The following is a 53593-nucleotide window of genomic DNA, read 5'->3' on the forward strand; positions in this document are numbered from 1 at the left end:
CTGTCGCGCGAGGTCTACGGCAAACCGCTGGTCTACCTCGACAATGGCGCTTCGGCGCAGAAGCCGCAGGCTGTGCTGGACGCCATCCAGCACGCCTATTCCCAGGAATATGCCAACGTCCATCGCGGCCTTCACTTCCTGTCGAACGCTGCCACCGATGCCTATGAAAAGGCACGCGAAACCGTGCGGCGCTTCCTGAATGCGCCGAGCACCGACAACATCGTCTTCACCTCCAATACCACGGCCGCGATCAACACCGTGGCATATGGCTGGGGCATGCCGAACATCGGTGACGGCGACGAAATCGTGCTCTCCATTATGGAGCACCATTCCAACATCGTGCCGTGGCACTTCATCCGCGAACGCCAGGGCGCCAAGCTGGTCTGGGTGCCGGTGGATGATTTCGGGGCCTTCCACATCGAGGAATTCGAAAAGCGGCTGACCGATCGCACCAAGCTTGTGGCCATCACCCAGATGTCGAACGCGCTGGGCACCGTGACGCCGATCAAGGAGATCTGCCGGATAGCGCATCAGCGTGGCATCCCAGTTCTGGTCGACGGCAGCCAGAGCGCCGTGCACATGCCGATCGACGTGCAAGACCTCGACTGCGACTTTTTCGTCTTCACCGGCCACAAGGTCTACGGTCCTTCCGGCATCGGTGTGCTCTACGGCAAGAAGGAGCGGCTCGAGGCGATGCGGCCCTTCATGGGGGGCGGTGAAATGATCGAAGAGGTGACGGAAGATATCGTCACCTATAACGACCCGCCGCACCGTTTCGAGGCCGGCACGCCGCCGATCGTGCAGGCGATCGGCCTCGGTGCCGCGCTCGAATATATGGAAAAGGTGGGGCGCGGGCGTATTGCCGCGCATGAGGCCGACTTGAAGACCTATGCGCATGAGCGGCTGCGTTCGATCAACTCGCTGCGCATCTTCGGCGACGCGCCGGACAAGGGCGCCATCATCTCCTTCGAACTCAAGGGCATCCATGCCCACGACGTGTCGATGGTGATTGATCGGCAGGGTGTTGCGGTCCGCGCGGGCACGCATTGTGCTCAGCCGCTGTTGAAACGCTTCGGTGTTACCTCCACATGCAGGGCATCTTTCGGCATGTACAACACGCGCGCCGAAGTTGACGCCCTCGTCGAGGCGCTGGAAAAAGCACGGAAATTCTTCGGGTAAGAACCATGGAAGACGCCGCGATCACCGAAACAGAGGCATTGCAGACCGCCACGGCGGATGCTGCTCCCGCTTCCACCATTCCAGCCGATGAGCTGGCGCGCATCACCGACGACATCGTTTCGGCGCTGAAGACGGTGTACGATCCGGAAATCCCAGCAGATATCTATGAACTCGGACTGGTCTACAAGATCGACATCGAGGACGACCGCACGGTCAAGATCGACATGACGCTGACCGCGCCAGGCTGTCCGGTGGCCGGCGAGATGCCTGGTTGGGTCGAGAACGCGGTTGGCACCGTAGAAGGTGTCTCAGGTGTCGAGGTCAAGATGGTGTTCGACCCGCCATGGACGCCCGACCGCATGTCGGAAGAGGCTCAGGTCGCGGTGGGGTGGTATTAGAGCGCCGCGCGTCTTCGGACGTGCAAAGGACACTCTACACTTTTTCTGGCCGTCTTGCATGGCTGTGAAAACTTCACCATCTTATAGCTAGACTCGTTCCGTGGGCCTTGAACCCGCGTGAAACTGGAGAATGACATGGGACGTTTCGCCGTCATCTCAATGACCGACAAGGCCGCCGAGCGTGTGCGCGAGATCATGGCCACGCGCGAAAACGCGCAGGGCATCCGTCTCGGCATCAAGAAGGGCGGCTGCGCCGGCATGGAATACACGGTCGACCTAGTGACCGAGCCCAACACCAAGGACGATCACGTCGAGCGCGACGGCGCGCACGTCTACGTTGCGCCCGAAGCGGCATTGTTCCTGTTCGGCACCGAGATGGATTTCGAGCGCACCACGCTGCGAACCGGTTTCACCTTCCGCAACCCGAACCAGTCTTCGGCCTGCGGCTGCGGCGAATCCGTGGAATTGAAACCTGCCGATCTGAAGGCATTGGCCGAAGCCCGCGCTCAAAGCGCTGCGTGAGATTTTTCGACGGAGAACGCCTGTTTCTCGCCCAAACGGCGCGTGGGTGGCGGCATGGGCAAGGCGCTTGAGGACTTTGCCGGAAAAGCCTGATCTTCACTCCACCCACATTCCCGTTCGTCGATGCCAGGCGGCGATCGATTCCTCGGGGTAGAGATCGAAGACCTTGTCGGCATCGCGAATGTTGGGCTTCACCCAGCTACTTTTGTATTTCAGCATCAGATGGGTGCGCTCCGGCGGCTCAGGCAGCTCTGTATCGATGGCCGATGCGAATGGATGCACGAGTTCCGGCCAGGTCGGATCGTAGAGCCACAGTGCCGAACCGCATTTCTTGCAGAAATTGCGTTCGCCCGTGGAGGTCTCGCACACAGGGTGTTCGTCGTCCTGGATTTCGGCGCGATAGACCCCGAGGTTCTCCTTGCCGGTTATCTTCAGCGTTGCGGAGTCGGCCCCGAGGTTGATCGCATATCCGCCTCCACCCTGCTGCTTGCGGCAGATCGAGCAATAGCAGAGCTGGTAGGGCGCGGGCGTATGGCTTTCCGCCTGGAAGTGGACGGCGCCACAACGGCAGGAGCCTTGAAGAAGCATGGGCATGGCGGTCTCCTCGGTTTCGTCCGAAATCCTACACGTTGCAGGGGCTAAACCTGTCAGCAGAGCTTTGGTTGCGTCGTGACGATCATCAAGGTTCATGACAAGATCGTGCCATGGACAATGACGCGATCAGCGACCTTTTCGCCGGCCTCGGCCCGGTCAGCATCCGTCGCTTGTTTGGCGGCAAGGGCATCTATTTCGATGGCGTCATCGTCGCCATCGAACTGCGCGGCGAATTGATGCTGAAGGCCGACGCCGAACTAGGCCGCGAATTCGCCGCGGCCGGCTGCACGCAATGGACCTATGTGGGCTCGCGTCACGGTAAACAGGTGGCGATGCCCTATTGGACCTTGCCGGACGGAGCCGCCGACGACCCGGACGACATGGCTGCCTGGGCAAGGAAATCCTACGAGGCTGGCCTGCGCTCCGGAAAATAGTTTCTACAGTGCCTTGGCGACCCTTGCCGCAACGCGGGCATTGTTTTCCACCAGCGCGATATTGGTCTTCAGGCTGCGGCCGTTGGTGATCTCCAGGATCTTGCCGAGCAGGAACGGTGTCACCGCCTTTCCGGTTACGTTCTGCGCTTCCGCAGCCTTCTGCGCGGCCTCGATATAGCCGGCCATCTCGGCGGCAGGGATTTCGTCGGCCACCGGCACCGGATTGGCCACCAGCACGCCGCCGTCGATACCAAGCGCCTGGCGCGTCTTGAACAGCTTGGCGATCTTTTCAGGAGCATCCAGCGTCAGCGGTGCCCGGAAGGGCGATTGACGCGACCAGAAGGCCGGCATCGTCTCGCAGCCGTGGCCGATCACCGGCACGCCGCGCGTTTCCAGCACCTCCAGCGTCTTCTCGATGTCGAGAATGGCCTTGGCGCCGGCCGACACCACGATGACCGGCGTGCGCGCCAATTCGTCGAGATCGGCGGAGATGTCGAAGCTCTTTTCAGCGCCCTTGTGCACACCGCCGATGCCACCGGTGGCAAATACCTTGATGCCGGCCATATGCGCCGCGATCATGGTGGCGGCCACCGTCGTGCCGCCGGTGCGCCCTTCGGCGACGGCGAAGGCGAAGTCGGCGCGCGACAGCTTCATGGCGTCACCGGTCATCGCAAGCGATTCCCGTTCGCCGTCGGACAGGCCGATCTTGATGCGGCCATTGACCACCGCGATCGTTGCCGGCACCGCGCCTTCATCTGAAATGATCTTTTCGACATTGGCCGCCATGGCGCCATTGTCGGGATAGGGCATGCCGTGGGTGATGATTGTCGATTCAAGCGCCACCACCGGGCGACCCGCCGCCAGCGCCTCGGCCACGGGCGCGTGGATGTCGACATAGGGGCGAGCGGTTTCGAGCGTCATAGGAAATCTCCGGTCGGCATCACGCGGTTTGCGGACAGCCGTTCAACAGTTGGGTTGCCGTCCTCATGCCACTTCCCGCGCTTCCGGCACAAGAGCCAGGGCTGCGGCAAAGGATGCCGGAGTGAAGCCGGGCACGGAGAGCGGGCTTTCAATGGCCAGTCCCGCAGCGGCAACACCCTCACGCAAAGCGGTGCGTAACGGCAGGCCGCGCAGCAGCGCCGCGGTGGTGGCTCCCGCCAGCGCATCGCCCGCGCCGGTCACGTCGACCACGGTCTTGGGCGGAGGCGGCGCGATCGAAAAGGCGCCGTCCTTGTCGTAACCGAGAGCAGGGCGATCTCCCGCTGTCACCACGCCGCCACGCAGGCCGATTCCACGCAACCCCGTCACCAGTTCTGTCTCAGACGCTTCGCGCGAAAGGCCAGTCAGCGCGGCTGCCTCGCGGCGGTTCATGAACACCAGCGCCGGCCGTTCGAACCGCGAGGCGAGGCGCACCACCTTGGCCGGCGAAATGGCGATGACGAAGACGGGTCTGGCGTCGGCCAGTGCCATCAGCCGCTCCAGCGCTGCGGTCGGCAGGTTCGCGTCGCACAGCACCGCGTCCGCCGCCTCTACCGCGCCACGAATGTTGGCGCGCCGCATCTGTTTCGGGAAGGCGAGGTCGTAGAGCCCCATGTCCGCGAAGCCCACCACAAGCTCTCCCTCGCTGTCGAGGATCGCCGTGTAGCTCGGCGTGGTCCGATCGAGGAAGGTGACGGAAAGGTCCTTGATGCCGGCCTGCGCGATCGTCCGCGCGACTGTTTCGCCTGCCGTGTCGCCGCCGCGCACCGATATAAGCGAAGCAGAGACACCGCGTCGCACGACTGTGCGCAGGGCGTTGAAGACGCCGCCGCCGACATCCTCGTGCATCGTGCCTGGGTTGGACGCCGCCGGCACATAGGGGCCGCTGACTTGGCCGCGTCGATCGATATGGGCACCGCCGGCCGCGAAAAGCTTTGGCGTGGGGCTCATGCCGGCACCTCGATGGAGGCGGTCCTGCTGTGCCCGGCTATGGCGATGCCGAATCGATGGCCGCCGCGTCGCGGCAATGTGATGTCCATGCGTGAGAATACTTTTTGGACACTCCTGACAAAACAAAAAAGGAACAAATATGGATTTATCATATTTTTCAAGATGTTGGATCGCCTTGTCAAAACGGAACAAAAAGGGTACATATTTACAGGGATAACCAGGCAGTCCGGCCTTCATTGACGACCAAGGGGTGATGTATCATGGCTCAGAATAGCTTGAGGCTTGTAGAGGACAATTCGGTGGACAAAACAAAAGCTCTCGACGCTGCGCTGTCGCAGATCGAACGGGCATTCGGCAAGGGCTCGATCATGCGGCTCGGCGCCAATGAGCAGGCAGTCGAGATCGAGACGGTGCCGACCGGCTCGCTGGGCCTCGACATCGCGCTCGGCGTCGGCGGTCTGCCGCGTGGCCGTATCGTTGAGATTTACGGGCCGGAAAGCTCGGGCAAGACCACGCTGGCGCTGCACACGGTGGCGGAAGCGCAGAAGAAGGGCGGCATCTGCGCCTTCGTCGATGCCGAACATGCGCTCGATCCGGTCTATGCCCGCAAGCTGGGCGTCGATCTCGAGAACCTTCTGATCTCGCAGCCGGATACCGGCGAGCAGGCGCTGGAGATCTGTGACACGCTGGTGCGTTCCGGCGCTATCGACGTTCTGGTGGTCGATTCGGTCGCAGCACTCACCCCGCGCGCGGAAATCGAAGGCGAGATGGGCGATGCACTGCCCGGCCTGCAGGCTCGTTTGATGAGCCAGGCGCTGCGCAAGCTCACCGCTTCGATCTCGCGCTCCAACACCATGGTCATCTTCATCAACCAGATCCGCATGAAGATCGGCGTCATGTTCGGTTCGCCGGAGACGACCACCGGCGGCAACGCGCTGAAGTTCTACGCCTCGGTGCGCCTCGATATCCGTCGCATCGGCTCGATCAAGGACCGGGACGAGGTTGTCGGCAACCAGACCCGCGTCAAGGTCGTCAAGAACAAGCTGGCCCCACCCTTCAAGGTCATCGAGTTCGATATCATGTATGGCGAGGGCGTGTCCAAGACCGGCGAATTGATCGACCTCGGCGTCAAGGCCGGCATCGTCGAGAAATCGGGCGCCTGGTTCTCCTATAATTCGCAGCGTCTCGGTCAGGGTCGTGAAAACGCCAAGCAGTTCCTGCGCGACAATCCGGATCTTGCCCGTGAGGTCGAGCAGGCGCTGAGGCAGAATGCCGGGCTGATCGCGGAGAAGTTCCTCGACAATGGTGGCGACAGCGACAACGATCTCGACGACGCTGCGGAAGGGTAACTGTCGGTTCATCCGTAAGGGGCAGTTCATCGCCTGACGACAATGTTTTAACCGCCGGCCTCGCGCCGGCGGTTTGCGTTTCCAGCGGCGGCTTTGGTCTCCGCGTACAGGCCTTTGCTGTTTCTGGACAGGCTGGAAGGCTGCCGCTAAAAGGCCTATTCCATTTCCACCGGCCCGGCCGGCGGCTTCACCATAAAGGCAGTTTCGATGAGTGGCGTGAACGATATCCGGTCGACCTTTCTCGACTATTTCCGCAAGGAAGGGCACGAGATCGTCGCCTCCAGCCCGCTGGTGCCGCGCAACGACCCGACGTTGATGTTCACCAACGCCGGTATGGTGCAGTTCAAGAACGTCTTCACCGGATTGGAGAAGCGGCCTTATTCGCGCGCCGCGACCGCGCAGAAGAGCGTGCGCGCCGGCGGCAAGCACAACGATCTCGACAATGTCGGCTACACGGCCCGTCATCTCACCTTCTTCGAGATGCTCGGCAACTTTTCGTTCGGCGATTATTTCAAGGAACGCGCGATCGAGCTCGCCTGGAACCTGATCACCAAGGATTTCGGTCTGAAGAAGGACAAGCTGCTCGTCACCGTCTACCACACCGACGACGAGTCGGCCGGCTACTGGAAGAAGATCGCCGGCTTTTCGGATGACCGCATCATCCGCATTGCGACCTCGGACAATTTCTGGGCGATGGGCGATACGGGTCCCTGCGGCCCGTGTTCGGAGATCTTCATCGACCGCGGCGAGCACATCTGGGGTGGCCCTCCCGGCAGCCCGGAAGAAGACGGCGACCGCTTCCTCGAATTCTGGAACCTGGTCTTCATGCAATATGAGCAGGTCACCAAGGACGAACGCATCGACCTGCCGCGTCCGTCGATCGATACCGGCATGGGCCTGGAGCGCATGGCTTCCATCCTGCAAGGTGTGGAGAGCGTTTTCGAGACCGACCTCTTCCGTCATCTGATCGACGCGGCTTCGTCCGCACTCGGACACGGTCCCAACACCGAGAATGTCGCGTCCTACCGTGTGATCGCCGATCACCTGCGGTCGTCGTCCTTCCTTGTGGCCGATGGCGTTCTGCCGTCCAACGAGGGCCGTGGTTATGTGCTGCGCCGCATCATGCGTCGCGCCATGCGCCACGCGCAGCTGCTCGGTGCCAATGAGCCGCTGATGTGGAAGCTGGTACCTGCGCTGGTACGCGAGATGGGGCAGGCCTATCCGGAACTGGTGCGCAGTGAAGCATTGCTCACCGAAACGCTGAAGCTGGAGGAAACCCGCTTCCGCAAGACGCTGGTGCGCGGCCTTGGCTTGCTCGCCGACGCGACCGACAAGCTCGGTGCCGGCGACATGCTGGACGGCGAGACCGCTTTCAAACTCTATGACACCTACGGCTTCCCGCTGGACCTGACGCAGGACGCGCTGCGCCAGCGCAGTATCTCAGTCGACCTTGCCGGTTTCACCGATGCGATGGAACGACAGAAGGCGGAAGCGCGTGCAAGCTGGGCCGGTTCCGGCGAGGCGGCAACCGAGACCGTGTGGTTCTCCGTGCGCGACAAGACGGGCGCCACCGAGTTCCTCGGGTACGAGACCGAAAAGGCCGAAGGCATCGTCACCGCTATCCTGCGCGACGGCAAGGTCGTCGACGACGCCAAGGAAGGCGACAGCGTTGCGATCATCGTCAACCAGACGCCGTTCTACGGCGAGTCCGGCGGCCAGATGGGGGACACTGGCACCATCGTCGGTGAGGGTTTCCGTGTCGATGTCACCGACACGCTGAAGAAGGCCGATGGCCTCTTCGTGCACCAGGGTAAGGTGACCAAGGGCTCCCTGAAGACGGGAGCTGCGGTCGAGCTCGAAGTCGACCATTCTCGCCGGACGCGCCTGCGCTCCAACCACTCCGCTACGCACCTCATCCACGAGGCGCTGCGCGAGGTTCTGGGCACGCATGTCGCCCAGAAAGGCTCGCTGGTGGCGCCGGAGCGGCTGCGCTTCGACATCTCGCACAACAAGCCGATCTCGCCGGAAGAGCTGGAAGAGGTCGAGCGCATGGCCAACGAGATCGTCGTCCAGAACAGCCCGGTCACGACCCGGCTCATGTCGGTGGACGACGCACGCGCGGAAGGCGCCATGGCGCTGTTCGGCGAAAAATACGGTGACGAGGTGCGCGTCGTGTCGATGGGCACGGCCTTGCATGGCGAGAAGGCCAACCGGCCGTATTCGATCGAGCTTTGCGGCGGCACGCATGTGAAGTCGACCGGCGACATCGGCCTGGTGCGCATCGTTTCCGACAGCCCGGTGGCGGCCGGCGTTCGACGTATCGAGGCGCTGACCGGTGAGGCGGCACGCCGCCATCTCGATGAGCAGGATCGGCGCCTCAAGGCGGTTGCAGCGACGCTCAAGATTTCGCCGGCCGATGTACTCGCGCGGGTGGAAACCCTGCTGGACGAACGCAAGAAGCTGGAGCGTGAACTCACTGATGCCCGTAAGAAGCTTGCCATGGGTGGTGGTTCCGCCGGTGCGGCCGAGAATGCCACCGAGACGGTGGCGGGTGTCGGTTTCCTCGGCAAGTCCGTCAGCGGCGTTTCGCCGAAGGACCTGAAGCCGCTCGCCGATGAGGGCAAGAGGGCACTAGGTTCCGGCGTTGTCGTGCTGGTCGGCGAGGCCGAAGGCAAGGCAAGTGTCGTCGTCGCGGTCACCGAGGACCTGACCGGTCGTTTCAGCGCCGTCGATCTGGTGCGTGTTGCATCCGCGGCGCTCGGCGGGCAGGGCGGCGGTGGTCGGCCGGATATGGCACAGGCTGGCGGTCCCGACGCTTCCAAGGCCGATGACGCCATCGCGGCGGTCAAAGCGGCACTGGCTGCTTAGGGCGCGCTCCTTCCTTCAATCCACAATCTGAGCCGCAATCGATGCCGGGGGAAACTCCCGGCATCGGCTATTGCGGGGCAGCTACCGCAGGCCCGATCCGGTCGACGCGGTTGGTCCAGATGGCGCCGTCGAAGCGGGCGGGCAGTTTCTTGAGCGTTGTGATGTCGTCGACGCCGGTCGAATACTTCGAGCCATCATTGTCGCCGAGGATCACCAGTGTCGAGCCGTTGGTTTCCAGCCGTTCACTGAGCCGGTTGGGGAAGCCCCAGGCGAAGGGGGCGAAGTTGGCCGGCAGCATGAACAGCGTCTTGCGGCAGTCCTCCGGCACATAACCACTCCAGCCGAGCGCGGCATAACGCATCAAACAGGGGACGACGCGATCCGTTCCCAGCACAACGGCGTCAGGCAGGGCGGCCTTGTAGGCATCGATCGCCTTGCCGCCGCCATAGACCATGATGAGTTTCTGCTGTTCCGGCGGCAGCGCCCCGATCTTCCTTGCCAGCAGACGGCCCTCGGTTATGTCATCGCTTTTGATGTTGATCAGGAAACGCTTGTTCGGAAATGCGGTGAGCACCTCGCCAAGGCTCGGCATCTGGCCGATGCCCTTGCCCCGGAACGGGAAGGTCTTGCCGCCATCGGCGGTATAGCCGTAGCCGATGTCGAGGGCCTTCAATTCCTTGAGGCTCTTTTCGCGCGTCACGCCCTTGCCATCGGTGCGGCAATCCACTGTCCAATCATGGAACACCGCGAAGTCACCATCGGTGGTCGGGTGGACGTCGAGTTCGACGATGTCGGCGCCGGCCGCAAATGCCGCCTGGAAACCCTCGATGGTGTTTTCGAGATGTGTGTGTTCCGGCGGATAGATGCGATCGGCCGTGCAGGTGTCGTTGCCGATGCCGACGGGCGAAAAGGTCTGGCCGAGCCCGCGATGCGCGATCAGCATCGGTCGCTGCTCCGGAGTGCCGGCAAGCAGACTGCTGTTGAGCGCCCATATGGTGGTGGCGGCGGCGAGTGCCCCAAGCAGGGCGACGGTTCGTTTGCGCATGATTCCCCCGAATTGGTGGGAAGACTATGCGCCGAACCGGGACAAAATCTGGACGAAGCTGCGCCGCTTTGAAGGCAGCCGCGAAAAAGGTTTGGCAGGGCCGGGCGCGTTCCAGGAGGAACGCGCCTGGAGTTCGAAACTATCCGACCGCGAAAGTGTCTGGATCCGGCCCGATCTTGCCTTTGACACTGTCGAGCTTCTCGATCTCGGTGATGTCTTCAGCTGCCAGCTTGAAATCGAAGACCCGGAAATTCTCGACGATGCGTGATGGTGTCACCGACTTCGGGATGACGACGTTGCCGATGTCGAGATGCCAGCGCAGGATCACCTGCGCGGCGGTCTTGTTGTGCTTCTTCGCCAGTGCAATGAGTGCCGGATCATGCAGGAGCGTACCTTGGCCGAGGGGGCTCCACGCCTCGGTCACGATGCCTTCCCCGGCGTGGTAGGCGCGTAGTTCCTTCTGCTGGAAGCGCGGATGCAGTTCCACCTGGTTGATCGCCGGAACCACGCCGGTCTCCGCCTTCAGCCGCTCGAGATGGGCGATCTGGAAGTTGGAAACGCCGATCGAGGCGACACGGCCTTCCTCGCGCAATTTGATCAGTGCCCTCCAGCTGTCGACATAGCGATCGCGCGACGGCACCGGCCAGTGGATGAGATAGAGGTCGATCCTGTCGCGGCGCAATTTCCTGAGGCTGGCGTCGAAGGCTTTCAACGCCGAGTCGTAACCTTGCTCCGAATTCCAGAGCTTGGTGGTGAGGAAGATATCGGGGACGTTCGAGGCAGCGAGCGCGTCGCCGACACCTTGTTCGTTGCCGTAGATGGCGGCGGTGTCGATCGAACGGTAGCCGGCTTCGAGGGCTGCGGTCACGGCGGCATTGGCGCCTTCGTTCGGCACCTGCCATACGCCGAAGCCGAGCTGCGGGATGGCCTTGCCGTCATTGAAACGGATTGTCGGGCTCATGGGTCTCTTTCCTGAAATGTTGAAAGGACGGTGATTGAAAGGCGTCCGCTCCAGGCGGTTGCTCGCAGAGGTTGAGGGAGGCTCACGGTGAGAAAGGTCGCAGTCTTATCTGGGGCGCTTGGTAGCCGAGGGCAAGAAAAGACCCTCGTCGTTTCGGTTGGGCGAAGCAAAAATATTCTGAAGATGGCTAGCTGGTTGGGCTGGTGGCAGGAAAGCTCTCGCGTGCCTGCATCGATTGCCACCAGTCGAACAAAGCAGGGTGCCTGGCCAGCATCGGCACTGACGCCTCGGCTTGCATGAAATAACCGAACATCGGCGCAGCATGCAGGTCTGCCAAAGTCAGCTGTTCACCCAGAAGCCATGGACCAGGTGCTTTCAGCGCAGCCAGGGTAGCGAGGCAGGTTTCGGCGTGCAGCAGAGCGGCAGAAACCACGGCGTCATCGGCTGTCTTGCCCTCGCGTGGTTTGGAGACGGTCTCGACATAGATGTCCCACACGAGCGTGCGGTAGGCGTAAGCGTCGAGCAAGCCGACGATCTGGTTCATCACCGCGCGCTCGCACGCCAGGGAAGGCTGCAACGCGGGACCATCGAAGGCCTCGTCGACATAGCGGGCGATCGCCGTTGTCTCGAACAGCCTCAGCCCGTCATGCTCGAACGCCGGGATCTTCGAAAAGGGATGCAGCGCGCCATACCAGTCGGGCGGACCGCCATCCGCGAAGATGTCGACTGGAACGAGATCGTAGTCGATATGTTTCTCCGCCAGCGTCAGACGAGCGATGCGGACATAGACGCTGTAGTCCGCACCATAGAGCGTCGGTTTGGACTCTCGGTTCATGGTCGGGCTCCTGTCCTGCTGGTTGCATACCACAGGAAAGCGGCTTGTTCCTCGTACGTTGCAAGTCAGCAGGATTTGTCAAAAGCGGCTATGGTTGTTTCCAGCCGATCGATTTGCATGAGGTCTGGCATGAATGGCGAAACGGCATGGGCGGTTTACGAAGCTCGTTTGAGACGGGTTTCAACCCACATCCACGACCACCTCGACGAGGATCTGGATATGGACGGCCTCGCCGAAATCGCCTGCCTGTCACCCTATCACTGGCATCGCATCTATCGCGCCATCTACGGCGAAACTGCTGCGGCAACCGTCAAGCGATTGAGGTTGCATCGGGCTGCCGGCGACATCGTGGAGACGGATCTCGGCATCAGTGAAATTGCGAAGCGGTCTGGCTATCCCAATGTCCAGTCGTTCAACCGCATCTTCAAGGCAGTCTACGGCATGCCGCCGGCGCGCTATCGGAGAGAGGGAAGCCACACGCTCTTTGAAAGCAAGCAGAGAAAGGCTTCCACCATGTTTGATATCTCCATCCGCACGCTCCAACCCACCGAACTGGTCGGTGTGCCTCATCAGGGTTCCTATATGAATATCGGCAAGGCGTTCGAACAGCTATTCGGAACGCTCTATGCCCGCGGCCAGGGGCACCCGGGCCTGCGCATGATCGGCGTCTATCTCGACGATCCTGACGTTGTCGCGGTCGACAAGCTGCGCTCCTATGCCTGCGTCGAGATGGATGCGGCTCAGCCTGCCCAGGCGCCACTGGAGCGTCGCACGCTCGAAGGCGGCGAATATGCCGTGCTGCGCCACAAGGGGCCTTATGCCGAGATGCACAAGGCCTATACATGGCTCTACGCCGAATGGCTGCCCATGTCCGGCCGCAAGCTGCGCGACACGGTGATGTTCGAGGAATACATCAACAACCCACGCGACGTTGCTCCGGCGGAGCTTTTGACCGACATACATCTGCCTCTGGTCTGAGGGCTTCGGCCTTCTCCCACAAGGGGGAGAAGGTGCCGATGGCGTAGCCAACAAAAAAGCCCCGGATCGCCCGGGGCTTTTTCTTCCTGTCCTGCCAGGATGGTCAGGCCATTGCCTTCTGCAGGTTCTCGTCGATCTTGTCGAGGAAGCCGGTGGTCGACAGCCATGGCTGATCGGGACCGATCAGCAATGACAGGTCCTTGGTCATATAGCCGCTCTCGACGGTCTGGATGCAGACCCTTTCCAGCGTCTCGGCGAACTTCTTCAGTTCGGCATTGTCGTCCAGCTTGGCGCGGTGCGCGAGGCCGCGTGTCCAGGCGAAAATCGAGGCGATCGAGTTGGTCGAGGTTTCCTCGCCCTTCTGGTGCTGGCGGTAGTGGCGGGTCACGGTGCCGTGCGCGGCTTCCGCTTCCACCGTCTTGCCGTCCGGCGTCATCAGCACCGAGGTCATCAGGCCAAGCGAGCCGAAGCCCTGCGCGACTGTGTCGGACTGCACGTCGCCATCATAGTTCTTACAGGCCCAGACGTAGCCGCCTGACCATTTCAGCGAAGAGGCGACCATGTCGTCGATCAGGCGGTGTTCGTACCAGATCTTCTTGTCCTTGAAGGCGGCTTCGAATTCCTTCTCGTAGACTTCCTGGAAGATGTCCTTGAAGCGGCCGTCATAGGCCTTGAGGATGGTGTTCTTGGTCGAGAGATAGACCGGATAGCCGCGCAGCAGGCCGTAATTCATCGAGGCGCGCGCGAATTCGCGGATCGATTCGTCGAGGTTGTACATGGCCATGGCAACGCCGGCGCCCGGGGCGTCGTACACATCGTGCTCGATCACCTGGCCGTCGTCGCCGACGAATTTGATCGAAAGCTTGCCCTTGCCCGGGAACCTGAAGTCGGTCGCCTTGTACTGGTCGCCGAAGGCATGGCGGCCGACGATGATCGGCTTGGTCCAGCCCGGCACCAGGCGCGGCACGTTCTTCATGATGATGGGTTCGCGGAAGATGACGCCGCCCAGGATGTTGCGGATCGTGCCGTTCGGGCTCTTCCACATCTTCTTGAGCTTGAATTCTTCGACGCGGGCTTCGTCAGGCGTGATGGTCGCGCATTTGACGCCGACGCCATACTTGTTGATGGCGTTGGCGGCATCGACGGTCACCTGGTCGTTGGTGGCGTCGCGGTGCTCGATGCCGAGATCGTAGTAGTCGAGGTTGACGTCGAGATAGGGGTGGATCAGCTTGTCCTTGATGAACTGCCAGATGATGCGGGTCATCTCGTCGCCGTCGAGTTCGACGACGGGGTTAGCCACCTTGATCTTCGCCATGGAAAGAAGCCTCGCTGCTGGTCGGGAAGGGCCTCGCACATGGCTCGGCCAGGAGATGCGGCCCCTATATCAAAGCGCGATTGGGGGTGCAAACGGTCAGAACGACTGATTGACCATCGGGCAACAGTCGAAAGCCTCGTCTGCCCCCATGGTGAAGACGCTTGATGGGCCGGCGTTCGTTGCTTTTCGGCCGAAACGGTGATGGTGTTGGCGGTGACCGGCAGGGAGCTGACACATGATCGATTTGGCCACATTGATTTCTTATGTCGCAATCGTGTTCGGCTTTGTCTTCATTCCGGGGCCGGCAACGCTTCTCACCGTTGCGCGCTCGACCAGTTCGGGAACCAAGGTGGGTATCGCCACCGGTGCCGGCATCGCCGCAGGCGACATGATCCACACCGTTCTGGCCATCGTCGGTATTTCGGCCATCGTCGCCGCATCGGCCGTGCTGTTCAGCGTGGTCAAATATCTTGGCGCCGGCTATCTCATTTATCTCGGCATCCGGGCAATCCTGGCAAAGGCACCGACGGAGTTCACCGTGAACACGCTTCCGATCAGCGCCGGAAAGGCTTTTCGCCAGGCGATCCTGGCTGAAGTGCTCAATCCCAAGACGGCGTTGTTCTTCCTGGCCTTCCTCCCCCAGTTCGTGCGGCCGGAGAACGGGCCGGTTCCTGTCCAGCTGCTGATCCTGGGCGCGATCTTCGTTCTATTGGGACTGGTGAGCACGCTGGTTTTCGCCTTCGGCGCAGGCGCGCTCGGCAACCTGCTGCGCCGCAATCCGACGATCCTGAAATGGCAGGGCAAGGTCGTCGGCGGCATCTATTGCGCACTGGGGCTGCGCCTGGCGTTGCAACATCGCTGAACCGCCAGCGGTCGCCGGGGACAGCCAAAGCTTCATTTTCGCGGCCGAATATGGCAGGGGTCGCGACAGTGCCGCAAATGAGCGTTTTCTGGTTGTCATGACGAATTCCCCTGAAGAGCCGACGGGCCCCGCCATCATCCTTGTCGAGCCGCAACTCGGCGAAAACATCGGCATGGTCGCGCGTGCCATGGCGAATTTCGGCTTGAGCGAATTGAGGCTGGTCAATCCGCGTGACGGATGGCCGAGCGAGAAGGCCCGGGCAGCCGCCAGCCGAGCCGACCATGTCGTCGATGCCGTCAAGCTATACGATGACCTCGCCTCGGCCATCGCCGACCTCAACTTCGTTCTTGCCACCACGGCGCGCGAACGCGACGGCTTCAAGCCGGTGCGTGGACCGGTGGAAGCGGGCAGAGCGCTGAGGGCCCGGCAACACGACGGTTTGAAGACCGGCATCCTGTTCGGGCGTGAGCGCTTCGGCCTCTACAACGATGAAGTCGGCCTTGCCGACGAGATTGTCACCTTCCCGGTCGATCCTGCCTTTTCCTCGCTCAACATCGCGCAGGCCGTGCTTCTGATGTCCTATGAATGGATGAAGTCCGGCCTCGAAAACGAGACGGATACCAACTTCTCCACTCCGGACATGCTGCCGGCGACCAAGGAACAACTGCACGGTCTGTTCGCCCATCTGGAAGCGGCACTCGAATCCCGGGGGTATTTCCGGCCCGCCGCAAAGAAGCCCAAGATGGTCGACAATCTGCGCGCCGTCTTGACCCGTGCCGGCTTTGCCGAGCCGGAGCTGAAAGTGCTGCGTGGTGTCGTTGCGTCGCTCGACTATTTCTCGCCGAAGGAACCGCGTGGCGCAGGTTATCCCGAACGCAAGGCCAGGGCCGATCGCGCCGCACATCCGGCCGAGGACAGCGACGATGCCGACACGCTGCCGCCCGTCGGCGGCAAGGGGTTGGACAACGACTGAGGGCACAAGATGACTGAGCAGCCGATCCTGATCTTCGATTCCGGTGTCGGCGGGCTCACCGTGTTGCGCGAAGCGCGCGTGCTGATGCCCGACCGTCGTTTCATCTACATCGCCGATGACGCCGCCTTTCCGTATGGCAATTGGGAAGAGCCGGCATTGAATGCACATCTTCTGGGGCTGTTCGGACAGTTGCTGGAGCGCTATCGGCCGGCGATTTCCGTCATTGCCTGCAATACGGCCTCCACGCTGGTCATCGACACGTTGCGAGAGGCCTTCCCGGGCCATCTCTTTGTCGGCACCGTGCCCGCGATCAAGCCGGCGGCCGAGCGTACGCGCTCCGGTCTCGTTTCGGTTTTGGCCACCCCTGGCACGGTCAAGCGGCAATACACACGCGACCTCATCGGCAAATGGGCGCAGAAATGCCATGTCCGGCTCGTCGGCTCGACCGCATTGGCCGGTCTTGCCGAGATCTACATGCGCGATGGTTTCGTCGACGAAGAAGCCGTGCGTAGCGAGATCGCTCCGTGTTTCATCGAACAGGACGGCCGCTTCACCGACATCGTCGTGTTGGCCTGCACCCACTATCCCTTTCTGGTCAACCGCATGCGCAAGACCGCGCCGTGGCCGGTTGACTGGATCGATCCGGCGGAAGCCATTGCGCGCCGGGCACTGTCACTGCTTGAGAATGGACGGTCGAAAGAGGCTGTCGAGCTTTCCAACAATGGCACCGATTTCGCCGTCTTCACCTCAGGCAAGGCGAATTTCGCGACACGGCGGCTGATGCAGGGATTCGGGCTGACCACATCCTGAATTTTGCTGGAACGCATAGCCTTGCGAGGAGTTTCCGATCAGACGGAAACGGGAGAAGCGATCATGCCCGCCACCTCCAAGGCTCAGCAGCGCGCCGCCGGCGCGGCACTCGCTGCAAAGCGCGGCGAAATCAAGAAGAGTGAACTGATCGGCGCATCGAAAGAAATGTACGAATCGATGAGTGAACGGCAACTTGAGGAATTCGCCGAAACCAGGCGCAAAGGTCTGCCGGACAAGAAGTCTGAAGACTGATCCTGTCCGGCAGACATGCATGGCCTTGGGCCGGTTCAGTAGCCGAGCGTGAAACGCTTGCCGGTATGCTTCGGCGTCTCAGCCTCGTCGAGGATGGCGTAGGCAAGGTCTTCCACCGAGACGTGGCTCTCGCCCTTGTCATCGAGCACCGGCTGGTCGCTGCCAAGGCGGAACTTGCCCGTTCGTTCACCCGGCGCGATGTGCGCTGCAGGCGAAATGAACGACCACTCCAGCCCGCTTTCCTTGCGCAGTTCAGCGAGCGCGTCGCGAGCGGCGCGGGCGCCGTCCTTGTATGCGGCGGGGAACTCGGGCGAATCGACGATCTGGCTGCCATCCGGCGCAAGCAGGCTGCCGGCACCCCCGACGACGATCAGGCGCACACCGGCCTGTTTGGCGGCAGCTACGATGGCACGCGAGCCGGCAAGGTGCTTGTTGTAGATGTCGGGGTCACCCCAGCCGCCATTGAAGGCGGAGATGACGACGTCATGGCCGGCGAGCTGTGCGGCAAGCTGCTTGGCATCGTTGACGTCGCCCTTGATGGCGCTGACGCCGGAAGTGGTGGCGACCTTTTCGGGGTTGCGGACAATGGCCGTGACGCTGTGGCTGCGCTGGGTGGCTTCCTTGAGCAGTGCGCCGCCGACGAAGCCGGACGCGCCGATGAGGGCGATCTTCATGGATGGATTCCTTGTCCTGTTTCTTCCCTTTGTCGGGAAAGATGGATATTTTGAGTAATCAGGTTATCACCAGTAACTACATAGCTGCGACCGGTAGGCGCGAAAAGAACGCATGATTTCGTGCCCAGGTTACGTGAAGGGAACCGCATGAACGCCAGGACGAACGAAGTGGGCGTGCCGCTGCTGCACACCACGCCGGGCTTCGCCACCGACGCGGACGGCAACTGCCCGATCCGCGAGGTGCTCGACCGTGTTGGAGACACCTGGAGCATCCTGGTCATCCTCAACCTGCAGCCGGCGTCGATGCGCTTCAATGCGCTGAAACGTTCGATCGAGGGCATTTCCCAGCGCATGCTGACCGTCACGTTGCGTTCGCTCGAGCGTGACGGTCTTGTCAGCCGCACCGTGCGCCCGACCACGCCGCCGGAGGTGGAGTATGCGCTGACCGGTCTTGGCCAGTCGCTCGCCGTGCCGATTGCGGCACTTGGCGCCTGGGCTGCCGGCAACCGTGACAATCTGCGTTCTGCTCGAGCTGCTTTCGACGCAACCGCCTGATGCAAAGGGCGGCACCCTGCGTCAACATAGCAAGGCGAGCCGCATTCGTTTGCTTGACAGAAAGATGACAGCGGTCTATCGAAGCCGCGCAACGCCGGGCCGTGAGGTCCGGTGCTTTGTTTTATGCCGCAAGATCTGAAGATGCCATCGGTTTCCAGGATTTTGCATCAATGACGTGTCCCGTGGGTTTTCTTGTCGCTTGCGCGGAAAATCCTGTCAGGTCTCGAAAAAGGGGGCCAGAGGAGGGCGCGTTTCCTTCGCCCGAACCGTGGTGGTTCGGGTCTGTTGTTTTGAAAGGGAATGCGATGAGCAAACGCGAATCCGCTAAGTACAAGATCGACCGCCGTCTTGGTGAAAACATCTGGGGTCGCCCGAAGTCCCCGGTCAACAAGCGCGAATACGGTCCCGGCCAGCACGGCCAGCGCCGCAAGGGCAAGCTTTCCGACTTCGGCCTGCAGCTGCGCGCCAAGCAGAAGCTGAAGGGTCACTATGGTGACGTTTCGGAAAAGCAGTTCCGCAAGACCTATGAAGAGGCCAACCGCCGCAAGGGCGACACCTCGGAGAACCTGATCGGCCTGCTCGAATCGCGCCTGGACGCCGTCGTCTATCGTGCCAAGTTCGTGCCGACCATCTTCGCTGCCCGCCAGTTCGTGAACCACGGCCACATCAACGTGAACGGCAAGCGCACCAATATCGGTTCGTACCGCTGCAAGCCGGGCGACGTCATCGAAGTGCGCGAGAAGTCGAAGCAGCTCGTCATCGTTCTGGAGTCCGTCGGCCTCGCCGAGCGTGACGTGCCGGACTACATCGAAGCCGACCACAACAAGATGGTTGCGACCTTCGCACGCGTTCCGGGTCTGGCGGACGTTCCGTTCGCGGTCCAGATGGAGCCGAACCTGGTCGTGGAATATTATTCGCGCTAATCAAGCCGCGAATTCGAATGCAAAAGGCCGCCTTCGGGCGGCCTTTTTTGTTGCGGGCATTTGTTTGACGAAGCGAGCCTCGGTATAAGGCGCGGCACCAACTGCGGAACGCAACGCCATGAACGCACCAGCAGACCCCATTCCCGATCTCGACGGTGGTTGCCATCCACTGTTTCGCGACGTGCCGTCATCGGTTGAATTCAACAAGCTGCGCAAACGCCTGCTCAGGCTGGCACGGCAGGCGATGGACGACTTTGCCATGGTGAAGCCTGGCGAGCGCTGGCTGGTGGCCTTGTCGGGCGGCAAGGATTCCTACGGTCTTCTGGCGCTGCTGCTCGACCTCAAATGGCGCGGTCTTCTGCCGGTCGAACTCATCGCCTGCAATCTCGACCAGGGGCAGCCCAACTTTCCCAAGCATGTCCTGCCGGATTATCTGACAGCGAACAGCATCGCGCATCGCATCGAATACCAGGACACCTATTCAATCGTCACCGACAAGCTGCCCGAGAACTCGACCTACTGTTCGCTGTGCTCGCGGCTGCGGCGCGGCCATCTCTATCGGGTGGCGCGGGAGGAGGGCTGTTCGGCGCTGGTGCTGGGCCACCATCGCGAAGATATCCTCGAAACCTTCTTCATGAACCTGTTCCATGGTGGGCGCCTGGCCGCCATGCCGCCCAAGCTCCTCAACGATGAGGGGGACATGATGGTGCTGAGGCCGCTTGCCTATTGCGCCGAGGAAGATCTGGAAAAATTCGCCAACGCCATGGCGTTTCCGATCATTCCTTGCGACCTCTGCGGCAGCCAGGAAGGGCTGCAGCGCAACGCCATGAAGGCGATGCTGGACGATATCGAAAAGCGCATGCCCGGCCGCAAGGACACGATGATCCGTGCCATGACCAATGTGCGGCCCTCACATCTGCTTGATCGCAAACTGTTCGATTTTGCCGCTTTGGCACCTGCACCCGGGAAGACAGATGCGCTTTGATGACCGCGATATCGAATGGCTGACCGGCGTTCTGGCTGATGCGGCCGAACGTGAAATCATGCCGCGCTTTCGCCGTCTCGGCGCAAATGACGTTCGGCAGAAGAAGTCCGCCGCCGACCTTGTCACCCAGGCGGATATCAATGCCGAGCGTGTGATCACGCAGGCCATCGCTGCAAGATATCCGGATGCGCTGATTGTCGGCGAAGAGGCCTGCGAAGCCGACAAGACATTGTTGGCGAAGCTCGGTGGCAGCAAGCTGGCCTTTGTCATCGATCCCGTCGACGGCACATACAACTTCGCTTCCGGCGTTCCGGTGTTCGGCGTGATCCTGGCCGTGGTCAAGGATGGCGAGACGGTGGCCGGCATCATCTACGACCCGATCGGCAAGGATGCCTTGATCGGCATCCGCGGAGCGGGAAGTCACATGGTCGGCGCTGAGGGACGGGAACGTGCTGCCGTGGCCGAACCAGTGCCTTTCTCGCAGATGACAGGCGCGCTCGGCTGGCAGGCTTTCGATGAACCGGAGCGTTCGCTGCTCGCGAAAAACCAGGCGAAATGCCTATCCTATATTGGCTACCGTTGCTCGGCGCATGAATATCGCGTGCTTGCCGGCGGTTATGCGCATTTCATCGTTCAGAACGTGATGATGCCGTGGGACCACCTTGCCGGCGTGCTGATCCATCAGGAGGCGGGTGGCTATGTCGCGCGTTTCGACGGCAGCGCCTACCTCCCATCCCATATCTCAGGCGGCCTGATCGTGGCGCCCGACAAGGCGAGCTGGGCCGAAGTGAGGCGAGAGCTCTGGGCGCATTGAAAGCCGGCGGCAGTGCCACCGGCCTTTTTTGTTTAATGGGACAGGTCTGCGCTGACCGTTTGCTGTGCATTCGGTGCGGTAAACAGCTTGCCGCGTTCTGCTATCAGCACGAATACCAGCCCCATCAGACCGACACCGCAGAAGCCGGCAGCCAGCGGTGTCACGGTTCCGTCGAAGGCTTGGCCGATGCCCGCGCCGATCAGTCCGCCGCCGAGTGTCTGGATAAAACCCTGGATCGACGCCGCCGTTCCGGCGATGTGGCCGAGCGGCTCCATGGCGATGGCGTTGAAGTTCGAGCCGATCCAACCGAACTGGAACATCGCCAAAGCGAACAGAAGCACGAACAGCGGCAGCGGCACCGGTCCGAACAGCGACAGCACGAACCAGATCGTCGAGACGATGGTGAAGCCGATCAGCGCTCCATGCGACAGGCGGCGCATGCCGAGCCGCATCACCAGGCGTGAATTGAGGAAGGACGACACTGCCATCATGCCGGCGATCGCTGCGAACAGCACGGGGAACCAGTAACCGAGCTGGTAGATGCCGATATAGACCTGCGGTGCGGAGTTGATGAAGCCGAACAGCGCGGCGAACACCGAAGTCGATGCCAGCGTATAGCCAAGCGACAGCCGGTTCGACAGCACGATCCCAAAACCCTGCGCGATGGAACCGAGATCGATCTGGCGGCGGTCTTCCGGATGTTGCGTTTCCGGCATCCGGATAAAGGTCCAGAGCGCGATCGCGGTGGCGATCACCGCCATCACCATGAAAATCATGTGCCAATTGGCGAAGATCATCACCAGTTGCCCGATCGATGGGGCCACGACCGGAATAACCATGAACACCATGAAGATCAGCGACATCACCTCCGCCATGGCGCGGCCGCCGAAACGGTCACGTACCATGGAGACCGCGATGACGCGCGTCGAGGCGGCGCCTATGCCCTGGATGAAACGCAGCAGCAGCAGCATTTCGAAGCTGGGCGCGAACACCGCGCCGGCGGCGGCGCAGATATAGATGACAAGCCCGACCAGCAGGGGCTTGCGGCGGCCGAAACGGTCCGACAGCGGTCCAAAGAAGATCAACGCGGCGGCGAGGCCGCCGAAATAGGCCGAGATTACATATTGCCGGTGGTTCTCGTTGGCGACGCCGAGGGTGGAACCGATCTCCTGGAGGCCGGGCAGCATGATGTCGATGGCAAGCGCGTTCAGCGCCATCAGCGCGGCGCAGATCGTGATGAACTCCCAGCGAGGGATCGCGAAAGCCGGTTGTCGGGCGTCTTGCTGGGTTTGCGTGTCCATGAGAATCCCCCAATGCCGAAATGCCGATGCGCTAGCCAGCGTATCGGCATGATGTCCTGGAACGGACGATTTTGCTTAGCCGGGCAGGGGCCGCCCGGCGAGGGTCAGGTCAGGCAGCGCCTTTGACCTTGATACCCTTCTCGTCGAAGAAGGCCTGCAATTCGCCGGCCTGGAACATTTCGCGCACGATATCGCAACCGCCCACGAACTCACCCTTCACATAAAGCTGCGGGATGGTTGGCCAGTTCGAATAATCCTTGATGCCCTGGCGCAGATCGTTGGAGGTCAACACGTTGACGCCCTTATAGTCCACGCCGACGTAGTCGAGGATCTGCACGACCTGACCCGAGAAGCCGCACTGCGGAAAGCCTGGCGTGCCCTTCATGAATACGACGACGTCGTTGCTCTTCACTTCGTTGTCGATGTAGTCGTTGATTCCGCTCATGGGCCAAAATCCTTCTGCGCCCGTGGGAGTCGGGCTTGTAACATCGTCATGAGATAACCCCGACAGCGGGCCGAAACAAGATGTTTGCCGATCACCATTCCGAAAAGGCGCAAGCAACAGCCAGTTGCTGGGCCAAGCAGAACGCAATCTCGGGCAGCCGATGACACGCCGAACCTGGCTTGTTTTGCTGGTTCTGTTGCTGACCGGTGCTGGGCTGGCGGCCTGGTTTGCATTGCGATTGCAGCCGACCAAGCCTGCGGGACTGCCATCGGCGCCAACGGTTCCGATATCGCCGCAACCTTTGCCGCCGGCGAGCCAGTCTGTTCCATCCCCACTGCCGACAAAGATCGAGCTGCCTGAACCTTGCCGCGAGTTTACCTTCGAAGCGGTCGCTTATGTTGTGTGCGAAATAGACCTTCGCCGTTACACGGTGACGTTGCACCGGCTGGATCCGGCGGGAAAGCCCTATGGGTCCGTCACGAAATTCACGGAAGCCATGCGTGTGGCCGGAACACCAGCACTAATCGCCATGAATGCCGGCATGTACCACAAGGACCTGTCGCCGGTGGGTCTGTTTGTCGAGGACGGCGACAAAGGGGCGCCGCTCAACCGCGATGACGCTGAGGGTAATTTCTTCCTCAAACCCAACGGTGTTTTTTATATCGGCACTGACGGCAAGGCGGGTGTTGCGGAAACCGGCGCCTTCGCCACTGCAAACCCAACGGTCACTTACGCCACCCAGTCTGGTCCGATGCTGGTGATTGACGGGGCTCTGCATCCACGCTTCGAACCGAATGGCACCTCGCGCTACATCCGCAACGGTGTCGGTGTTCGCGATCCTGATACGGTTATTCTGGTGATTTCGCGCGGCGAAGTCAGCCTCGGCAGTTTCGCTCGACTGTTCCGGGATGCGCTTGGCTGCCGCAATGCGCTGTTCTTCGACGGCGCCGTCTCGACCCTTTCCAACGGCACTGACAGGATCGTCGGGGGCTCGTTTCCGGCGGGGCCGATTTTGGCGGTGCGCATGAAGCCGTGAGACCAGCAGCAGCCTGAAAAAGCGTGCCTTATTTGCGTGCGCGTATGCAGATGAAGCCAGGCATATGCGACAGTTCGGCGAAATGCCTGGCGTCGGCCATCTTCATTTCAGGCACGGGTAGCGGCTCTACGAAGCGGTCAAGACACCAGCCGGATGCGGTGAGTGGGTTGAGGATATCCTGCAGTGGACGACGATAGGATTCCACATAGGGGTAAGGTCGGCCAAAGCCGGTCCAGTGTGTCCCCCAGCGATTGGTTTCGAAATAGGATTTCCCGCCGTGCGTGCTGGAATCCATCCAGTCGCGCATCGGATGGCTCATCGAGAAGACAAGCAAGCCACCGGCACGCGTGACGCGGGCAAACTCGCGAAATACCGTCTCCAACTGCTCGACATAATCGAGCGCAAGCGAGCAAAGAACGCGATCGACGCTCGCGTCGGGCATCCAATCGAGTGGGTGCCTGAAATCAGCTTCTCGAATCTCGACGTCAAGCCCTTCACACCGCTTACGGGCCAGCTCTACCATTTCGGGAGTGACATCGAAGGCCCGGACCCGTGCGCCTGCATCCGCCAGGATTTGGGAGACGATGCCGGAGCCGCAACCGGCATCGAGCACATCGAGGCCGGCTACATCGCCCAATAGCGCCAGCGAGGCGGGGCGTTCGTAAAGCGCATTGTGCGGTTTAGTCACGGCCGCACGGTCATAACGCTCTGCGAAGGTTGCATAAGCGCGTTTTGCGAGAGGCTGATCAGCGCCTGCGCGGGAGTTTGTCGACATAAGAGGTAATCAGAGCACCTGCGGTGCTCATTCAGGCACGCTGGTCTGCAGGGCGAGGGCATGCAGCACGCCGCCCATGTTGCCCTTCAGCGCGTCGTAGACCATCTGGTGCTGCTGCACGCGGTTCTTGCCGCGGAAGCTCTCGGCCACGACTTCGGCCGCGTAGTGGTCGCCATCGCCGGCGAGATCGCGGATCGTCACCTTGGCGTCCGGAATACCTTCCTTGATCAGCCGTTCGATGTCGCGGGAGTCCATAGCCATGGGACGTTCCTTCTTCTTCAGTTCCCCATGAAGCGAGGAAACCAGGATTCGTGCGCCGCTTTCAAGTCCTCGATTGATATGGCGCGCGCAGAACCCAGTTTCAATTCGCTGCCGCCGGTGTTGCCGATCCAAGGCGCGAAGATGCCCAGCGCCTTGGCTTCGGCCCACAGAGCCTGCAATTCTTCCGACTGGCCGGCACATTTCACCGTCACCACATAGCGGCCCTGGTCTTCGCCGAAGAAGACCGGGATCGGATTGGCATCGCTCAGACCGGGTACGGTCGCTCCGATGCCGGACGCCATCGCCATTTCGGCCAGCGCCACGGCGAGGCCGCCATCCGACAGATCGTGCACGGCGGTTGCTGTGCCGCTGAAGATCAGCTTGCGCACGAAGTCGCCGACTTTCTTCTCATGGGCCAGGTCGACCGGCGGCGGCGGACCGTCGCTGCGGTTATGGATGTCACGCATATAGATCGACTGGGCGAGGTGACTGCCCCAGCCAGCAGGGCCGCCGATGAGCAGGATGACTTCGCCTTCACCGGCAAAGCGGAGCTTGGCCATCTTCGACCAGTCGTCGATCAGGCCTACGCCGCCGATGGTCGGGGTGGGCAGGATGCCTTGTCCGTTGGTTTCGTTGTAGAGCGAAACGTTGCCCGACACGATCGGGAAGTCGAGTGCGCGGCAGGCATCACCGATGCCCGTGACGGCCTTGGCGAACTGGCCCATGATCTCGGGCCGTTCCGGATTGCCGAAATTGAGGTTGTCGGTGGCTGCGAGCGGCAGCGAGCCTGTCGCGGTCAGGTTGCGCCAGCATTCCGCCACGGCCTGCTTGCCGCCCTCGTAAGGATCGGCCTCGCAATAGCGTGGCGTGACGTCGGAGGAGAAGGCGAGCGCCTTGCTGGCGTGGCCGTCGACGCGCACAACGCCCGCGTCACCGCCTGGGATCTGTAGCGAATTGCCCTGGATCAGCGTGTCGTACTGCTCCCACACCCAGCGGCGCGACGAGAGATCCGGGCCGCCGAGCATTTTCAGCAGCGCGTCGGCCACATCCGCCTGCGGAATGTCGTTGGCCGCCAGCGGTGCGTGCTTGGCGGGCTCCACCCACGGCCGATCATATTCAGGCGCCTGGTCGCCCAGTTCCTTGATCGGCAGGTTGGCGACTTCCTCGCCCTGGTGCAGGACGCGGAAGCGCAGGTCGTCGGTGGTCTTGCCGACGATGGCGAAATCGAGCCCCCATTTGCGGAAGATCGCTTCGGCTTCCTGCTCTTTTTCGGGGCGCAGCACCATCAGCATGCGCTCCTGGCTCTCGGAGAGCATCATTTCATAGGCGCTCATGCGCTCTTCGCGCACCGGCACCCTGTCGAGGTCTAGCTCGATGCCGAGATCACCCTTGGCGCCCATCTCGACGGCCGAGCAGGTGAGGCCGGCGGCTCCCATGTCCTGGATGGCGATGACGGCGCCCGACGCCATCAATTCCAGGCATGCCTCCAGGAGGCATTTCTCGGTGAAGGGATCGCCGACCTGGACCGTCGGACGCTTCTCGTCGATCTTGTCGTCGAATTCGGCCGAGGCCATGGTGGCCCCGCCGACGCCGTCGCGGCCGGTCTTGGCGCCGAGATAGACGACCGGCAGGCCAACGCCCTTGGCCTGCGACAGGAAGATGCCATCAGCCTTGGCGAGGCCGGCTGCGAAGGCGTTGACCAGGATGTTGCCGTTGTAGCGGGCGTCGAAATTGACCTCGCCGCCGACGGTCGGCACGCCGAACGAATTCCCATAGCCGCCGACGCCGGCGACCACGCCGGCGACGAGGTGACGGGTCTTGGGGTGGTCAGGCGCGCCGAAGCGCAGCGCGTTCATCGCAGCGACAGGCCGTGCGCCCATGGTGAAGACGTCGCGCAGGATGCCGCCGACGCCGGTGGCAGCACCCTGGTAAGGTTCAATGAAAGAGGGGTGGTTGTGGCTCTCCATCTTGAAGACGACGACGTCGCCGTCACCGATATCGACCACGCCGGCGTTTTCACCTGGACCCTGAATGACGCGGGGTCCCTTGGTCGGCAGGGTGCGCAGCCATTTCTTGGAGGATTTGTACGAGCAGTGCTCGTTCCACATCGCCGAGAAGATGCCGAGTTCGGTGAAAGACGGCTCGCGTCCCACAAGGTCGAGGATGCGCTGATATTCATCGGGCTTCAGCCCATGGGCGGCGATCAGCTCTGGCGTGATTTTCACGGTGTTGGAGATGGTCATGGTGCGGCGGGCAGCTCCGAAAGCGTGTTGCGGCCCCTATAGCCGAACAGCCGGCGTTGCGACACTGCCGATTTCAGAAAAAAGGCCGCATGCCACAGCCAGTTTGCTTCTGGGCTGGGTTTGCGCGCCTGAACGAGACATTTGGCGAGCCCCACGGGGCTGGACTGGGTGGTGCCGCTGGGATCGGGAAGGGCGCGGATATCGCATGTGTTGTCGAGGTGAACGCGTCGCCGATCTCGGATTGCAAGGGGTGAGGCGACGGTTCAGCCGAAGGAATCGTAGCCCGCACGGCCTTCTTCCAGCAGCCTGCGGATGATTTCCACGCCGCGCGCGACTTCAGCACGCTGGCTCGGCGCCGAGACGCCAAAACGCACGCCATGGAAGACCTGTTCGGAACGGCCGGCTTTGAATTCGTCCTCGTCGTCGAGCAGCACGCCGTTCTCGAACGATGCTTTCTTGAAAGTGCCGGAAAGCCAGGGGTCGGGCAAAGTGAGCCAGACGAAGGGCACGTTGTCGCGTGCCTGGAAAGCGAAACCGGCGAGTTTCTCGCGCACGACGGCGATGCGGGCGTCGATCTCGCGAATGCTGTCGCGGCGGATTTCATGCGCCTTGCCGGACAGCACCAGCCGGGCGCCAACTTCGGCAAGCAGGAATGGCAGGCCTCCGGTCAGCATCTTGTGCGCCACCTGGATACGGTGGCGGTAGGCGGGTGGGCAGGACAGCCAGCCGCCGCGAACCCCTGCAGACACCGATTTCGACAGGCCGCCGGCGACAATGGTGCGCTCCGGTGCGAATTCGGCCAGCAGCGGTGTCTTGTCGTCGGTAAGACCGCCGTAAAGGTCATCCTCGACCAGCAGCACATTGTATTCGCGCGCGATCAGCGCGATGTCACGCCGGCGCCCGACGTCGATCGTGGCCAATGTCGGGTTCTGCACGGTCGGCATCAGAAACATCATCTTGGGATGTTTCTGCGCGCAGACACGCTCGAAGTCCTCCGGATCGATGCCCTCGGCGTCGGAACCAACTAGCGCGATACGTCGCCCGACCAGTCCTGCGCTGCGCGAGACCTGGGAATAGGTCAGGTGCTCAAAAGCGATATAATCACCGGGCGCAGTGAGCGCCGCAATTGCTGCCATCACAGCGGCATGCGTGCCGAGTGTCGGCACTATGCTGTCCGGGCTGGGGCGAAAACCATTGCGGGCAAGCCACAGGCTGCCTGCCTCCATCCAGTGCTGCGGGAAATCACGCGTATAGCTGGCGATTTCATAGGCGTGCTCCCGCGCGATCTGGGTCAGAAGCTCGGTGATGGCCCCACCTTGACCGGTGTCGGGCGCTGCCGTGCTGTCGAAACGCAGCTTGCCCGCCGGTACCACAGCGAGACGTGTGCCTTCCGGATGGGAGGGTAAAGCGGGCTCGCCCGCTGGCGTGTTGGCGGAATGGCGTTCCAGCACATAGGTGCCGCGACCAACCTCTCCACTGATCAGTCCCCGCTCGCGCAGCAACTGGTAGGCGCGGCCGATCGTGCCGACGGTTGCGCCGATGTCGTAAGCGAGATCGCGCTGCGGTGGCAATTTCGTGCCGGGACCAAGCACACCACGGTCGATATCCGCTTCGATGCGATCTGCCAGGCGCTGATACAGCGGGCCTGTGCCGGCGGATAGGTCGGGAAGCCAATTTGTCATGGTGACAATTTACTATATTGTATCGATTGGAGAGTCAATACATATGGATTGCACCGCGATTGTCGCGGAGATTGTGACAATGGTGCCGTTATGACGAGTGCAATAGAGACAATTTATCGGAGACAATCTTCTTCGATCATCGAGCAACCATCAGGCCATTCTGGTTTTGGTCGTCGTGTGACAATGATGGTGGCCTCGTTTTCAGTCTGGCTGTCGTTGGCGCTGGAGCGTCATCGTAGCCGAAAGATCTTGCTCGAAATGACTGACGAGCAATTGAAAGACATCGGGATTTCGCGCGCAGACGCTCATCGGGAAGGAATGCGTTCCTTCTTGGATTGAGCTGCCATGCTCGTTGAGACGAGGTGCGATATGGAACGGAAAAAGAGATACCCTGCGCCTATACGCTCCACCGGTTGGGCGCTTCCGGCTTTTATGGGGTCGTTGGACAATTTGCTGCGCTGGTGGAACGTGTTGCCGCAACATCAGCTCACGCGCCGTGGTCTGATGGAGCTCGACGACGAGCAGCTCGCCGAGCTCGGCATGCCGCCGCGCCCAAGAACGATGTGAACCGGAATCAAACGGAAATCTGCGAGAGACGGTTCACCATCAAGGCCGAAAGTTCCTAGTTCGGTTGCGCCTTGCCGGCGCGGTGCCTGCCAACGACTTTGTCCGTGGCGACCGCGCAGATGCCAAGGATCACGAATAGTGCTGCAACACCAAGCGCTGATGCTACTCCGACAAAACCGTTCTTGCCGATATCAAGAAACGGGTAGGGTACTTCGCCCGTGAAAGGTGCGCGGGCAAGCGCGTAGGTAACGTAAAGCACCGGGTAGGCTAGCCAGACAAAAATGTCGCCCCAGCGCGACCTGCCCTCGGCCCCGGCCGCCAGCCACCACAGCACAAACAGCGCCGGCGCAATGTAGTGAAGCAGTATGTCGCACAACAGGAACAATCCCTGCGGCTGCCATAGCGGTGCCAGCACGACGAGATAGACAATGGCAACGACGCTGATTGCCACCACAACGCCGGCACGCAGCCGTGGCGAGGCGAAAGCCTGCACCCAGGCATTGCCCGTGGAGGACAGCAACGCGACGTGGACCATCACCGCAGCGATGTTGGTGAGGATGGTGAAGAAGCTGAAATAGAAGACGACAGAGCCGAGAAGGCTGCGACCCGCTGCCATCGAAGCCGGAATGGTGATCGCGAATTGCAGGATCAGACCGGCCAAGCCTACCACCAGTCCGGCAATCTGCAGGATGCGCCCCATCGGGTGCTCAGTTGCCTATGCTTTTGCGCCGCAGTCGCTGCTGCCGGTCTGCCAGCGGGCGATATCGGAACCGATGCGGCCGGAGAGCGGTTCGCTCATCAGCGGGCCGAACACTTCGACCCGATTGGAGTTGCCGCGTGCCTGCACCACCAGCAGCGGCTTGCCGCCATAATGCTTGGCCGGCACCAGCAGGAAGCGCGGTGTGCCGCCGAAATTGTTCAGCTCGTTGGCCATCTGGTAGGATTTGAAAGCCGGGTCTTTCGAAGCGATCCAGCATTTGTGCGCAGCAATCGCCACTTGTTCCATGGCGCGCAGCGAAGCACTTTTGCCGCCGCCGCTGGGCGCGGAGTTATAGGACTTCGACTGGCAAGCCACCAGTGCGAGGCCTGCGAGGGCGACAATGCCGAAACGAATGGCCGTCTTTGCTGCGTTCATCGTTTCGGCTTCCCCAAGTCGAGATAAGATTTCAGTGGTGTTGAAAGAGGTCGTGTTCAGGCAGCGATGCCGAGCGCGCCTTCGAAAAGGGCACGACCATCGTTGCCGCCATGCGCCGCCTCGATCAGGTTCTCGGGATGCGGCATCAGGCCGAGCACATTGCCCTTGTCGTTGATGATGCCGGCGATGTCGTTGATCGAGCCGTTCGGGTTGGTGTCTTCGGCGTAGCGGAACACGACGCGGCCCTCGCCTTCGATGCGAGCGAGCGTGTCGGCATCGGCGAAATAGTTGCCGTCATGATGCGCCACCGGACAGCGGATGATCTGGTTCGGCTGATAGCCTCGTGTAAACGCCGTGTTGGCATTGGCGACCTGCAGCTTCACTTCGCGGCAGACGAATTTCAGCGACGCGTTGCGCATCAGTGCGCCGGGCAAAAGGCCTGCTTCGACCAGGATCTGAAACCCGTTGCAGACGCCCACCACCATCACGCCCTTGGCCGCTTTCTCAGCCACGGCCCGCATCACCGGCGAGCGCGCCGCGATCGCGCCGCAACGCAGATAGTCGCCGAACGAGAAGCCGCCGGGAATGGCGATCAGGTCGACATCGGGGATTTCCGTGTCGGTCTGCCAGACCGTGGCAGGTGCGGTGCCGGAAATCTTGGTCAGTGCCGCGATCATGTCGCGGTCGCGATTGAGGCCGGGGAGAAGGACGACGGCTGTTTTCATGGTCTATCGCACAATCTGGGGAGCAATTTTCTGGAAAGCGAGGGCACCGACACGTTTGGCCCCTGCGCGGCTGCTGGCAATGCAACGCATGAGCAGCAGCTGGTGATCCTGATAAAGCGTGTAGGTGTTGGCATAGATGTTGTCGGAGATCTTCACGTCACTGACAAAACCGACGGCATTCTTGAGGTTCGATTTTTTCAAGCTGTAGCATTCAGTGCCGCTTTTGGCGGCATTTTTCTTGCATATATCCAACATTGTCTGCGCCGTTGTCTTGCCGGCGCGGACGCGATCCTCCATGCCAAGCGGCGCTTTCGAGAGCTGGACATCGATTGCCGTGAACCCTTTGCAATCGCTGCAGGACAGGACGAGCCGCTTGCCCTGGGGTTTGGCCGACCATTTGCCAGCAAGCGCCTTGGTATCGACCTTGCTCAGGTCGGTAAGCTGCATCGCAATTGCCGGCCCTCCCAGCGACATCGAGGCGAGGAGCGTCGTTGCGATAAGCTTCTTCATACGATTGCTCATCGCCACCTTTGTCACGGCTAGACGAAGCTCACCGAATAATTCTCGATCACCGTATTCGCCAACAGCTTGTCGCACATGGCCTTGAGCTCGTTCTCTGCCTTGGCCTTGTCGGTGCCGTCGAGTTCGATGTCGAACACCTTGCCCTGGCGCACCTGGCCGACGCCATCGAAGCCGAGGCCGCCCAAGGCATGTTCGATTGCCTTGCCCTGCGGGTCGAGCACGCCATTCTTCAGGGTTACGGTGACGCGGGCTTTAATCACGCTATGCAATCCTCGTTGTAGTCGTCCGGATGGTCGTTTGGTCGGCTCCGGCGGAAGCTGCCCCAGGAACCGGATGCGCCGACTTCGGGTAGGAGGCCGGCGCGGGGGGTCGTCTCAGTGCTTGGTGTCCTTCGGGCCGCTTGAGGCGACCAGAACCGGCCCGGTCGGACGCATTGGCTCGTTCTCGTTCATGATGCCGAGGCGGCGCGCCACTTCCTGGTAGGCCTCGACCAGCCCGCCCATGTCGCGGCGGAAACGGTCCTTGTCGAGCTTGTCCTGGGTGGCGACATCCCACAGGCGGCACGAGTCGGGTGAAATCTCGTCGGCCACGACGATGCGCATCATGTCGCCTTCGAACAGGCGACCGCATTCGATCTTGAAGTCGATGAGCTGGATGCCGACGCCGAGGAACAGGCCGGAGAGGAAATCGTTGACGCGGATGGCCAGCGCCATGATGTCATCGATTTCCTGCGGGCTTGCCCAGCCGAAAGCCGTGATGTGTTCTTCCGACACCATCGGATCGTCCAATGCATCGGCCTTGTAATAGAATTCGATGATCGAGCGCGGCAGGACGGTGCCTTCCTCGATGCCAAGCCGCTTGGCCAGCGAGCCTGCGGCGACGTTGCGCACCACCACTTCCAGCGGAATGATCTCGACTTCCTTGATCAGCTGCTCGCGCATGTTGAGCCGACGGATGAAGTGGGTCGGGATACCCATGCGGTTGAGATGGTTGAAGATGTGCTCGGAGATGCGGTTGTTGAGCACGCCCTTGCCGTCGACCACTTCGTGCTTCTTCTTGTTGAACGCGGTGGCATCGTCCTTGAAGAACTGGATCAGTGTTCCGGGCTCGGGCCCTTCATAGAGGATCTTGGCCTTGCCTTCGTAGATGCGGCGGCGTGACTTCATCTGGTTTTTTCTCTGGTTGGAAGGGCAGGCGGCAATGACCGGTCCCCTTCTTTCGCGGCACGTGGCGGCGGCTATGGGTCTCAATCGCGGTCTCTACCGCAATCGCGGGCGTCGCTCAATCGGCAAATCGGTTGAATCACTGCTTTCCGGGCCGAAATGCCGCAACGCAACAAGCAAGCGATAGGTAAAGATCACATATTGACCGCGCGCCAGCCATTTGGTTTGAGAAATCCCGATAGCGATATATCGACCACCAACCGAATCGGTTCCACCGGAGGATTTGCGATGAGCAGCATGAAGGACCGTGAAGAGGGCTTCGAGCGTAAGTTCGTCTTCGACGAGGAACTGCGTTTCAAGGCGAATGCGCGCCGCAACAAGGCACTCGGCCTGTGGGCGGCCGAAAAGCTGGGCAAGACCGGCGCCGATGCCGACGCCTATGCCAAGGAAGTTGTGGTCTCAGACATCGAGGAAGCGGGCGACCATGATGTGTTCCGCAAGATCCGCAAGGATTTCGATGCTGCCAATATCGACCAGTCCGATCACCAGATCCGTCGCACCATGGACGAACTGATGGCCCAGGCCATCGAGCAGATCAAGAACACCTGATCACCGGGCGCCGGAACGACTGGACCAATGGACCGCCCGGTTTTTCCGGGCGGTTTTTCTTTGCCTTTTCCGTCATTTCCGGCTGAAACTGGATTCAAATCGAGCGTTTCTGTTTTCACGGAAACGCTCCTGCTTTTTGTTTTTATGCAGTTCCGGACGCAAAACCGCTTCGCGCTTTTGCTGGAATTGCTCTGGAGAGGAAATCGCCGATGTCCCTGAAAGCCCGCCTGGAAGCCGATGAAACGCTGTGCACCGCCTGGTCGGGCGTGCCGGATGCATTGACCGTCGAGATCGTCGCCAGGCAGGGGTTCGACGCGGTGACGCTCGACATGCAGCACGGCGGGCACAACGAGGACAGTGTGCTGCGCTCGATCGCGCCGATTCAGTCCGTCGGCAAGCCGGCCCTGGTGCGCATTCCGGTCGGTCGTTTCGACATGGCCAGCCGTGCGCTGGACTTCGGCGCCGAGGCGGTGATCGCGCCGATGGTCAATTCGGTGGCTGACGCCAAGGCTTTCGCTGCGGCAATGAAATATCCGCCGCTTGGCGAACGTTCCTGGGGTCCGACCTATGCTTTTCCGCGCCATGGCAAAGGTACGCAGGCCGACTGGCTGAAGGAGAGCAATCAACGCACGCTGGCTTTCGCCATGGTCGAGACGCGCGCGGCGCTCGCTGCATTGGACGGCATTCTCGAAACGCCCGGTATCGACGGCATCTTCGTCGGCCCCTCGGATTTCTCGATCGCCTGGAGCAATGGCGCGGTCGTGGACTCGACGCTCGAGGACATGATGGAGACCGTCGCGCTGATCGCAGAGCGCAGCCGCAAGGCGGGCAAGCATGCGGCGATCTACGTTCTGGATGCAGGCCTCAGCGGACGTCTCGTCAAGATGGGCTACCGGCTTCTCGCCATGGGGTCCGAACAAGCACTGGTTGGGCTTGGTGCCAAGTCGCTGCTTGCGAGCGTGAAAGCGTCGATCGGTGAATAGTGAGTAGCGAGGTAGTGAGTAGTGATAGGCTAATCCACTCACTACTCACTACTCACTACTCACTACTCACTACTCACTACCTCGCTACAATCTCGACAGGAAATGCGCGAAGGTCATCGAGCCTTCCGGCCATGGGCCGTGACCGGATTCCGAATTGAGATGGCCGGTTTCGCCGGCGTCGATGAACAGCGAACCCCATGCACCGGCAAGGTCCTCCGCGATCTCGAAATCGCAGAACGGGTCGTTGCGGCTGGCGATCACCATTGAGGGGAATGGCAGCGGGTCGCGCGGGTAGGGGCCGAAGGTCATCAGGTGCTTGGGCTTGATCTTCGGATTGGCGACATCCGGCGGCGCCACGAAGAAACCACCGGCAATCGGCTTCTTGCACAGCGGCAACGCCTGGATCGCAGTCGGCACGCCGAGCGAATGCGCGACCAGCACGATCGGCTTGGTAGCCTCATTGACCGCTTCGGCGACGCGAGCCGTCCAGTCTTCGCGAACGGGTTTCGACCATTCTGCCTGTTCCACGCGCCGCGCGGTCGATAGTTTCGCCTCCCAGCGGCTCTGCCAGTGGTCAGGCCCCGAATTGGTGTAGCCGGGTACGATGAGGATGTCGGTGTCCTTGACTTTCATGGCTCCGATGTAGCGAGCGGCGTCGCCCGGCGCAATGGTGGGGCATCGTCGTCGCCATGTGAACGACGTGTTCGATTTTTGCCGCCTTGTGTGAACGATGGAAATCTTCCATCTGCTTGGTAACACAATCACCGCCGCGTACCTTCGGAGATAGGATTTTGCGACTGACGCGACGTACAATGATGGGCGCAACCGGTGCGCTGGCTCTGGGAGCCATCACCGCTGCGGCCCGCTCGGAGACCAGGATGAGCACTTTGCCCTTTGCCGCCACCACACCGGTCAGCGTCGCTCGCGTAGGGTTGAAAGCCCGCGACGCCGACAGTCTCGCCGCCTATTACCGAACTGTCGTTGGTCTGGAAGAACTTGGCCGCGATGGAGAAACGATCACGCTGGGCGCGGCAGGCCGCCCACTCCTGGTGCTGGAGCGTGACCCGGCCGCCAAGCCGGATGATCCGCGCAGCGCCGGCCTGTTCCATACTGCGTTCCTTCTGCCCAGCCGCGCCGATCTCGGTCGCTGGATCAACCACGCCATCGAAAACAAGATCGCCGTGGAAGGCGCCTCCGACCATCTGGTCTCGGAAGCCGCCTATCTCACCGATCCGGAGGGCAACGGCATCGAGATCTATGCCGATCGTCCGCACGAGACGTGGAAGTGGAACGGGCCGACCGTCGAGATGGCGACGATGCGCATGGACATCCCCGGCGTGATCGGTTCCGTGCCCGCCGGCGATGCCGGCTGGAAGGGCGCACCGGAAAACACAGTCGTCGGTCACGTCCATCTGCGGGTCGGCGATCCGAACGAGGCCGAGGCCTGGTGGAACACTGAATTCGGCTTCGATACGGTCACGAAATACGGCTCGCAGGCGGTATTCCTGTCGTCTGGCGGCTATCACCACCATATCGGTGCCAATACCTGGCAGAGCGCAGGCGCCGGCAAACGTGACGCCGGCCGTTCGGGATTGTCCTGGGTCGAGATGCGCTCGTCGGAAGCCAAGGCGCCATCGACCTATGTCGATCCCTGGGGTACGGTGATCCGCGCAGTGCCCGGAGTTCCTGCATGAAGAGTTCCTGCATGAAATGCTGATCCGATCGGAAATGCCCGCTGATCACGACGCGATCCATGAGCTTACATGGACTGCGTTCAAGCCTATGGCCTACAGCGACGACACGGAGGCCGATATCATCCGTGCGTTACGCGCGGACGGCGATCTGGCGATATCGCTGGTTGCTGAGGATGATGGTGAGATCGTCGGCCACGTGGCGTTTTCGCCTGTTACTATCGACGGCGTCCACGACAACTGGTTCGGGCTCGGCCCGATATCGGTCAAACCCGGCAGGCAGCGCCAGGGCATCGGCAAGGCGTTGATTGCTGCCGGATTGAAGCTGCTGGATGAGCGTGGTGCCAGCGGATGCGCGCTGATTGGAAATCCTGACGTGTATGGCCATGCGGGCTTCGTGAGCGACGGACAACTGACATATCTGGGTGTCGATACCAAATATGTGCAGCGGCTCGTTCTGCGCGGCCTCGTGCCACGCGGTACGCTCAGGTTTGCTCGGGCTTTCGGAAGCTAGGTTCCCAGTCGGGGGCTGCCAGTCTTCCTGTGGCCCCCTTGGGGGCCTGATCAGCTATCGATGGCATCGGCAGCGAAGCCGGTCGCAAGCCCATGCGCCCAATTGGCGAAGCCGCTGGCTTCGGCACGGCGCGCAGCCTCTGCCCAGTCATAATCGATGGCACGCTGCTCGAACGACCACCTGCCATTCTGGCGCGTGGCGATCGCATAGCGGGCATGCGGACTGCCGGTCGCGGTAAGGCCGGGAAACGCCTGCACGCCGATGCTGCCCGGATTGAGGACTGTCTGGCGTTCGGAGACGAAGACGACGCGTGGCGTGTGTGAGTGGCCGCACAGCACGAGTTCCGCCGTGACATTGCCGAGCTTGCGCCGAACTTCTCTTTCCGTGGAGGGGAAGAAGTGGTTGCCGCCGTCTTCCTCGACCAGGAATATTTCATCGCTCGACGGGCTGCCGTGGCAAAGGAAGATCTCCGACTCCAGGCTGATCGTGGCCGGCAATCCTCCAATCCATTCCTTCGCGGTTTTGGAAAGGTGCCGATAGACAAAGGCGTCTGGCTCACCAAGCTCGGCCACCGGTGTTTCGGCGAGTATCCGATCATGATTGCCGCGCACGGTCGGCCAGCCTTGGGCGACCAGATATTGCGCGGTCTCCTCCGGCCAGAGCGGGCCGGACAAGCAGTCGCCCAGATTGACGATCAGGTCGGGTGCGGCTGCCTTGATTTCACGATGCACCGCTTCCAGCGCGCGCAGATTGCCGTGGATATCGGAAATGACCGCCAGCCGCATGAACGTTATCCAAATACGCGCTTGAAGATCGTATCGACGTGCTTGGTGTGGTAGCCGAGATCGAATTTCTCGCGAATTTCGGCTTCCGAAAGTGCTGCCGTCACGTCCTTGTCGCCAAGCAGTTCCTCAAGGAAATCAGCGCCCTGTTCCCAGACTTTCATGGCGTTGCGCTGGACAAGCCGGTAGGCGTCCTCACGAGAAACACCTGCTTGTGTCAACGCCAGAAGCACACGCTGCGAGTGCACCAGGCCGCGGAACTTGTTGAGGTTCCGGTCCATGTTTTCAGGATAGACAAGCAGCTTGTCGATGACGGTGGTAAGGCGCGCCAGGGCGAAATCCAGCGTGACGGTAGCATCCGGTCCGATCATGCGCTCCACCGAGGAATGCGAAATGTCGCGCTCGTGCCAGAGCGCCACATTCTCCATCGCCGGCAGCGCCATGCCGCGAACCAGCCGGGCGAGGCCGGTGAGGTTTTCGGTCAGCACCGGGTTGCGCTTGTGCGGCATCGCCGACGAACCCTTCTGACCGGGCGAGAAGTACTCTTCCGCTTCCAGCACTTCGGTGCGCTGCAGGTGGCGGATTTCGATGGCGAGCCGTTCCACCGACGAGGCGATGACGCCGAGCGTGGCAAAGAACATGGCATGGCGGTCGCGCGGAATGACCTGTGTCGACACCGGTTCCGGCTTCAGGCCAAGCTTTTCAGCCACATGCTCTTCGACATAGGGCTCAATGTTGGCGAAGGTGCCGACGGCGCCGGAAATCGCGCAGGTGGCGATGTCCGCGCGCGCATGGACGAGCCGTTCGCGGCAGCGACTGAATTCGGCGTAGGCCTGCGCCAGCTTGACGCCGAAGGTGGTGGGCTCGGCGTGGATGCCGTGGCTGCGGCCGATGGTGACGGTATCCTTGTGCTCGAAGGCGCGCCGCTTCAGCGCTGCCAGCAAGGCATCGATGTCGGCCAGCAGGATGTCGCTGGCGCGGGTGAGCTGCACGGCAAAGCAGGTGTCGAGCACGTCGGATGACGTCATGCCCTGGTGGATGAAGCGCGAATCCGGTCCGACGAATTCGGCGAGATGCGTCAGGAAGGCGATCACGTCATGCTTGGTGACGCGTTCGATCTCGTCGATCTTGTCGACGTCGAACTTCGCCGCGCCGCCTTTCTCCCAGATGGTCTTCGCCGCTTCCTTTGGAATGACGCCCAGTTCCGCCAGTGCGTCGCAAGCATAGGCTTCGATCTCGAACCAGATGCGGAAGCGTGTTTCCGGTGACCAGATGGCGACCATTTCCGGCCGGGAGTAGCGTGGGATCATCGGTCCGTCCTGATGTCTCGGGAAAACTTACGCCGCGTCCTAACAGAGCGGGAGAAAATGCTCAACGCGGCTGACGGACAAACCACAGCGCAGCGGCAAACAGCGCGACGAAGCCGAGTGGGAAATAAAAGCGAATGCCGAGAATGGCGAACTGGTAGAGAGCGCCGGCACTGGTGAAGGCGAATTGGAAGAACCAGCGCACGCTGAAAGGGGCGCCGTGCCATTCGGCGTAGTAGGAGCGGTATTGCAGTGCGTAGAGCCCGCCGGTGACGGTAATTGTCGCCGCGATGAGGCAGGTCAGAAAGGCAGCGAACGCGACTTCGCCTGACCGGCCGAGGGCAATGAGCCGCGCCGTGTACAAGCTGATCGGAAAAGCGAGCGCTCCTCCGGCGGTGAATAGCAGCACGACTGCCACGATGCCGCCTGGCGTCTGCCAGTCGGCAATCAACAGCCTGGCATAGGCGCTGGCACCCATTGAAAGAGCCCAGGCGAAGGTGCCGAGAAGGGCCGTATGCAATGCAGGGAGAGCCAGACGCAGGCGCGTCGCCGTTGCCTCGCCGGCACGGACTGCCGAAGCTGGTGAAGCGGACGCCGTCACAGCCGCCCGGTCACCGCGATCCAGCGATAGTCCGGACCTTCAAAGCCGTAAGCGCGTGTCCAGATCAGTACGGCGTAGGCCGACAGGCTGTCGCCACCGTAGGTCTGAACCGCTCCAATGCCGTAGCCATTGGGGCAGCCGCGGCTTTTCGGGATGGATTTGTCTTCATGCAGCAGCTTCGTCGAGCCGTTAGGGTTCGCTTCGATGCGCAGGAGGCGAAAACCCTTGGTCTCGCCCTGGCTGGCGCAGACATCGTCACCGCTCAGCGCGAACTCGTTCAGCCTGAACTCCAGCGCCTCGTCGATCGCCGGAAAGACCGGGCGTGGATTGACGACCATGCGCTGTGGATCGGCTGAGAGCTCGGTCGTCGGATTGCTGCCGGCCGTGAAGCCTGGATTGGCGTCAAGTTCGGCTTGCTTGACGATGGCTTCGCCTTGTTCGCGGGCCTTGCTGCGGGCCGCTTGCAACGTGGCTGCTTCGTCATCGAGCCGCACACGCACCGGCGTGCCTTTGACGAACGTATCGGTCGCCGTATCGATGTAGTAGCGATTGGCATAAGGAAAACCGGAGCCATCCTGGACGCCATATTCTTCGAAGGCGAAGACACCGCCGCTCTTGCTGAAACCGAGGATTTGCAGTTGTGCGATATCGCCGGCCCACACCACGCCCGCCGCCACGCACAGCGCGCTTGTCAAACCTGTCAGTTTCACCAGCCGCATCATTCGCCCCCTCTCGAATTCCTCTGCCTAATATGCCCGCTAACTCGCCTCTGTGCACTCAGCCTTTCAGCGAAGACCAGGTGGGAAAAAGATCGCTTTCCGACGGCGTGGCTTTGAAGACGGCGCGAGCGATCGCCCGCGCCATGGTGGCACCCGCAGCGGCATAAAGGTCTATGGCCTCGACCGGCGAGGGTACGATACCGCTCTCGCCTGTCGCCAGGCCGAACACGAGGTCTCCGTCCACCGGCGTATGTGTCGGCCAGATGGCGCGCGTGAAGCCGTCATGCGCTGCGATCGCAAGCCGCTTGGCAGCGGCCTTGGTCAGCACCGCATCCGTTGCGATGATTGCGATGGTGGTGTTGGCGCCGACCGGATTGTCGCGGAACTTCAACCGGACCTGCCGGCTCTCCTCGGGGAGAGGGGAAGGATAACCCAGCCCTCCGAACTCATCGCCGATCTCGAAGGGAGCTGCCCAGAAATGCCGGCTGCGGCCGACGGTCACCGAACCGGTCGAGTTGGCGGCGACCAGCGCGCCGACCGTGATGCCGTTGTCCAACACGGCCGAAGCGGAGCCGAGCCCACCCTTGAGCCCTGAAGTCGTTGCGCCGACGCCAGCGCCAGCGCTGCCGATTTCGAAATCTGCCGAAGCGGCAATCGCGGCTTCATACCCAAATTCGCGATAGGGCGGATAACGCCCCCAATTCTTGTCGCCATTGTTGGGAAGGTCGAACAGGATGGCTGCCGGCACGATCGGAACGCGAAAGCCGGCCACCTCGAAGCCGATGCCGTGTTCACGCAGCGCCGCCTGCGCGCCGGAGGCGGCGTCGAGGCCGAAGGCGGAGCCGCCCGAAAGCACCAGCGCGTTGATGGTTTCGACCGAATTGTGCGGCTCGAGCAGGTCGGTCTCGCGCGTGCCCGGCGCACCTCCCAGCACCTGCACCCCGGCCACAGCCGGCCTGTCGCAAACCAGAACGGTGGTCCCCGATTTCAGCTTCGCGTCTCCGGCATTGCCGACACGCAGGCCGGTGACGTCGGTGATCAGATTGCGTTGGCCGGTGCGGAACATCATTGCTCCTCGAGAGGCATGAACCGCGTGCCGTCAAAGCGGAAGGCGCGATAGGGATTCTGGGTCAGGTCGCCCTTGGCGTCGAAGGTGATCGGGCCGATGGATGTCGTGAAGATCCGCGCGGACAATATTGTCGCCATTGGCTTCCCATCGGCTGCGGCCGCCTTCTTGGCTGTGTCCGCGATCTCGACCGCGGCAAAGGCCGGCAGCGCGTACCCTTCGGGCAGGATCTTGCCAACGGAAAAGAGGTCAAGTGTCTTCTTGTCCGCGACATCTGCCCATTCCGGCATGGCAATCATCAACGTGCCTGCCGCGTAGGGCACGTCGTTTGCGGCTCCGCGCAACGCTTCGCCACCGGCAAACACCATTGCGGAGCCTAATTTGGCCGCGTCGCGCGCCATGATGGCAACGTCGCGGCCATCGCCGCCGACAAAGACGGCATCGGCACCGGCTTTGCTGAGACGTCCAATCAAGCCGACCTGGTTGTCGAGCTCAGGGCGGAACGTGTCCGTGAACACCGGTTTCAGTGCCGCTTGCTGGGTTGTCGCGCGAACCGCCTCGGCCAGTTCCCGCCCGTAAATGGTGCCGTCATCCACAACGGCAAAGGATACGTCGCGCCACAACTTGGACAGGATCGTGCCCGCGGCATCACGTTCTGCATCTCCGCGCGGACCGAGCCGGAACACGGGCCAGCCGGTCTTGGCCCGCCGGTCGGTGAGACCCTCGGTGCGTACGCCAAGTGTGATGACCGGGATGCCGGCTTGTTTGAGGATCGGCATCGCTGCCTCGATCGCCTCCGTGCAGAGGAAGCCGACAACGGCGTCGACCTTAGCCGACACGAATTGCGTGGCGGCCGCAGCACCGCCTTCCGCGCTGCATTTATCGTCGACAACGACGGTTTCAGCGTCAAGGGCGCCGGCGCTCAGCCTCGCGCCATATTCGATCTGCTTGCCGAGGATCGTGGAAGGGCCGGACAGCGGCGCCGCGACGCCGATATTGAGTGGCGCGGCAGCGGCGCCGCCGCTCAAGATCAGCCCTCCGATCAGGCCCCCAATTTGGGCTATCAGTGCGTGCGGCAGTCGCATACCGGTAAACTGTCTCCCCCATCGGTGTTCGAACCGGCTCCGATCCAGACCGAGAGCATGATCCCGAAAAGCGGGTACCGGTTTTCGGAAAAGATCATGCTCCAACAAAGAGTTAGATCAGGATGACGATTCAACCAAACGTCATCCTGATCTAACGGCTGCCAGGTCTTGGTGCAACACGGCAATTTCGGTGGCTGTATCAACCACTTCGCTTGTGATGCGCGGGATACGGCCATATATAGCGGTAGGGGTTTGGTGTCTGGAAATCGCCCGTGTTGATGAAGAATGATGTCGAGCCGCAGGCCTATCGCGACGCGATGAGCCATTTTGCCGGCCATGTTCACGTGATTACCACCGACGGCGTCGCGGGCAGACGCGGTGCAACCGTCATTGCTGCCTGTTCGGTGTCAGACACGCCGCCGATGGTGCTGGTATGTCTCAATCGGGTTAATCCGAAGAACGAGGCATTCATCCAGAACGGCAATTTCGCGCTGAACACGCTGTCTTCGCATCACCAGTCCTTGTCGGCTGGCTTTTCGGGCATAACGGGTCTGTCGGTCGAGGGACGTTTCGCTCTCGGGCAGTGGGACACGATCTCGACAGGTGCTCCGACCCTGTCCGACGCGCTCGCGGTTTTCGACTGCGAACTCTTCGATACCAAGGACTTGGCAACCCACCGTGTGCTTTTTGGCAAGGTGACAGGCCTGCGCATCGGCGATAATTTGAAGCCGCTGATCTATCACGACCGCGGCTACCGCATCCTGCAGGATTAGGCCGCGGGCATTCACGGAGCCAGAATGACCGAGCTGAAACCGTGCCCCGTGCCGGCGACGATCGACGAAACGCTCGATCTCCTGACCGGCGCGGATTACGTGGCCGACCGGTCGCTGGCTACAGTGCTGTTTCTGTCGCTCCGCATGAAGCGGCCGCTGTTCCTCGAAGGCGAAGCCGGCGTCGGCAAGACCGAGATCGCCAAGGTGCTGGCGTCGGCGCTTGGCCGGCGCTTGATCCGTCTTCAGTGCTATGAGGGGCTCGACGTTTCCTCGGCGGTCTATGAATGGAATTACGCCGCCCAGATGATCGAAATCCGCATGGAAGAGGCCGCGGGCAAGGTCGAGCGCTCGACCATGGAACGCAACGTCTTCTCGGAAAAATACCTGATCCGCCGCCCGGTGCTCGATGCCTTGACCGGGAAGGAAGGGGCGGCCCCTGTCTTCCTGATCGACGAGCTTGACCGCACCGATGAGGCGTTCGAAGCCTTCCTGCTTGAAATCCTTTCCGATTTCCAGGTGACGGTGCCTGAACTCGGCACGATCAAGGCGGAAGAGCCGCCAATCGTCATCATCACCACCAACCGCACCCGCGAAATCCATGACGCACTGAAGCGTCGCTGCCTCTACCACTGGGTCGATTATCCGAATGCGGCACGCGAGCTGGAGATCGTCAGGCGCAAGGTGCCGGGTGCCAACAGGCGCCTGTCGGCTGAGGTCGTCGCCTTTATCCAGAAGCTGAGGCAGATCGAATTGTTCAAGGCGCCGGGCGTGGCGGAAACCATCGACTGGGCTGGCGCGTTGACTGAACTCGACAAGGTGGCGCTCGACCCGGAAACCGTGTCCGACACGATCGGCGTTCTGTTGAAATACCAGGACGACATCGCCCGTATCGAGCAGGGGGAAGGGCGGCGCATCCTCCAGGAGGTCCAGGCGAAACTCGCCTCGGCGGCGGAGTAGGATGAAATGACAGGCAGCCAGCCGGAAGGCCGGATCGCTGACAACATCGTCTATTTCGCGCGTGCGCTGCGCAAGGCGGGCATGCGGGTCGGGCCTGCCTCGGTGAAGGACGCCATCGAAGCGGTACTCACCGCCGGCATCGGTAGCCGGGACGACTTCTACTGGACCCTGCACGCGGTGCTCGTCACACGCCACGAGGATCACGCTACGTTCGACGAGGCCTTCCGCCTGTTCTGGAGATCGCGCGAACTCGTGGAGAAGCTGCTTGCCATGTTCTCGCCCGTGGCACTGGAGAATCGCGAGCGGCAGAAGCCGCGCGCTGCCGAGAGCCGGGTCAGCGATGCGCTGTTGGAGGGACATCAGAACGCGGCGCCGCCGCGCGAGATTCCGGACATCGAGATCGACGCACGTTTCACTGTCTCCGGCAATGAAATGCTGCGCGGCAAGGATTTTGCGCAGATGAGCGCAGCCGAGCTCACCGATGCCCGCAAGGCGATCTCGCAACTGCGATTGCCGTTCGACCTTGTGACGACGCGGCGCTTCAAGGCCGACGCGGCCGGTCGACGTATCGATCCGCGTGCCATGATGCGGGCATCGGCGCGTACCGGCGGGGCGCTGATCCTGCCGAAATTCCGATCGCCGCGTGAAATCCACCCGCCGCTGGTGGTGCTGGCCGATATTTCCGGCTCGATGAGCCAGTATACGCGCATCTTCCTGCATTTCCTGCACGCGTTGACGGAGAAGCGCCGGCGTGTCCAAGCCTTCGTGTTCGGCACGCGTCTCACCAATCTGACGCGCCAGATGCGACACCGCGATCCGGATCAGGCGCTGGCCGATGCCTCCGATGCCGTGAAGGACTGGTCGGGTGGCACCCGTATCGGCGAAACGCTCGCCGAATTCAACCGGCTATGGTCGCGACGGGTGCTGGGGCAGGGCGCGGTGGTGCTTTTGATCACCGACGGGCTGGAGCGCGACCATGTCGACGGGCTTGCCCGAGAAATGGAGCGTCTGCACAAATCCTGCCGGCGTCTGATCTGGCTGAACCCGTTGCTGCGCTTCGATGGCTTCGAGGCGCGTGCGCGCGGTGTGCGGGCGATGCTGCCGCATGTCGACGAATTCCGACCGGTGCACAATCTGAACGCGCTTGCCGATCTTTGCGTGTCGCTGGACCGCAGCCCGATGCGCGAGAACGACCCGCGTCGGTGGCTCGACGCTGGCATCGCAAAAGCGGCGTAGCCATATGTCTGGAGAAATGGCCATGCATGACAGCACCTATCTCGACGAAGCCCGCGATCCGTTGATCATCGCGGAAGACTGGATGAAGAACGGCAAGGATGTCGCTCTGGCCACGGTTGTCGAAACCTGGGGTTCGGCACCGCGCCAGGCCGGCAGCCATCTGGTGATCGATGCGGACGGCAATTTCCACGGCTCGGTTTCCGGCGGCTGCGTCGAAGGGGCTGTGGTGGCCGAAGCGCTGGACGTCATCGGTTCCGGCAAGGCGAAGATGCTCGAATTCGGCGTCGCGGACGAAACGGCCTGGCAGGTTGGCCTCTCCTGCGGCGGACGCATCAAGGTCTATGTCGAACGGCTGGGATAAGAGTATCGAAGCATGGATCCCTATGTTCTCAAGACGTTGAACGTCGAGCGCCGCGCACGCCGCGCCGCCGTTCTCGTGACCGACCTTGGTGACGGGCGTGACCGTGTCGTACGCGAGGGCGATACCGTCGCCGGTGAACTCGGTGCCGCCATCGAAAGGGCCTTTCGCACCGGGCTTTCCGGTTCCGTCGAGGCCGAGGGGCGCACCTTCTTCCTAAACGCCCACCTGCCGCAGCCGCGCCTTGTGGTTGTCGGTGCCGTCCATATCAGCCAGGCGCTTGCGCCGATGGCCAGGATCGCGGGCTATCCGGTCGAGATCATCGATCCGCGTACCGCTTTCGCCACGCCGGATCGTTTCCCCGATGTCCCGCTTCACGCCGAATGGCCGCAGGATGTCCTGGCGCGGCAGCCGCTCGATGGCTACACGGCGCTTGCTGCCGTCACCCACGATCCCAAGATCGACGATTTCGCACTGAAGGCGGCGCTCGACGCGCGCTGCTTCTATGTCGGTGCGCTTGGCAGCCGCAAGACGCACGCCAAACGGGTCGAGCGCCTGCTAGCCCTGGGCGCGGGTGCCGAGGATATCGCGCGCATCCATTCGCCGATCGGCGTCGACATCGGCGCGGCAAGCCCGGCCGAGATTGCGGTGGCGGTGCTGGCTGAGGTGATCAGCGCCTTCCGTTCGCGCGGTCTGGAACGCAAGGGCGAAGCAGCGTGAAATTCGGGCCGGTGCCGCTGGAGGAAGCCGAAGGCGCTATCCTGGCGCATTCGACTGTGGTCGGAGGAAAGCGCTTCCGCAAGGCGCGCGTGCTTTCCGCCGAAGACATCGCCGCGATGCGCGGTGCAGGCCTGAAGGACGTCATCGTCGCCGTGCTCGCCGCCGATGATGTCGAGGAGAATGTCGCTGCCGAGCGACTGGCCTCCGGGCTTTCTTTCGCCGGCATCGAGGCGAAGCCTGCAGCCACCGGTCGGGTCAACCTCCATGCGACCGTTTCCGGTGTTTTCACGGTCGACAGGCAACTGATCGATTCCATCAATCTGGTCGATCCCGACATCACCATCGCCACCATGCCGCCTTTCGCGCCGATGGTGGAGGGGCAGATGGTGGCGACGATCAAGATCATCCCCTTTGCCGTCCCGGAAGGCGTGCTGGAGCGTGCACAGGAGCTTGGGCGCGGACGGGAGGCCTTCCGCATGCATCCTTACAGACCGTTCAGGGTGGGCGTGGTGCAAACCGTGCTGCCCTCGATCAAGGGCAGCGTTCTGGACAAGACCCTCCAGGTCACCGAGGAACGCCTGGGGCGTACCGGCAGTACGATCTCAGGCGAGATCCGCACGCCGCATTCCGCACCAGAAGTCGCCCGCGCCATCGAGCAACTGGCCGATGACAGCGACATGGTACTGGTGTTCGGGGCCTCGGCGATGAGTGACCCCGATGAGGACGTTATCCCGGCAGCCATTCATGCATCCGGCGGCATCGTCCACCGCTCCGGCATGCCGGTCGATCCCGGCAATCTTTTCGTGTTGGGCGAGCGGCAGGGCAAACCCGTGCTCGGCGCGCCGGGCTGTGCGCGCAGCCCGAAGCTGAATGGCTTCGACTGGGTGCTGGATCGGTTGATGACCGGCATTCCGGTGACAAAGGAGGATATCGCCGGCATGGGCGTGGGTGGGCTTTTGATGGAGATACCGACCCGGCCGCAGCCGCGTGAGCTCGCCTCCGCCAAGGGAGAAACGAAGGCGCTGGTGCCGAAGGTGCCGGTCGTGTTGCTGGCGGCTGGCCGCTCCAGCCGCATGGGCGGGCCGAACAAGCTGCTCGCGCTCTTCGGCGGCAATCCGCTGGCGCGACTGAGCGCGGAGCGCGCACTGGGCTCGAAGGCGGATGGCGTGATCGTGGTCACCGGTCATCAGGGCGAGCGGGTGAAAAACGCGCTCGCTGGCCTTGAAGTCACTTTCGCCGAAAATCCGCATTTCGCCGAAGGTCTGTCGACCTCGCTCAAGGTCGGGGTCTCCACACTTGCAGATGACGCAGCCGGAGCGCTGGTGATGCTGGGCGACATGCCGGGTATATCATCAACGGATCTCGACCGGCTGATCGACGCTTTCCGCGCTTCCGGCGGTCGTTCGGTGGTGCGCGCCTCGCATGACGGGCGACGCGGCAATCCCGTGATCCTGCCGCGCTCCTTGTTTGCTGCCGTCAGTCATCTGGAGGGTGACACCGGTGCCCGTCATCTGGTCGAGGCGGAGGGACTGGACGTCATCGACGTCGAGATCGGTGCAGGTGCCTTCGTCGACGTCGACACGCGCGAGGCGCTGGCCGACGCTGGCGGCGTGTTGCAGGATTGACAAAAGGGCTTGCGACAACGCAACGCTCTTTCATGATCCCGATTGTTTTTTCCCATCCAACTTCCAGCCTTGTGCGCCGTCTTCGCTTTCCGCTGGCGCTTCTGCTGTCGCTTGCCTCGACAGTGATTTTCGCCGAAGCGCAAACGCTGAAACCCTTCAAGGATGAGTTGTTTGCCTATCCCGGCATACTTTCCGCCGAGAAGGGCGACGTCTATCGCGTGGTCGACTATCGCGAAATGCGCGACATCAACGAGCGCGATGCCGTGCCGGAACGGCGCGTACAGCCCCGGTACACGTCGACCGGCGTGCGCAGCGTGCAGCAGGATCTGGCGCTGAAGACCGATGCGGGCACGCTGCGCCATGTCGCGGTCGGCAAGACCGAGGGGGCGGCCATCATCGTGCTCTACCTGCACGGGCAAGGCGGCAGCCGCAAGCAAGGGGTGGACGACTTTACGTTCGGCGGCAATTTCAATCGCATCAAGAACCTGATGGCCAACAATGGCGGCTTGTATCTGTCGCCGGATTTCACCGATTTCGGAGACAAGGGCGCTGGCCAGGTGGCTGCGCTGATCGACTATTATGCCGAGCGTTCGCAGGGTGCGAAAATCTTCATCGCCTGCGGCTCGATGGGCGGGGCGCTGTGCTGGAAACTGGCTGGTCGTGCCGATACCGGCAACCGCCTCGATGGGCTGCTGCTGCTGGGGTCGCTGTGGGATGAAAGCTTCTTCACCAGCCCAGCCTTCAAGCGACGCGTGCCGGTTTTCTTCGGACAGGGAAGCAAGGACCCGGTCTTTCCGGTTGAGAACCAGGAGGCTTTCTTCCGCTCGATCCTTGCCAAGTCGAAAGCTTATCCTGCCCGCTTCGTGCGCTTCGAAACCGGGACCCATGGCACGCCGATCCGCATGACGGATTGGCGCGAGACGCTGAACTGGATGCTGTCGCGCGCCAAGTAAGCCGGCTTCGTCGGTGGTCAGGGCGCGGTGTTGTAGTCGATCACCGTTTCGGGGTTGATTTCGCCATCGTAGCTTGCATCGACATCGTACTGTACCAGGGCGAACATTCCATTGCGGAAAAGGTAGGTGCCGCTTGATGAGGCATCGCCCGGACCGCGCCATTTGTCATTGGAGACGAGCGTGTGGGCATTCTCGTCGTAACCGGCGTTTACGAGCCGGTCGACGGTGCGGAACCCGGTGATGCCGATATGCTCGACCTTGCCTTCCGTGTTGCCGTTTTCATACTGGATGTCGAGTTCCGGCACGGCGAACTGCAACTGGTTCACGCTCTGCTCGGCATCCGAGAAATAAAAGATCGAACTCTCATTATAGGCAGCCGTCGAACAGAAGAATTGAAACAGCCGCACCGTCTTGTCCGGCTGATCGTCGGAGGGCTTGTAGCTGATGCTGTAGACCGTAGGGTCACCGATCTGGCGTCCGGCGGGGCCTTCCGGATCGCATTCATCGGCATAGCTGGCGAGAAAGGCTCTTTTTGCCTGATCCAATTCCGCATCCTTTTTCGGAATTGGAGGGCTGTCGCCACAGCTTTCCGGCAGAGCCTCTCCGAGGTCCTTGTCGGAGGGCTTCAGCGCGCCTTTCTCGATGCGGATCGGACTGAAGGGCGGTGCCTGAATCTCGGCATTGACCTGGCGCAGCGTATAGCAGCCGGCGAAGACCTTGCCATTGCCGCCCTTGTCGACTGCGCGGATAGCGACAGGAATGGTATAGTAGATGCTGCCGGCGGCCCCGTCGCTGCCCGCATTTCCGGTCACCACTTCGACCGTTTCGGTGCCTTCATAACCTTTGCTGAAGCTGTCGAAATCCTTGGCCGGCTTGGTGTCGCCGAAGTAATCCCAGGCACGCGCATATTCATGGCGGCTGATGGCATTGTAGAGCGAGCGGATGACCGCGGCGGCATCGGTCCGGTCGTCGAGATAGGGTGGTTCGGCGGCTCGGGCGGCTTGACCCAACAGCGTAAGGCCGATGGCTGCAGTCGCGGCGAAAAGGGCACTTTTCATCGAAGAATCTCCACTCGACGCGACCAGCATCGATGTCGAATGAGGCAGGCGCGTGACGGCTTGGCGACGCTTGAAGAATCGTCGGTGGAAGCGCTACGTCTTGGTTGGGGCAACAGGGAAGACGGCTATGACGATATCCATGTATGACGCATCGGTTGTGGTGTTTATGGCGAGGCTGAAGGCACTGGCCGGCGTGTTGAACGCTGCGGAGCAGAACGCTGTGGAACGCAAGATCGACCCGGAAGTCTTCCTGTTCGCGCGGCTTGCTCCTGATATGTTTCCGCTGACCAGACAGGTTCAGATCGCAACCGATCACGCCAAGGGTGCGAGTTCAAGGCTCGCGGGGCGCGACGCGCCTCGTTTCGAGGATGATGAGTTGACCTTCGACGATCTGCACGCGCGCATCGGCCGTACCACGGACTATCTGGCGACCTTTTCAGCCGATGACATCCATGGTTCGGAAGACAGGAACATCGAATTGAAGCTTGGTGGCCGGCAGATCGCCATGCCCGGCCTGCAATATCTGCTGCATTTTGCCATGCCGAACTTCTATTTCCACGTGACGACCGCCTACGACATCCTCCGGCACAACGGTGTGCCGCTGGGCAAGACGACCTTCATAAGCGGCGGGCAGAAGTCCTGAATTTCCGCTGAGGGGCCAGGCTGCTGGGCCTGTCGAATGCTAGGGCCTAGCGTAGAACAGGCGTGCGGGCGATACGCGGAAAATCCGCCGGCTTGATGCCAGCCTCGGCGCGGTCGGCACGGCTCATCGCATAGATGAGCGCCAGCGATGCGCGATAACGCACTTGCTCCTGCGGGCGCGGACGGGTGAACATCTCGGTGAAGAACCCCATGGTTCTCGGCTCCGGTTGATCCTCCCGCTTCCCATATAGGTGATTCATGACCGCTATTGCAGTGCAGCATCGCCACATGAGCCGGTTTTATGCTGCGCTGCACAATATGTCGCACCTCGTTGAAAATACGGAAGAATAGCGTCGGCGGATGTTTTGGAGAGATCGGGCCAACCGCTAAAAAATCCCGTCGTCGATGGCATGCATTCTTAACGAGCCGGATGTATCGTCCGCGCACATAGGGTTGGGCGCGCATCGCTGGGAGGCTGACATCGCTACCGGAGCCAAGCGGGATTTCGCATCCCTGCTCGACGATCTCTTTGTCGCTTCCGGGGAAGCGGACGAGGTCGGCGCCAAACCGACCATTCCCTTCGACTATCTTTCCGTCGTCGACGAATTGCATTCCGGCCGCATCAAGGTTTCCGGCGAGGCGGTAGCAGCCGAATATCGCGAGAGCGGAGCTGATCTGGCCGCTGAATTCTCGGCTCTGCTCGATCAGGCGCGCATCGCGCTGGCCGACGAGCATCCCGAGCCGGAAGAAGTCCTGCCGCCCATCGATCCTGACGCCATCGCTTCAGAACTCGGCCTTGGCCGTATCGCGAAGGCGGCCGATCTTGCGCGCCTGCGCCGCGATTTCGCTTTCGCCAATCATCCGGATCGGGTCGCGCCGCATCTGAGGCAACGCGCCATGATCCGGATGCAGGTGGCGAATATGCTGATCGACGACGCCAGGAAAAAGGCCCTGGCCGCCACGCGCCGCCGTTAGCTTTGCGGTTCCGGACATCAGACATACAGAACGCTGGCTTCGTGCATCAGCGGGTCGGTACTTCTGTCTCTAGTGGTGCTCTCCCTGGCACGGCATGAAGAATGGGCAGACAGAGCGAGGACAGGATGGATTTTCCGATCGAATTCGTGCGCGGTGCGTTTCCGGCGCTTTCGCTGACAGATAGCGGTCGTCGTCGCATCTATCTCGACAATCCGGCTGGAACCCAGGTGCCGAAATCGGTTGCCGATGCGGTGTCGCAATGCCTCCTCAGCACCAATGCCAACCTCGGCGGTTTCTTCAAGACGACCCTGGCTGCCCAGAAGGTCGTCGACGATGCCCACTCTGCGATGGCGGATTTCCTCGGCGCGGAAACGGCCGAGGAGATTGTCATCGGCGCCAACATGACGACGCTGACCTACCACATGTCGCGCACGCTGGGTCGTGATTTCGCTCCGGGTGACGAGATCATCCTCACTCGCATGGACCATGAGGGCAATGTCTCGCCCTGGTTGCAACTGGCCGAGGATCGTGGGCTTGTCGTGCGCTGGCTGCCTTTCGACCAGGAAAGCTGGCAGGTCGAGCCGGTTGCGTTGTCCGCTCTTCTGAACGATCGAACGCGGCTCGTGGCGCTGAGCTACGCTTCCAATCTCACAGGTTCCATCAACCGGGTGAAGGATCTCACCCGCATTGCCAGGGAGGCTGGCGCGCTGGTCTATGTCGATGCCGTGCAATTCGCACCGCATGGGCTTGTCGACGTTGCCGGGATCGGCTGCGATTTCCTGATCTGCTCGGCCTACAAGTTTTTCGGCCCGCATATGGGCATCCTGTGGGGCAGGCGCGCGGTCATAGACGCCCTCCAGCCTTACAAATGCCGGTGCTCCTCGAACGAACTGCCGGAGCGGTTCGAGCTCGGAACGCCGCAGATCGAGCTGATGGCGGGGCTAACAGCCGCGATCGGCCATTTCGAGCGTCTGGGCGAAGCTGCCGGTGCGAAGGGTTCGCGTCGTGATAAGATCGCGGCGGCGTTCAGCGCTTCCATCGCCTATGAAAACGTGCTGGCGCTACAATTGATCGACGGGCTTTCGGCGATCGATGGGCTGACCATTCACGGCATTACCGATAAAGCACGGGTGCACGAGCGGGTGCCGACCGTCTCCTTCACCGTTGAGGGTATCGAGCCGGAAAGCATTGTCAGGTCGATGAATGCCGAAGGCATCTTCCTGTGGTCAGGGCACAACTACGCCTGGGAGATCGTCCACCAACTCGGAATTCCCGCCGACCAGGGTGTCGTGCGTATCGGTATCGCGCACTACAATACAGCAAGCGAGGTGGGCGAAACGCTGGAAAGCGTAAGCCGCACCATCGCCATGCTGCGGCAGCAGCGCTGACGCTATCGCGATTGATGGTGGCTGGCGCCGAAGCCGCTGAGGAAGCTGGTCAGGTTGGCGCCGAGCGCATCGCACAGATAGCCGCCTTCCTGCACGATCACCGTCGGCAGGCCTAACCTGCCGATTGCTTCGCCGATGCGCGCAAAGCCGGGCGTCGAAACCGACAGCCCACCGAAAGGATCTCCTTCGAAAGCATCGAGCCCAAGCGCGATGACAAGGGCATCCGGCGCGAAGCTGCGGATGCGGCGGAAAGCGGTGTGGAGCGCTTCGAGGAATGCGTCGTCGCCGGATTTTCGGGGCAGGGGCAGGTTGAGATTGTAGCCCAGGCCGGGCCCTTCGCCGCGCTCGTCGGCATGTCCCCAGAAGAAGGGGTAGAAGCGCACCGGGTCGGCGTGGATCGAGACGGTGAGGACGTCGGGGCGTGTGTAGAAGATCCCTTGT

At 61.8% G+C, this 53593-nt stretch carries 62 protein-coding genes (2 of these 62 running past the window's edge); 32 read left to right on the plus strand and 30 right to left on the minus strand.

Annotated elements, in window-relative coordinates; genetic code table 11:
* The 3 genes from ACFWXH_RS04015 to sufA all read left to right on the plus strand — a co-directional run.
* A protein-coding gene (locus tag ACFWXH_RS04015) for a cysteine desulfurase (RefSeq protein WP_379117725.1) crosses the window boundary here: on the plus strand, positions 1-1179 show its 3' portion. Its footprint begins 66 nt before the window's first position; the window shows 1179 of its 1245 coding nt (coding positions 67-1245); its start codon lies off the left edge, out of view; it ends in the stop codon at positions 1177-1179.
* Positions 1180-1184: 5 nt separating this feature from the next.
* A complete protein-coding gene (locus ACFWXH_RS04020; RefSeq protein ID WP_379117727.1) occupies positions 1185-1577 on the plus strand; it encodes an SUF system Fe-S cluster assembly protein in 393 nt (130 codons plus the stop codon).
* A 135-nt stretch (positions 1578-1712) separates the two neighbouring features.
* On the plus strand, positions 1713-2099 hold the full coding sequence (sufA, locus tag ACFWXH_RS04025; RefSeq protein ID WP_054314006.1) for a Fe-S cluster assembly scaffold SufA: 387 nt from the start codon (positions 1713-1715) through the stop codon (positions 2097-2099).
* A 96-nt stretch (positions 2100-2195) separates the two neighbouring features.
* On the opposite strand, the gene ACFWXH_RS04030 is transcribed toward sufA, so the two are convergent.
* Positions 2196-2693, minus strand: coding sequence for a GFA family protein (locus ACFWXH_RS04030; protein WP_379117729.1), 498 nt, complete (start codon positions 2691-2693; stop codon positions 2196-2198).
* Positions 2694-2803: 110 nt separating this feature from the next.
* Here ACFWXH_RS04030 and ACFWXH_RS04035 point away from each other — a divergent pair, with 110 nt between their 5' ends.
* Positions 2804-3127 carry a TfoX/Sxy family protein gene (locus ACFWXH_RS04035; RefSeq protein ID WP_054314008.1) on the plus strand — a complete coding sequence of 108 codons (324 nt, stop codon included), beginning with the start codon at positions 2804-2806 and terminating at the stop codon, positions 3125-3127.
* A 3-nt stretch (positions 3128-3130) separates the two neighbouring features.
* Here ACFWXH_RS04035 and ACFWXH_RS04040 read toward each other — a convergent pair whose 3' ends face one another.
* Both ACFWXH_RS04040 and ACFWXH_RS04045 read right to left on the minus strand, forming a co-directional pair.
* Positions 3131-4048, minus strand: a complete 918-nt coding sequence (locus ACFWXH_RS04040) for a pseudouridine-5'-phosphate glycosidase (RefSeq protein WP_379117732.1) — start codon at positions 4046-4048, stop codon at positions 3131-3133.
* 63 nt (positions 4049-4111) lie between these two features.
* On the minus strand, positions 4112-5056 hold the full coding sequence (locus ACFWXH_RS04045; RefSeq protein ID WP_379117734.1) for a carbohydrate kinase family protein: 945 nt from the start codon (positions 5054-5056) through the stop codon (positions 4112-4114).
* Positions 5057-5316: 260 nt separating this feature from the next.
* On the opposite strand from ACFWXH_RS04045, the gene recA reads away from it, so the two are divergent.
* Both recA and alaS read left to right on the plus strand, forming a co-directional pair.
* Positions 5317-6405 (plus strand): recombinase RecA, encoded by a 1089-nt coding sequence (gene recA, locus ACFWXH_RS04050; protein ID WP_054314012.1) that lies wholly within the window; start codon positions 5317-5319, stop codon positions 6403-6405.
* A gap of 207 nt (positions 6406-6612) precedes the next feature.
* Positions 6613-9273 (plus strand): alanine--tRNA ligase, encoded by a 2661-nt coding sequence (gene alaS, locus ACFWXH_RS04055; protein ID WP_379117737.1) that lies wholly within the window; start codon positions 6613-6615, stop codon positions 9271-9273.
* Positions 9274-9340: 67 nt separating this feature from the next.
* Here the strand turns inward: alaS and ACFWXH_RS04060 are convergent, their stop codons facing one another.
* The 3 genes from ACFWXH_RS04060 to ACFWXH_RS04070 all read right to left on the minus strand — a co-directional run bounded on the left by ACFWXH_RS04060 (position 9341) and on the right by ACFWXH_RS04070 (position 12114).
* A complete protein-coding gene (locus tag ACFWXH_RS04060) occupies positions 9341-10318 on the minus strand; it encodes a glycerophosphodiester phosphodiesterase family protein (RefSeq protein ID WP_379117740.1) in 978 nt (325 codons plus the stop codon).
* A gap of 139 nt (positions 10319-10457) precedes the next feature.
* Positions 10458-11279 (minus strand): aldo/keto reductase, encoded by an 822-nt coding sequence (locus ACFWXH_RS04065; protein ID WP_379117743.1) that lies wholly within the window; start codon positions 11277-11279, stop codon positions 10458-10460.
* A 187-nt stretch (positions 11280-11466) separates the two neighbouring features.
* Positions 11467-12114, minus strand: coding sequence for a glutathione S-transferase family protein (locus ACFWXH_RS04070; protein WP_379117745.1), 648 nt, complete (start codon positions 12112-12114; stop codon positions 11467-11469).
* A gap of 129 nt (positions 12115-12243) precedes the next feature.
* Between ACFWXH_RS04070 and ACFWXH_RS04075 the strand changes: the two genes are divergently transcribed.
* Positions 12244-13092 (plus strand): GyrI-like domain-containing protein, encoded by an 849-nt coding sequence (locus ACFWXH_RS04075; protein ID WP_054314083.1) that lies wholly within the window; start codon positions 12244-12246, stop codon positions 13090-13092.
* A 103-nt stretch (positions 13093-13195) separates the two neighbouring features.
* Here the strand turns inward: ACFWXH_RS04075 and ACFWXH_RS04080 are convergent, their stop codons facing one another.
* Positions 13196-14407 (minus strand): NADP-dependent isocitrate dehydrogenase, encoded by a 1212-nt coding sequence (locus ACFWXH_RS04080; protein ID WP_054314017.1) that lies wholly within the window; start codon positions 14405-14407, stop codon positions 13196-13198.
* A gap of 235 nt (positions 14408-14642) precedes the next feature.
* Between ACFWXH_RS04080 and ACFWXH_RS04085 the strand changes: the two genes are divergently transcribed.
* The 4 genes from ACFWXH_RS04085 to ACFWXH_RS04100 all read left to right on the plus strand — a co-directional run bounded on the left by ACFWXH_RS04085 (position 14643) and on the right by ACFWXH_RS04100 (position 17304).
* On the plus strand, positions 14643-15269 hold the full coding sequence (locus ACFWXH_RS04085) for a LysE family translocator (RefSeq protein ID WP_379117748.1): 627 nt from the start codon (positions 14643-14645) through the stop codon (positions 15267-15269).
* Between the two features lie 97 nt (positions 15270-15366).
* Positions 15367-16242 carry an RNA methyltransferase gene (locus ACFWXH_RS04090; protein ID WP_379117750.1) on the plus strand — a complete coding sequence of 292 codons (876 nt, stop codon included), beginning with the start codon at positions 15367-15369 and terminating at the stop codon, positions 16240-16242.
* A 9-nt stretch (positions 16243-16251) separates the two neighbouring features.
* The gene (murI, locus tag ACFWXH_RS04095) at positions 16252-17052 is read left to right on the plus strand and encodes a glutamate racemase (protein ID WP_379117752.1); all 801 of its coding nucleotides are present in this window, start codon (positions 16252-16254) and stop codon (positions 17050-17052) included.
* A 63-nt stretch (positions 17053-17115) separates the two neighbouring features.
* Positions 17116-17304, plus strand: a complete 189-nt coding sequence (locus ACFWXH_RS04100; protein ID WP_379117754.1) for a DUF3008 family protein — start codon at positions 17116-17118, stop codon at positions 17302-17304.
* 35 nt (positions 17305-17339) lie between these two features.
* On the opposite strand, the gene ACFWXH_RS04105 is transcribed toward ACFWXH_RS04100, so the two are convergent.
* On the minus strand, positions 17340-17978 hold the full coding sequence (locus tag ACFWXH_RS04105; RefSeq protein ID WP_379117756.1) for an NAD(P)-dependent oxidoreductase: 639 nt from the start codon (positions 17976-17978) through the stop codon (positions 17340-17342).
* 147 nt (positions 17979-18125) lie between these two features.
* Here ACFWXH_RS04105 and ACFWXH_RS04110 point away from each other — a divergent pair, with 147 nt between their 5' ends.
* From ACFWXH_RS04110 to ACFWXH_RS04125, 4 genes are all read left to right on the plus strand, one after another.
* The gene (locus tag ACFWXH_RS04110; RefSeq protein WP_379117758.1) at positions 18126-18533 is read left to right on the plus strand and encodes a winged helix-turn-helix transcriptional regulator; all 408 of its coding nucleotides are present in this window, start codon (positions 18126-18128) and stop codon (positions 18531-18533) included.
* Positions 18534-18838: 305 nt separating this feature from the next.
* Positions 18839-19456 carry a 30S ribosomal protein S4 gene (gene rpsD, locus ACFWXH_RS04115; RefSeq protein ID WP_054314024.1) on the plus strand — a complete coding sequence of 206 codons (618 nt, stop codon included), beginning with the start codon at positions 18839-18841 and terminating at the stop codon, positions 19454-19456.
* Positions 19457-19574: 118 nt separating this feature from the next.
* Positions 19575-20441, plus strand: a complete 867-nt coding sequence (ttcA, locus tag ACFWXH_RS04120) for a tRNA 2-thiocytidine(32) synthetase TtcA (RefSeq protein WP_379117760.1) — start codon at positions 19575-19577, stop codon at positions 20439-20441.
* Positions 20431-21255 (plus strand): inositol monophosphatase family protein, encoded by an 825-nt coding sequence (locus ACFWXH_RS04125; RefSeq protein ID WP_379117762.1) that lies wholly within the window; start codon positions 20431-20433, stop codon positions 21253-21255. The genes ttcA and ACFWXH_RS04125 overlap by 11 nt, the downstream gene beginning before the upstream one ends.
* 32 nt (positions 21256-21287) lie before the next feature.
* Here the strand turns inward: ACFWXH_RS04125 and ACFWXH_RS04130 are convergent, their stop codons facing one another.
* On the minus strand, positions 21288-22556 hold the full coding sequence (locus ACFWXH_RS04130) for a multidrug effflux MFS transporter (protein WP_379117764.1): 1269 nt from the start codon (positions 22554-22556) through the stop codon (positions 21288-21290).
* A 109-nt stretch (positions 22557-22665) separates the two neighbouring features.
* On the minus strand, positions 22666-23001 hold the full coding sequence (grxD, locus tag ACFWXH_RS04135) for a Grx4 family monothiol glutaredoxin (protein ID WP_054314027.1): 336 nt from the start codon (positions 22999-23001) through the stop codon (positions 22666-22668).
* Between the two features lie 160 nt (positions 23002-23161).
* On the opposite strand from grxD, the gene ACFWXH_RS04140 reads away from it, so the two are divergent.
* On the plus strand, positions 23162-24037 hold the full coding sequence (locus ACFWXH_RS04140) for a phosphodiester glycosidase family protein (protein ID WP_379117766.1): 876 nt from the start codon (positions 23162-23164) through the stop codon (positions 24035-24037).
* A gap of 28 nt (positions 24038-24065) precedes the next feature.
* On the opposite strand, the gene ACFWXH_RS04145 is transcribed toward ACFWXH_RS04140, so the two are convergent.
* The 4 genes from ACFWXH_RS04145 to ACFWXH_RS04160 form a co-directional block, all read right to left on the minus strand.
* Complete coding sequence (locus ACFWXH_RS04145; RefSeq protein ID WP_379117768.1) at positions 24066-24725, minus strand: class I SAM-dependent methyltransferase; 660 nt, start codon at positions 24723-24725, stop codon at positions 24066-24068.
* Between the two features lie 114 nt (positions 24726-24839).
* Entirely contained in the window at positions 24840-25073 is a 234-nt protein-coding gene (locus ACFWXH_RS04150; RefSeq protein WP_054314029.1) for a BolA/IbaG family iron-sulfur metabolism protein, read from the minus strand.
* Positions 25074-25090: 17 nt separating this feature from the next.
* On the minus strand, positions 25091-27316 hold the full coding sequence (purL, locus tag ACFWXH_RS04155; protein WP_379117770.1) for a phosphoribosylformylglycinamidine synthase subunit PurL: 2226 nt from the start codon (positions 27314-27316) through the stop codon (positions 25091-25093).
* 263 nt (positions 27317-27579) lie between these two features.
* A complete protein-coding gene (locus ACFWXH_RS04160; RefSeq protein ID WP_379117773.1) occupies positions 27580-28998 on the minus strand; it encodes a PLP-dependent aminotransferase family protein in 1419 nt (472 codons plus the stop codon).
* Positions 28999-29184: 186 nt separating this feature from the next.
* Between ACFWXH_RS04160 and ACFWXH_RS04165 the strand changes: the two genes are divergently transcribed.
* Both ACFWXH_RS04165 and ACFWXH_RS04170 read left to right on the plus strand, forming a co-directional pair.
* Positions 29185-29337, plus strand: coding sequence for a DUF1127 domain-containing protein (locus tag ACFWXH_RS04165; RefSeq protein WP_379118952.1), 153 nt, complete (start codon positions 29185-29187; stop codon positions 29335-29337).
* Between the two features lie 30 nt (positions 29338-29367).
* On the plus strand, positions 29368-29565 hold the full coding sequence (locus tag ACFWXH_RS04170; protein ID WP_379117775.1) for a hypothetical protein: 198 nt from the start codon (positions 29368-29370) through the stop codon (positions 29563-29565).
* Positions 29566-29620: 55 nt separating this feature from the next.
* Here the strand turns inward: ACFWXH_RS04170 and ACFWXH_RS04175 are convergent, their stop codons facing one another.
* From ACFWXH_RS04175 to purC, 6 genes are all read right to left on the minus strand, one after another.
* Positions 29621-30265, minus strand: a complete 645-nt coding sequence (locus ACFWXH_RS04175) for a Pr6Pr family membrane protein (protein ID WP_379117777.1) — start codon at positions 30263-30265, stop codon at positions 29621-29623.
* Positions 30266-30280: 15 nt separating this feature from the next.
* A complete protein-coding gene (locus ACFWXH_RS04180) occupies positions 30281-30700 on the minus strand; it encodes a hypothetical protein (RefSeq protein WP_379117779.1) in 420 nt (139 codons plus the stop codon).
* 56 nt (positions 30701-30756) lie between these two features.
* Positions 30757-31425, minus strand: coding sequence for a phosphoribosylformylglycinamidine synthase subunit PurQ (gene purQ / locus ACFWXH_RS04185; RefSeq protein WP_054314034.1), 669 nt, complete (start codon positions 31423-31425; stop codon positions 30757-30759).
* Positions 31426-31428: 3 nt separating this feature from the next.
* Positions 31429-31935 (minus strand): hypothetical protein, encoded by a 507-nt coding sequence (locus ACFWXH_RS04190; protein ID WP_379117781.1) that lies wholly within the window; start codon positions 31933-31935, stop codon positions 31429-31431.
* 29 nt (positions 31936-31964) lie between these two features.
* Entirely contained in the window at positions 31965-32207 is a 243-nt protein-coding gene (gene purS, locus ACFWXH_RS04195) for a phosphoribosylformylglycinamidine synthase subunit PurS (RefSeq protein WP_054314036.1), read from the minus strand.
* Positions 32208-32321: 114 nt separating this feature from the next.
* Positions 32322-33113 (minus strand): phosphoribosylaminoimidazolesuccinocarboxamide synthase, encoded by a 792-nt coding sequence (gene purC, locus ACFWXH_RS04200; RefSeq protein WP_054314037.1) that lies wholly within the window; start codon positions 33111-33113, stop codon positions 32322-32324.
* Between the two features lie 285 nt (positions 33114-33398).
* On the opposite strand from purC, the gene ACFWXH_RS04205 reads away from it, so the two are divergent.
* Both ACFWXH_RS04205 and ACFWXH_RS04210 read left to right on the plus strand, forming a co-directional pair.
* Positions 33399-33719: a DUF1476 domain-containing protein gene (locus ACFWXH_RS04205; protein WP_054314038.1), complete on the plus strand. Its 321-nt coding sequence runs from the start codon at positions 33399-33401 to the stop codon at positions 33717-33719.
* 209 nt (positions 33720-33928) lie between these two features.
* On the plus strand, positions 33929-34702 hold the full coding sequence (locus ACFWXH_RS04210) for an HpcH/HpaI aldolase/citrate lyase family protein (RefSeq protein WP_379117784.1): 774 nt from the start codon (positions 33929-33931) through the stop codon (positions 34700-34702).
* An 84-nt stretch (positions 34703-34786) separates the two neighbouring features.
* On the opposite strand, the gene ACFWXH_RS04215 is transcribed toward ACFWXH_RS04210, so the two are convergent.
* The gene (locus tag ACFWXH_RS04215; protein ID WP_054314040.1) at positions 34787-35335 is read right to left on the minus strand and encodes an alpha/beta hydrolase; all 549 of its coding nucleotides are present in this window, start codon (positions 35333-35335) and stop codon (positions 34787-34789) included.
* 182 nt (positions 35336-35517) lie between these two features.
* Between ACFWXH_RS04215 and ACFWXH_RS04220 the strand changes: the two genes are divergently transcribed.
* Positions 35518-36396: a VOC family protein gene (locus ACFWXH_RS04220; RefSeq protein WP_379118954.1), complete on the plus strand. Its 879-nt coding sequence runs from the start codon at positions 35518-35520 to the stop codon at positions 36394-36396.
* 16 nt (positions 36397-36412) lie between these two features.
* Complete coding sequence (locus ACFWXH_RS04225; RefSeq protein ID WP_379117786.1) at positions 36413-36907, plus strand: GNAT family N-acetyltransferase; 495 nt, start codon at positions 36413-36415, stop codon at positions 36905-36907.
* Positions 36908-36957: 50 nt separating this feature from the next.
* Here ACFWXH_RS04225 and ACFWXH_RS04230 read toward each other — a convergent pair whose 3' ends face one another.
* The 6 genes from ACFWXH_RS04230 to ACFWXH_RS04255 all read right to left on the minus strand — a co-directional run bounded on the left by ACFWXH_RS04230 (position 36958) and on the right by ACFWXH_RS04255 (position 42467).
* Positions 36958-37692 carry a metallophosphoesterase family protein gene (locus ACFWXH_RS04230; RefSeq protein WP_379117788.1) on the minus strand — a complete coding sequence of 245 codons (735 nt, stop codon included), beginning with the start codon at positions 37690-37692 and terminating at the stop codon, positions 36958-36960.
* A 5-nt stretch (positions 37693-37697) separates the two neighbouring features.
* Positions 37698-38999, minus strand: a complete 1302-nt coding sequence (gene purB / locus ACFWXH_RS04235) for an adenylosuccinate lyase (RefSeq protein WP_379117790.1) — start codon at positions 38997-38999, stop codon at positions 37698-37700.
* Between the two features lie 61 nt (positions 39000-39060).
* A complete protein-coding gene (locus ACFWXH_RS04240; protein ID WP_379117792.1) occupies positions 39061-39597 on the minus strand; it encodes a hypothetical protein in 537 nt (178 codons plus the stop codon).
* Positions 39594-40316: a DUF2259 domain-containing protein gene (locus tag ACFWXH_RS04245; protein WP_379118956.1), complete on the minus strand. Its 723-nt coding sequence runs from the start codon at positions 40314-40316 to the stop codon at positions 39594-39596. The genes ACFWXH_RS04240 and ACFWXH_RS04245 overlap by 4 nt, the downstream gene beginning before the upstream one ends.
* Before the next feature lie 58 nt (positions 40317-40374).
* On the minus strand, positions 40375-41382 hold the full coding sequence (locus tag ACFWXH_RS04250; RefSeq protein WP_379118958.1) for a P1 family peptidase: 1008 nt from the start codon (positions 41380-41382) through the stop codon (positions 40375-40377).
* Positions 41382-42467 (minus strand): branched-chain amino acid ABC transporter substrate-binding protein, encoded by a 1086-nt coding sequence (locus tag ACFWXH_RS04255; RefSeq protein ID WP_379117794.1) that lies wholly within the window; start codon positions 42465-42467, stop codon positions 41382-41384. The genes ACFWXH_RS04250 and ACFWXH_RS04255 overlap by 1 nt, the downstream gene beginning before the upstream one ends.
* Before the next feature lie 272 nt (positions 42468-42739).
* Here ACFWXH_RS04255 and ACFWXH_RS04260 point away from each other — a divergent pair, with 272 nt between their 5' ends.
* Genes ACFWXH_RS04260 through ACFWXH_RS04290 form a run of 7 tightly spaced genes read left to right on the plus strand, consistent with a single transcriptional unit; the run spans position 42740 to position 49089 of the window.
* Entirely contained in the window at positions 42740-43240 is a 501-nt protein-coding gene (locus ACFWXH_RS04260) for a flavin reductase (RefSeq protein WP_379117796.1), read from the plus strand.
* Between the two features lie 24 nt (positions 43241-43264).
* Positions 43265-44197, plus strand: a complete 933-nt coding sequence (locus ACFWXH_RS04265) for an AAA family ATPase (protein WP_379117798.1) — start codon at positions 43265-43267, stop codon at positions 44195-44197.
* Between the two features lie 6 nt (positions 44198-44203).
* Positions 44204-45433 carry a VWA domain-containing protein gene (locus ACFWXH_RS04270; protein ID WP_379117800.1) on the plus strand — a complete coding sequence of 410 codons (1230 nt, stop codon included), beginning with the start codon at positions 44204-44206 and terminating at the stop codon, positions 45431-45433.
* Between the two features lie 22 nt (positions 45434-45455).
* Positions 45456-45794 carry an XdhC family protein gene (locus tag ACFWXH_RS04275; protein WP_379117802.1) on the plus strand — a complete coding sequence of 113 codons (339 nt, stop codon included), beginning with the start codon at positions 45456-45458 and terminating at the stop codon, positions 45792-45794.
* Between the two features lie 12 nt (positions 45795-45806).
* The gene (locus tag ACFWXH_RS04280) at positions 45807-46511 is read left to right on the plus strand and encodes an XdhC family protein (RefSeq protein WP_379117804.1); all 705 of its coding nucleotides are present in this window, start codon (positions 45807-45809) and stop codon (positions 46509-46511) included.
* Positions 46508-48136, plus strand: coding sequence for an NTP transferase domain-containing protein (locus ACFWXH_RS04285; protein ID WP_379117806.1), 1629 nt, complete (start codon positions 46508-46510; stop codon positions 48134-48136). Before ACFWXH_RS04280 ends, ACFWXH_RS04285 begins: the two co-directional genes overlap by 4 nt.
* A gap of 32 nt (positions 48137-48168) precedes the next feature.
* On the plus strand, positions 48169-49089 hold the full coding sequence (locus tag ACFWXH_RS04290; RefSeq protein ID WP_379117808.1) for an alpha/beta hydrolase family protein: 921 nt from the start codon (positions 48169-48171) through the stop codon (positions 49087-49089).
* A gap of 17 nt (positions 49090-49106) precedes the next feature.
* On the opposite strand, the gene ACFWXH_RS04295 is transcribed toward ACFWXH_RS04290, so the two are convergent.
* Complete coding sequence (locus ACFWXH_RS04295) at positions 49107-50147, minus strand: DUF1176 domain-containing protein (RefSeq protein ID WP_379117810.1); 1041 nt, start codon at positions 50145-50147, stop codon at positions 49107-49109.
* Between the two features lie 127 nt (positions 50148-50274).
* Between ACFWXH_RS04295 and ACFWXH_RS04300 the strand changes: the two genes are divergently transcribed.
* Positions 50275-50790, plus strand: a complete 516-nt coding sequence (locus ACFWXH_RS04300) for a DUF1993 family protein (RefSeq protein ID WP_379117812.1) — start codon at positions 50275-50277, stop codon at positions 50788-50790.
* Positions 50791-50836: 46 nt separating this feature from the next.
* On the opposite strand, the gene ACFWXH_RS04305 is transcribed toward ACFWXH_RS04300, so the two are convergent.
* Positions 50837-51001, minus strand: coding sequence for a hypothetical protein (locus ACFWXH_RS04305; protein WP_379117814.1), 165 nt, complete (start codon positions 50999-51001; stop codon positions 50837-50839).
* Between the two features lie 301 nt (positions 51002-51302).
* Between ACFWXH_RS04305 and ACFWXH_RS04310 the strand changes: the two genes are divergently transcribed.
* Together ACFWXH_RS04310 and ACFWXH_RS04315 are read left to right on the plus strand one after the other, a co-directional pair.
* Positions 51303-51764, plus strand: a complete 462-nt coding sequence (locus ACFWXH_RS04310) for a hypothetical protein (RefSeq protein ID WP_379118960.1) — start codon at positions 51303-51305, stop codon at positions 51762-51764.
* 125 nt (positions 51765-51889) lie between these two features.
* The gene (locus ACFWXH_RS04315) at positions 51890-53152 is read left to right on the plus strand and encodes a cysteine desulfurase-like protein (protein WP_379117816.1); all 1263 of its coding nucleotides are present in this window, start codon (positions 51890-51892) and stop codon (positions 53150-53152) included.
* 2 nt (positions 53153-53154) lie between these two features.
* Here ACFWXH_RS04315 and ACFWXH_RS04320 read toward each other — a convergent pair whose 3' ends face one another.
* Positions 53155-53593 carry the end of a histone deacetylase family protein gene (locus tag ACFWXH_RS04320; protein WP_379117818.1) on the minus strand. It continues 599 nt past the right edge of the window, so only the last 439 of its 1038 coding nucleotides appear in the window; its start codon lies off the right edge, out of view; the stop codon is at positions 53155-53157.

Source organism: Mesorhizobium sp. NPDC059054 (assembly GCF_042739215.1).
In the GTDB taxonomy this organism is placed as follows: Bacteria; Pseudomonadota; Alphaproteobacteria; order Rhizobiales; family Rhizobiaceae; genus Mesorhizobium.

Excerpts from the sequence above, each read along its gene's own strand:
- ACFWXH_RS04020 (WP_379117727.1), top strand. The coding sequence starts at position 1,185 with ATGGAAGACGCCGCGATCACCGAAACAGAGGCATTGCAGACCGCCACG.
- sufA (WP_054314006.1), top strand. The coding sequence starts at position 1,713 with ATGGGACGTTTCGCCGTCATCTCAATGACCGACAAGGCCGCCGAGCGT.
- ACFWXH_RS04030 (WP_379117729.1), bottom strand. The coding sequence starts at position 2,693 with ATGCCCATGCTTCTTCAAGGCTCCTGCCGTTGTGGCGCCGTCCACTTC.
- ACFWXH_RS04035 (WP_054314008.1), top strand. The coding sequence starts at position 2,804 with ATGGACAATGACGCGATCAGCGACCTTTTCGCCGGCCTCGGCCCGGTC.
- ACFWXH_RS04040 (WP_379117732.1), bottom strand. The coding sequence starts at position 4,048 with ATGACGCTCGAAACCGCTCGCCCCTATGTCGACATCCACGCGCCCGTG.
- ACFWXH_RS04045 (WP_379117734.1), bottom strand. The coding sequence starts at position 5,056 with ATGAGCCCCACGCCAAAGCTTTTCGCGGCCGGCGGTGCCCATATCGAT.
- recA (WP_054314012.1), top strand. The coding sequence starts at position 5,317 with ATGGCTCAGAATAGCTTGAGGCTTGTAGAGGACAATTCGGTGGACAAA.
- alaS (WP_379117737.1), top strand. The coding sequence starts at position 6,613 with ATGAGTGGCGTGAACGATATCCGGTCGACCTTTCTCGACTATTTCCGC.
- ACFWXH_RS04060 (WP_379117740.1), bottom strand. The coding sequence starts at position 10,318 with ATGCGCAAACGAACCGTCGCCCTGCTTGGGGCACTCGCCGCCGCCACC.
- ACFWXH_RS04065 (WP_379117743.1), bottom strand. The coding sequence starts at position 11,279 with ATGAGCCCGACAATCCGTTTCAATGACGGCAAGGCCATCCCGCAGCTC.
- ACFWXH_RS04070 (WP_379117745.1), bottom strand. The coding sequence starts at position 12,114 with ATGAACCGAGAGTCCAAACCGACGCTCTATGGTGCGGACTACAGCGTC.
- ACFWXH_RS04075 (WP_054314083.1), top strand. The coding sequence starts at position 12,244 with ATGAATGGCGAAACGGCATGGGCGGTTTACGAAGCTCGTTTGAGACGG.
- ACFWXH_RS04080 (WP_054314017.1), bottom strand. The coding sequence starts at position 14,407 with ATGGCGAAGATCAAGGTGGCTAACCCCGTCGTCGAACTCGACGGCGAC.
- ACFWXH_RS04085 (WP_379117748.1), top strand. The coding sequence starts at position 14,643 with ATGATCGATTTGGCCACATTGATTTCTTATGTCGCAATCGTGTTCGGC.
- ACFWXH_RS04090 (WP_379117750.1), top strand. The coding sequence starts at position 15,367 with ATGACGAATTCCCCTGAAGAGCCGACGGGCCCCGCCATCATCCTTGTC.
- murI (WP_379117752.1), top strand. The coding sequence starts at position 16,252 with ATGACTGAGCAGCCGATCCTGATCTTCGATTCCGGTGTCGGCGGGCTC.
- ACFWXH_RS04100 (WP_379117754.1), top strand. The coding sequence starts at position 17,116 with ATGCCCGCCACCTCCAAGGCTCAGCAGCGCGCCGCCGGCGCGGCACTC.
- ACFWXH_RS04105 (WP_379117756.1), bottom strand. The coding sequence starts at position 17,978 with ATGAAGATCGCCCTCATCGGCGCGTCCGGCTTCGTCGGCGGCGCACTG.
- ACFWXH_RS04110 (WP_379117758.1), top strand. The coding sequence starts at position 18,126 with ATGAACGCCAGGACGAACGAAGTGGGCGTGCCGCTGCTGCACACCACG.
- rpsD (WP_054314024.1), top strand. The coding sequence starts at position 18,839 with ATGAGCAAACGCGAATCCGCTAAGTACAAGATCGACCGCCGTCTTGGT.
- ttcA (WP_379117760.1), top strand. The coding sequence starts at position 19,575 with ATGAACGCACCAGCAGACCCCATTCCCGATCTCGACGGTGGTTGCCAT.
- ACFWXH_RS04125 (WP_379117762.1), top strand. The coding sequence starts at position 20,431 with ATGCGCTTTGATGACCGCGATATCGAATGGCTGACCGGCGTTCTGGCT.
- ACFWXH_RS04130 (WP_379117764.1), bottom strand. The coding sequence starts at position 22,556 with ATGGACACGCAAACCCAGCAAGACGCCCGACAACCGGCTTTCGCGATC.
- grxD (WP_054314027.1), bottom strand. The coding sequence starts at position 23,001 with ATGAGCGGAATCAACGACTACATCGACAACGAAGTGAAGAGCAACGAC.
- ACFWXH_RS04140 (WP_379117766.1), top strand. The coding sequence starts at position 23,162 with ATGACACGCCGAACCTGGCTTGTTTTGCTGGTTCTGTTGCTGACCGGT.
- ACFWXH_RS04150 (WP_054314029.1), bottom strand. The coding sequence starts at position 25,073 with ATGGCTATGGACTCCCGCGACATCGAACGGCTGATCAAGGAAGGTATT.
- purL (WP_379117770.1), bottom strand. The coding sequence starts at position 27,316 with ATGACCATCTCCAACACCGTGAAAATCACGCCAGAGCTGATCGCCGCC.
- ACFWXH_RS04160 (WP_379117773.1), bottom strand. The coding sequence starts at position 28,998 with ATGACAAATTGGCTTCCCGACCTATCCGCCGGCACAGGCCCGCTGTAT.
- ACFWXH_RS04165 (WP_379118952.1), top strand. The coding sequence starts at position 29,185 with ATGGTGGCCTCGTTTTCAGTCTGGCTGTCGTTGGCGCTGGAGCGTCAT.
- ACFWXH_RS04170 (WP_379117775.1), top strand. The coding sequence starts at position 29,368 with ATGGAACGGAAAAAGAGATACCCTGCGCCTATACGCTCCACCGGTTGG.
- ACFWXH_RS04175 (WP_379117777.1), bottom strand. The coding sequence starts at position 30,265 with ATGGGGCGCATCCTGCAGATTGCCGGACTGGTGGTAGGCTTGGCCGGT.
- ACFWXH_RS04180 (WP_379117779.1), bottom strand. The coding sequence starts at position 30,700 with ATGAACGCAGCAAAGACGGCCATTCGTTTCGGCATTGTCGCCCTCGCA.
- purQ (WP_054314034.1), bottom strand. The coding sequence starts at position 31,425 with ATGAAAACAGCCGTCGTCCTTCTCCCCGGCCTCAATCGCGACCGCGAC.
- ACFWXH_RS04190 (WP_379117781.1), bottom strand. The coding sequence starts at position 31,935 with ATGAAGAAGCTTATCGCAACGACGCTCCTCGCCTCGATGTCGCTGGGA.
- purC (WP_054314037.1), bottom strand. The coding sequence starts at position 33,113 with ATGAAGTCACGCCGCCGCATCTACGAAGGCAAGGCCAAGATCCTCTAT.
- ACFWXH_RS04205 (WP_054314038.1), top strand. The coding sequence starts at position 33,399 with ATGAGCAGCATGAAGGACCGTGAAGAGGGCTTCGAGCGTAAGTTCGTC.
- ACFWXH_RS04210 (WP_379117784.1), top strand. The coding sequence starts at position 33,929 with ATGTCCCTGAAAGCCCGCCTGGAAGCCGATGAAACGCTGTGCACCGCC.
- ACFWXH_RS04215 (WP_054314040.1), bottom strand. The coding sequence starts at position 35,335 with ATGAAAGTCAAGGACACCGACATCCTCATCGTACCCGGCTACACCAAT.
- ACFWXH_RS04220 (WP_379118954.1), top strand. The coding sequence starts at position 35,518 with ATGGGCGCAACCGGTGCGCTGGCTCTGGGAGCCATCACCGCTGCGGCC.
- ACFWXH_RS04225 (WP_379117786.1), top strand. The coding sequence starts at position 36,413 with ATGCTGATCCGATCGGAAATGCCCGCTGATCACGACGCGATCCATGAG.
- ACFWXH_RS04230 (WP_379117788.1), bottom strand. The coding sequence starts at position 37,692 with ATGCGGCTGGCGGTCATTTCCGATATCCACGGCAATCTGCGCGCGCTG.
- purB (WP_379117790.1), bottom strand. The coding sequence starts at position 38,999 with ATGATCCCACGCTACTCCCGGCCGGAAATGGTCGCCATCTGGTCACCG.
- ACFWXH_RS04245 (WP_379118956.1), bottom strand. The coding sequence starts at position 40,316 with ATGCGGCTGGTGAAACTGACAGGTTTGACAAGCGCGCTGTGCGTGGCG.
- ACFWXH_RS04250 (WP_379118958.1), bottom strand. The coding sequence starts at position 41,382 with ATGTTCCGCACCGGCCAACGCAATCTGATCACCGACGTCACCGGCCTG.
- ACFWXH_RS04255 (WP_379117794.1), bottom strand. The coding sequence starts at position 42,467 with ATGCGACTGCCGCACGCACTGATAGCCCAAATTGGGGGCCTGATCGGA.
- ACFWXH_RS04265 (WP_379117798.1), top strand. The coding sequence starts at position 43,265 with ATGACCGAGCTGAAACCGTGCCCCGTGCCGGCGACGATCGACGAAACG.
- ACFWXH_RS04270 (WP_379117800.1), top strand. The coding sequence starts at position 44,204 with ATGACAGGCAGCCAGCCGGAAGGCCGGATCGCTGACAACATCGTCTAT.
- ACFWXH_RS04275 (WP_379117802.1), top strand. The coding sequence starts at position 45,456 with ATGCATGACAGCACCTATCTCGACGAAGCCCGCGATCCGTTGATCATC.
- ACFWXH_RS04280 (WP_379117804.1), top strand. The coding sequence starts at position 45,807 with ATGGATCCCTATGTTCTCAAGACGTTGAACGTCGAGCGCCGCGCACGC.
- ACFWXH_RS04290 (WP_379117808.1), top strand. The coding sequence starts at position 48,169 with ATGATCCCGATTGTTTTTTCCCATCCAACTTCCAGCCTTGTGCGCCGT.
- ACFWXH_RS04295 (WP_379117810.1), bottom strand. The coding sequence starts at position 50,147 with ATGAAAAGTGCCCTTTTCGCCGCGACTGCAGCCATCGGCCTTACGCTG.
- ACFWXH_RS04300 (WP_379117812.1), top strand. The coding sequence starts at position 50,275 with ATGACGATATCCATGTATGACGCATCGGTTGTGGTGTTTATGGCGAGG.
- ACFWXH_RS04305 (WP_379117814.1), bottom strand. The coding sequence starts at position 51,001 with ATGGGGTTCTTCACCGAGATGTTCACCCGTCCGCGCCCGCAGGAGCAA.
- ACFWXH_RS04315 (WP_379117816.1), top strand. The coding sequence starts at position 51,890 with ATGGATTTTCCGATCGAATTCGTGCGCGGTGCGTTTCCGGCGCTTTCG.